At 63.6% G+C, this 57,671-nt stretch carries 47 protein-coding genes (1 of these 47 running past the window's edge); 24 read left to right on the top strand and 23 right to left on the bottom strand.

Translation table 11 applies throughout. The features are described from left to right. On the top strand, positions 1-984 hold the 3' portion of the coding sequence (locus tag F8A90_RS12740; protein WP_233593316.1) for a YeiH family protein. 84 nt of this gene lie to the left of the window's left edge; 984 of the gene's 1,068 nt are visible here — the last part of the coding sequence; the start codon falls outside the window, past its left edge; its stop codon occupies positions 982-984. 261 nt (positions 985-1,245) lie between these two features. Then, positions 1,246-1,683, top strand: coding sequence for a thioredoxin TrxC (trxC, locus tag F8A90_RS12735; RefSeq protein WP_043331344.1), 438 nt, complete (start codon positions 1,246-1,248; stop codon positions 1,681-1,683). Between the two features lie 159 nt (positions 1,684-1,842). Here the strand turns inward: trxC and F8A90_RS12730 are convergent, their stop codons facing one another. Beyond that, the gene (locus F8A90_RS12730) at positions 1,843-2,697 is read right to left on the bottom strand and encodes an SDR family oxidoreductase (RefSeq protein ID WP_200017380.1); all 855 of its coding nucleotides are present in this window, start codon (positions 2,695-2,697) and stop codon (positions 1,843-1,845) included. A 480-nt stretch (positions 2,698-3,177) separates the two neighbouring features. Here F8A90_RS12730 and F8A90_RS12725 point away from each other — a divergent pair, with 480 nt between their 5' ends. Beyond that, positions 3,178-3,546, top strand: a complete 369-nt coding sequence (locus F8A90_RS12725) for a hypothetical protein (RefSeq protein ID WP_166018778.1) — start codon at positions 3,178-3,180, stop codon at positions 3,544-3,546. Between the two features lie 188 nt (positions 3,547-3,734). Here the strand turns inward: F8A90_RS12725 and F8A90_RS12720 are convergent, their stop codons facing one another. From F8A90_RS12720 to F8A90_RS12695, 6 genes are all read right to left on the bottom strand, one after another. Then, positions 3,735-4,070 carry a zinc ribbon domain-containing protein YjdM gene (locus F8A90_RS12720; RefSeq protein WP_166018777.1) on the bottom strand — a complete coding sequence of 112 codons (336 nt, stop codon included), beginning with the start codon at positions 4,068-4,070 and terminating at the stop codon, positions 3,735-3,737. A 246-nt stretch (positions 4,071-4,316) separates the two neighbouring features. After that, positions 4,317-5,228: a hydroxymethylglutaryl-CoA lyase gene (locus F8A90_RS12715; protein ID WP_200017379.1), complete on the bottom strand. Its 912-nt coding sequence runs from the start codon at positions 5,226-5,228 to the stop codon at positions 4,317-4,319. Between the two features lie 6 nt (positions 5,229-5,234). Continuing rightward, positions 5,235-7,535, bottom strand: coding sequence for an acetyl/propionyl/methylcrotonyl-CoA carboxylase subunit alpha (locus F8A90_RS12710; RefSeq protein WP_200017378.1), 2,301 nt, complete (start codon positions 7,533-7,535; stop codon positions 5,235-5,237). Positions 7,536-7,688: 153 nt separating this feature from the next. Next, complete coding sequence (locus F8A90_RS12705; protein WP_200017377.1) at positions 7,689-8,528, bottom strand: enoyl-CoA hydratase-related protein; 840 nt, start codon at positions 8,526-8,528, stop codon at positions 7,689-7,691. A gap of 83 nt (positions 8,529-8,611) precedes the next feature. Next, positions 8,612-10,219, bottom strand: a complete 1,608-nt coding sequence (locus F8A90_RS12700) for a carboxyl transferase domain-containing protein (RefSeq protein ID WP_200017376.1) — start codon at positions 10,217-10,219, stop codon at positions 8,612-8,614. 55 nt (positions 10,220-10,274) lie between these two features. Beyond that, the gene (locus F8A90_RS12695) at positions 10,275-11,444 is read right to left on the bottom strand and encodes an isovaleryl-CoA dehydrogenase (RefSeq protein WP_200017375.1); all 1,170 of its coding nucleotides are present in this window, start codon (positions 11,442-11,444) and stop codon (positions 10,275-10,277) included. Between the two features lie 572 nt (positions 11,445-12,016). Here F8A90_RS12695 and F8A90_RS12690 point away from each other — a divergent pair. From F8A90_RS12690 to F8A90_RS12680, 3 genes are all read left to right on the top strand, one after another. Continuing rightward, a complete protein-coding gene (locus tag F8A90_RS12690; RefSeq protein ID WP_200017374.1) occupies positions 12,017-12,757 on the top strand; it encodes an ATP-binding cassette domain-containing protein in 741 nt (246 codons plus the stop codon). A gap of 8 nt (positions 12,758-12,765) precedes the next feature. Continuing rightward, positions 12,766-14,331, top strand: coding sequence for a glycine betaine ABC transporter substrate-binding protein (locus F8A90_RS12685; RefSeq protein WP_200017373.1), 1,566 nt, complete (start codon positions 12,766-12,768; stop codon positions 14,329-14,331). A 210-nt stretch (positions 14,332-14,541) separates the two neighbouring features. Next, positions 14,542-14,718, top strand: coding sequence for a hypothetical protein (locus F8A90_RS12680; protein ID WP_166018771.1), 177 nt, complete (start codon positions 14,542-14,544; stop codon positions 14,716-14,718). A gap of 371 nt (positions 14,719-15,089) precedes the next feature. Here the strand turns inward: F8A90_RS12680 and F8A90_RS12675 are convergent, their stop codons facing one another. The 5 genes from F8A90_RS12675 to F8A90_RS12655 form a co-directional block, all read right to left on the bottom strand. Beyond that, positions 15,090-16,394 carry a TRAP transporter large permease gene (locus tag F8A90_RS12675; protein ID WP_043331336.1) on the bottom strand — a complete coding sequence of 435 codons (1,305 nt, stop codon included), beginning with the start codon at positions 16,392-16,394 and terminating at the stop codon, positions 15,090-15,092. Between the two features lies 1 nt (position 16,395). Continuing rightward, complete coding sequence (locus F8A90_RS12670) at positions 16,396-16,953, bottom strand: TRAP transporter small permease (protein WP_043331335.1); 558 nt, start codon at positions 16,951-16,953, stop codon at positions 16,396-16,398. 260 nt (positions 16,954-17,213) lie between these two features. After that, positions 17,214-18,233 (bottom strand): TRAP transporter substrate-binding protein, encoded by a 1,020-nt coding sequence (locus F8A90_RS12665; RefSeq protein ID WP_200017372.1) that lies wholly within the window; start codon positions 18,231-18,233, stop codon positions 17,214-17,216. A 224-nt stretch (positions 18,234-18,457) separates the two neighbouring features. Next, the gene (locus tag F8A90_RS12660) at positions 18,458-19,369 is read right to left on the bottom strand and encodes a LysR family transcriptional regulator (protein WP_166018768.1); all 912 of its coding nucleotides are present in this window, start codon (positions 19,367-19,369) and stop codon (positions 18,458-18,460) included. Positions 19,370-19,501: 132 nt separating this feature from the next. Then, entirely contained in the window at positions 19,502-19,942 is a 441-nt protein-coding gene (locus F8A90_RS12655; RefSeq protein ID WP_200017371.1) for a VOC family protein, read from the bottom strand. Between the two features lie 278 nt (positions 19,943-20,220). Here F8A90_RS12655 and F8A90_RS12650 point away from each other — a divergent pair, with 278 nt between their 5' ends. The 3 genes from F8A90_RS12650 to F8A90_RS12640 are packed head-to-tail and all read left to right on the top strand — an operon-like array spanning position 20,221 to position 22,693. Beyond that, a complete protein-coding gene (locus tag F8A90_RS12650; protein ID WP_166018767.1) occupies positions 20,221-20,988 on the top strand; it encodes a 5-oxoprolinase subunit PxpA in 768 nt (255 codons plus the stop codon). Beyond that, complete coding sequence (locus tag F8A90_RS12645; RefSeq protein ID WP_200017370.1) at positions 20,988-21,734, top strand: 5-oxoprolinase subunit B family protein; 747 nt, start codon at positions 20,988-20,990, stop codon at positions 21,732-21,734. The genes F8A90_RS12650 and F8A90_RS12645 overlap by 1 nt, the downstream gene beginning before the upstream one ends. Next, complete coding sequence (locus tag F8A90_RS12640) at positions 21,731-22,693, top strand: biotin-dependent carboxyltransferase family protein (protein WP_200017369.1); 963 nt, start codon at positions 21,731-21,733, stop codon at positions 22,691-22,693. The genes F8A90_RS12645 and F8A90_RS12640 overlap by 4 nt, the downstream gene beginning before the upstream one ends. Positions 22,694-23,175: 482 nt before the next feature. On the opposite strand, the gene F8A90_RS12635 is transcribed toward F8A90_RS12640, so the two are convergent. The 3 genes from F8A90_RS12635 to F8A90_RS12625 form a co-directional block, all read right to left on the bottom strand. Beyond that, positions 23,176-24,171 (bottom strand): SAM-dependent methyltransferase, encoded by a 996-nt coding sequence (locus F8A90_RS12635; protein WP_200017368.1) that lies wholly within the window; start codon positions 24,169-24,171, stop codon positions 23,176-23,178. Beyond that, positions 24,168-25,865 carry an AMP-binding protein gene (locus tag F8A90_RS12630; protein ID WP_200020023.1) on the bottom strand — a complete coding sequence of 566 codons (1,698 nt, stop codon included), beginning with the start codon at positions 25,863-25,865 and terminating at the stop codon, positions 24,168-24,170. The genes F8A90_RS12635 and F8A90_RS12630 overlap by 4 nt, the downstream gene beginning before the upstream one ends. Positions 25,866-26,220: 355 nt before the next feature. Continuing rightward, positions 26,221-26,682, bottom strand: a complete 462-nt coding sequence (locus F8A90_RS12625; RefSeq protein ID WP_200017367.1) for a MerR family transcriptional regulator — start codon at positions 26,680-26,682, stop codon at positions 26,221-26,223. A gap of 358 nt (positions 26,683-27,040) precedes the next feature. Between F8A90_RS12625 and F8A90_RS12620 the strand changes: the two genes are divergently transcribed. From F8A90_RS12620 to F8A90_RS12590, 7 genes are all read left to right on the top strand, one after another. After that, positions 27,041-28,636 carry a CoA-acylating methylmalonate-semialdehyde dehydrogenase gene (locus F8A90_RS12620; protein ID WP_200017366.1) on the top strand — a complete coding sequence of 532 codons (1,596 nt, stop codon included), beginning with the start codon at positions 27,041-27,043 and terminating at the stop codon, positions 28,634-28,636. A gap of 75 nt (positions 28,637-28,711) precedes the next feature. Next, a complete protein-coding gene (locus F8A90_RS12615) occupies positions 28,712-29,878 on the top strand; it encodes an acyl-CoA dehydrogenase family protein (RefSeq protein ID WP_200017365.1) in 1,167 nt (388 codons plus the stop codon). A gap of 53 nt (positions 29,879-29,931) precedes the next feature. Next, positions 29,932-30,750 carry an enoyl-CoA hydratase gene (locus tag F8A90_RS12610; protein WP_200017364.1) on the top strand — a complete coding sequence of 273 codons (819 nt, stop codon included), beginning with the start codon at positions 29,932-29,934 and terminating at the stop codon, positions 30,748-30,750. Beyond that, positions 30,747-31,931 carry an enoyl-CoA hydratase/isomerase family protein gene (locus F8A90_RS12605; protein WP_200017363.1) on the top strand — a complete coding sequence of 395 codons (1,185 nt, stop codon included), beginning with the start codon at positions 30,747-30,749 and terminating at the stop codon, positions 31,929-31,931. The genes F8A90_RS12610 and F8A90_RS12605 overlap by 4 nt, the downstream gene beginning before the upstream one ends. 85 nt (positions 31,932-32,016) lie before the next feature. Further along, positions 32,017-32,931, top strand: coding sequence for a 3-hydroxyisobutyrate dehydrogenase (mmsB, locus tag F8A90_RS12600; RefSeq protein ID WP_200017362.1), 915 nt, complete (start codon positions 32,017-32,019; stop codon positions 32,929-32,931). A gap of 64 nt (positions 32,932-32,995) precedes the next feature. Further along, entirely contained in the window at positions 32,996-33,409 is a 414-nt protein-coding gene (locus F8A90_RS12595; RefSeq protein ID WP_166018757.1) for a rhodanese-like domain-containing protein, read from the top strand. A 120-nt stretch (positions 33,410-33,529) separates the two neighbouring features. Next, positions 33,530-34,909, top strand: a complete 1,380-nt coding sequence (locus F8A90_RS12590) for an MATE family efflux transporter (RefSeq protein ID WP_200017361.1) — start codon at positions 33,530-33,532, stop codon at positions 34,907-34,909. Positions 34,910-35,044: 135 nt separating this feature from the next. On the opposite strand, the gene ppnP is transcribed toward F8A90_RS12590, so the two are convergent. Continuing rightward, positions 35,045-35,332, bottom strand: a complete 288-nt coding sequence (ppnP, locus tag F8A90_RS12585) for a pyrimidine/purine nucleoside phosphorylase (RefSeq protein ID WP_200017360.1) — start codon at positions 35,330-35,332, stop codon at positions 35,045-35,047. Positions 35,333-35,434: 102 nt separating this feature from the next. Then, positions 35,435-36,268 (bottom strand): posphoenolpyruvate synthetase regulatory kinase/phosphorylase PpsR, encoded by an 834-nt coding sequence (gene ppsR, locus F8A90_RS12580; RefSeq protein WP_166018754.1) that lies wholly within the window; start codon positions 36,266-36,268, stop codon positions 35,435-35,437. A 395-nt stretch (positions 36,269-36,663) separates the two neighbouring features. Between ppsR and ppsA the strand changes: the two genes are divergently transcribed. Beyond that, entirely contained in the window at positions 36,664-39,051 is a 2,388-nt protein-coding gene (ppsA, locus tag F8A90_RS12575) for a phosphoenolpyruvate synthase (RefSeq protein WP_267906746.1), read from the top strand. 383 nt (positions 39,052-39,434) lie between these two features. Continuing rightward, entirely contained in the window at positions 39,435-40,700 is a 1,266-nt protein-coding gene (locus tag F8A90_RS12570; protein WP_200017359.1) for a dicarboxylate/amino acid:cation symporter, read from the top strand. A 99-nt stretch (positions 40,701-40,799) separates the two neighbouring features. On the opposite strand, the gene rraA is transcribed toward F8A90_RS12570, so the two are convergent. Then, positions 40,800-41,300, bottom strand: a complete 501-nt coding sequence (gene rraA, locus F8A90_RS12565; RefSeq protein WP_200017358.1) for a ribonuclease E activity regulator RraA — start codon at positions 41,298-41,300, stop codon at positions 40,800-40,802. Between the two features lie 334 nt (positions 41,301-41,634). Between rraA and F8A90_RS12560 the strand changes: the two genes are divergently transcribed. Then, positions 41,635-42,255: a porin family protein gene (locus F8A90_RS12560; protein ID WP_200017357.1), complete on the top strand. Its 621-nt coding sequence runs from the start codon at positions 41,635-41,637 to the stop codon at positions 42,253-42,255. A gap of 159 nt (positions 42,256-42,414) precedes the next feature. Here the strand turns inward: F8A90_RS12560 and acnB are convergent, their stop codons facing one another. Next, positions 42,415-45,018, bottom strand: coding sequence for a bifunctional aconitate hydratase 2/2-methylisocitrate dehydratase (acnB, locus tag F8A90_RS12555; protein ID WP_200020021.1), 2,604 nt, complete (start codon positions 45,016-45,018; stop codon positions 42,415-42,417). Positions 45,019-45,437: 419 nt separating this feature from the next. Between acnB and F8A90_RS12550 the strand changes: the two genes are divergently transcribed. The 3 genes from F8A90_RS12550 to F8A90_RS12540 all read left to right on the top strand — a co-directional run bounded on the left by F8A90_RS12550 (position 45,438) and on the right by F8A90_RS12540 (position 50,754). After that, the gene (locus F8A90_RS12550; protein ID WP_200017356.1) at positions 45,438-45,932 is read left to right on the top strand and encodes a DUF1289 domain-containing protein; all 495 of its coding nucleotides are present in this window, start codon (positions 45,438-45,440) and stop codon (positions 45,930-45,932) included. Positions 45,933-45,948: 16 nt separating this feature from the next. After that, on the top strand, positions 45,949-46,761 hold the full coding sequence (locus tag F8A90_RS12545) for a tRNA-(ms[2]io[6]A)-hydroxylase (protein ID WP_200017355.1): 813 nt from the start codon (positions 45,949-45,951) through the stop codon (positions 46,759-46,761). Between the two features lie 78 nt (positions 46,762-46,839). After that, positions 46,840-50,754 carry an AAA family ATPase gene (locus F8A90_RS12540; RefSeq protein WP_200017354.1) on the top strand — a complete coding sequence of 1,305 codons (3,915 nt, stop codon included), beginning with the start codon at positions 46,840-46,842 and terminating at the stop codon, positions 50,752-50,754. 85 nt (positions 50,755-50,839) lie between these two features. On the opposite strand, the gene F8A90_RS12535 is transcribed toward F8A90_RS12540, so the two are convergent. Both F8A90_RS12535 and F8A90_RS12530 read right to left on the bottom strand, forming a co-directional pair. After that, positions 50,840-51,613 carry a UDP-2,3-diacylglucosamine diphosphatase gene (locus F8A90_RS12535; protein ID WP_200017353.1) on the bottom strand — a complete coding sequence of 258 codons (774 nt, stop codon included), beginning with the start codon at positions 51,611-51,613 and terminating at the stop codon, positions 50,840-50,842. Between the two features lie 152 nt (positions 51,614-51,765). Further along, complete coding sequence (locus tag F8A90_RS12530) at positions 51,766-52,260, bottom strand: peptidylprolyl isomerase (protein ID WP_043331309.1); 495 nt, start codon at positions 52,258-52,260, stop codon at positions 51,766-51,768. Between the two features lie 238 nt (positions 52,261-52,498). Between F8A90_RS12530 and F8A90_RS12525 the strand changes: the two genes are divergently transcribed. Both F8A90_RS12525 and cysS read left to right on the top strand, forming a co-directional pair. Further along, positions 52,499-54,178, top strand: a complete 1,680-nt coding sequence (locus tag F8A90_RS12525; protein ID WP_166018746.1) for a glutamine--tRNA ligase/YqeY domain fusion protein — start codon at positions 52,499-52,501, stop codon at positions 54,176-54,178. A gap of 202 nt (positions 54,179-54,380) precedes the next feature. Next, entirely contained in the window at positions 54,381-55,763 is a 1,383-nt protein-coding gene (gene cysS / locus F8A90_RS12520; RefSeq protein WP_166018965.1) for a cysteine--tRNA ligase, read from the top strand. Positions 55,764-55,870: 107 nt separating this feature from the next. Here the strand turns inward: cysS and mtnN are convergent, their stop codons facing one another. Both mtnN and folD read right to left on the bottom strand, forming a co-directional pair. Then, positions 55,871-56,581, bottom strand: coding sequence for a 5'-methylthioadenosine/S-adenosylhomocysteine nucleosidase (gene mtnN / locus F8A90_RS12515; RefSeq protein ID WP_200017352.1), 711 nt, complete (start codon positions 56,579-56,581; stop codon positions 55,871-55,873). Positions 56,582-56,666: 85 nt separating this feature from the next. Continuing rightward, positions 56,667-57,536: a bifunctional methylenetetrahydrofolate dehydrogenase/methenyltetrahydrofolate cyclohydrolase FolD gene (folD, locus tag F8A90_RS12510; RefSeq protein ID WP_054555494.1), complete on the bottom strand. Its 870-nt coding sequence runs from the start codon at positions 57,534-57,536 to the stop codon at positions 56,667-56,669. Between the last annotated feature and the right edge of the window lie 135 nt (positions 57,537-57,671).

The raw sequence follows: 57,671 nt of genomic DNA, 5'->3' as shown, positions 1-57,671 counted from the left end.
ATCATCATGCCGGGCCTTCTGATCTGCATCATCATCGCGCTGGCGACCACCTTCATCGCTGACCATTACGGCGGCCCGACGCTGCTCTATGCGTTGCTGTTCGGCATGTCGCTGCACTTTCTCTCCGAGGAGGGGCCGTGCAAGGCGGGCATCGAGTTCGCCTCCAAGACGGTACTGCGCCTCGGCGTGGCCCTGCTGGGCGTGCGCATCACGCTGGAGCAGGTCGCGAGTCTCGGCCTCGGCCCGGTGATCACGGTGGTGCTCGGGGTGGTGGCGACCATCCTGTTCGGCGCGCTGCTGGCCCGCGTGATGGGGCTGGACCGCGACATGGGGCTATTGACCGGCGGCTCGGTGGCCATCTGCGGTGCCTCGGCGGCGCTGGCGCTGTCGGCGGTGATGCCGCGCAACGCCACCAGCGAGCGTCACACCATAATGACCGTGGTCGGGGTGACGACCCTCTCGACTGTGGCGATGATCACCTATCCGCTGATCGTCAGATTGCTGGGGCTGGATGATGCCGAGGCCGGCATCTTCCTCGGCGGCACCATCCATGACGTGGCTCAGGTGGTGGGCGCGGGCTACATCATCTCCGAGCACACCGGGGACGTCTCGACCTTCGTCAAGCTGCTGCGCGTGGCGATGCTGGTACCGGCGGTGATGGTCTTCATGCTGCTGTTCCGCAGTGCGCGCCAGGCCAATGGCGATGAGGGCGGCAAGGTACCGATGTTCCCCACCTTCCTGATCGCCTTCGTGGCACTGGTGTTGATCAACAGCCTTGGCTGGGTGCCGAGCGTCGCCGTGGAAGGCTTCACCGATCTGTCGCGCTGGTGTCTGGTGGCGGCAATTGCCGCGCTGGGCGTCAAGACGTCGTTCCAGAAGCTGGCGGTGGTGGGCTGGAAGCCGGTGATCCTGATGGTGGTGGAAACCCTCTTCCTGTTGGTGCTGGTGACACTGTGCATCAAGTTCGGGCTGGCCAGCATCTGATGGACACCCATGTGTGCTGAGTGTCCAGGGCCCTGCCAAGACTGGTGGGGCCCTTCAGGTTGAGGGCAGGGGGGACGTTCAGTTCGTTCAGGTCAGGCGAGTGTTCAGATCAGGCGGGCTCATACAGCCAGCCAATCAGGGCGATAAGGTGACTCAATTGCTTATCAGCCCACGAGTCGTATGATCTGCGCTTATCGGTACGCGTCTGACGCTGAGTCGTCAGCGCAGCGCGCCGCATCCCCATTCTTCTGGAGTCCGATCATGTCTGAATCCCTCGTGCTGGCCTGTCCGCAATGTCTCGCTCTCAATCGTGTGGCCACCGCGCGTCTGGATGACAACCCCAGCTGCGGCAAGTGCAGCGCCGCCGTGCTGCCCAAGGAGCCGCTGGAACTGACCAGCGACAACTTCGAGGCTCTGGTGGTGCGCAGTGAAATGCCGGTGGTCATCGACTTCTGGGCCAGCTGGTGTGGCCCGTGCAAGATGATGGGGCCGATCTTCAATGAAGTCGCGGCGCAGATGGGCACCCGTGTGCGTTTCGCCAAGATCGACACCGAAGCCCAGCAGGCGCTGGCCGGTCGTTTCGGCATCCGCAGCATTCCGACGCTGCTGGTGATGAAGCAGGGCAAGGAGCTGGCGCGCGAATCCGGCGTGATGCAGGCCGGTCAGCTCAAGCAGTGGCTGGCACCGCACGCGGTGTGACCCCGGCCCGCGCGAGTAAAGTCCGCAGTTGAGCGTTCAGGGAAACCCGGACGCAGCTCAAGAACTGACAACGCCTGACGTGCAATCGCGTCAGGCGTTGTCGTCTCGGTCGGCGTTGTCGTCTCGGTCGGCCTTATCGTCTCAGTCGGCCTTGTCCTGTCAGTCGGCGTAAACCATCTTGCGCGTCATGCCGCCATCGACGACATGATTCTGGCCGGTGATGAAGCCGGCCTTGTCCGAGGTCAGGAAGGCCACCAGCGCGGCGATGTCATCGACATGGCCGACGCGCCCGACGGGATGCTGGGCGTGGTCTTCGTCACTCAGCGACTCGGCCTCGCCGCTTTTCTGCAGAGCGCTGACGTCGATCCAGCCCGGGCTGATGGCATTGACGCGAATCTCCGGCCCGAGGCTCATCGCCATGGCATGGGTGAGGGCGACGATGCCGCCCTTGCTGGCGGCGTAGGCTTCGCTGTGCGGCTCGGACTGCAGGGCGCGGCTGGAGGCCAGATTGACGATGCTGCCGCCGGTCTCGCGCAGATGCCGCGCCGCATGCTTGGCGGTCAGGAAGCTGCTGGTCAGACTGGTGTCGAGTACCTGATGCCAGCGCTCAAGCGACAGCTCCTCAAGCTTGCCCTGGAAGGGGTCAGCGATCGCGGCATTGTTGATCACCGCGTCCAGCCGCCCGAAGGCCTCGCAGGTAGCCGCGATGCTGGCGGCCACGGATTTCTCGTCACGCACATCCAGCGTGAAGACGCGCAGACGCTCACCGATGTCCTCTATGGGCGACTCGTCGAGCGGCGCTTCCGAGCGTTCAGCAAGATCCCCCGGCGGCGCTGCAGGCTCCTCTGCAAGCCCGCTCGCCTGTCGCTTCTTCATCTCCCGATATTGCTGGCCTGCCTCGGCATCGATATCCGCCAGGGCCACGCGCCAGCCGTGGGCGAGCAGGTAGTCGCTGATGCCGCGGCCGATGCCTTGAGCACCGCCGGTGATATAGGCCACCTTGGCTGTCTTCATGTCATTCTCCTGATGGGATGCCGGCAGGGCGTTGTGGGCAGGGTGTTGTGACGAAGCGTTTCACTCATGTCTCGTCGATGACGCGGCGTGTCCCTGCGGGCAATGATATAGGTGCGGCAGGCGCGCGAGACAAGGGCGGTGCATGCAGACACCGCGCGGCGACCATGCCTCAGCATGACAGGCCTCAGAGTCGTGATGGGGCTCAAGGGTGGCGCGGCGCCTCACGGCCCGCGTTGAGGACTGATCCTGATGGCTGATTCTATTGGTCAGGGAGTTATCGCCTCGCGTGGCAGCTGTCAGACTGTGCATGAGTCCACGTCAGGCGTCAGGTGCGTCTGGGTGACCACGAGATATCGCCATTCGACGCGAGGGGCGAGGAACTCGACTGCCGGGCCGTTGCCCGAGTCCCCTCAAGCCGCAAGCGAGTGGATGAGCGAGCGGGTAGCCCCCGATGAAGTATCAGTCGCGCGAGGAATGAAGATGAACAAGGGGATGCAACACTGGCTGGCGATGGTGGCCGTGGCGGTGATGCTGATGGCCGGGGCGGGATGCGATGGCGTCAATGGCCCGCGCCCTACCAGCGTGGCGACGCTGCTGGAACACTCCGAGGCCTGGCAGGGCGAGCAGGTGGCCGTGCAGGGCAGGGTGCGCAGCGAAGACGTGCCCAACCGCTACTGGCTGGAAGGCGAAGGGCAGCAGCGCCTGGAACTGCTGCCACCGGAGCGCATCGGTGCCTATATCGGGCGTGAGGTTCAGGTGAGCGGCCGCTTTGAATTCGAGGTCGGCGGTCAGCGCCGCATACGCCTGTCCAAGGTCACGCCGCTGGACAAGACGTCGCCTGAGGAGTGAGTGAGCACTTGCTGGGGTGGTGGGCTGGTGCGGGACAGGGCTGGCCAGAGCGGGCTGGGCAAGGCGCCTCGGCAAGCCGGAAATGGCGGGCTGGAAACGACAGTCCACAAACGACAGTCCGCAAACGACGATGCCCCGTCGCGCACATGGCGCAGGCGGGGCATCGTCGTGTCAGGCAAGTAGAGCGATCAGGCTTTCTTGACGAACATCGACTTGAGCTTCATCGGACCGACGCCATCGATCTTGCAGTCGATGTCGTGATCGCCATCCACCAGGCGGATGTTCTTGACCTTGGTGCCGACCTTGACGACGGAGGAGGTGCCCTTGATCTTCAGGTCCTTGATGACGGTGACGGTATCGCCATCGATCAGCTCGTTGCCGTTGGCATCGCGGAATACCGGACCGGCTTCCTCGACGGCGGCTTCCTTGGACCACTCATGGGCACATTCAGGGCAGACGTACTGCATGCCGTCGTCGTAGGTGTATTCGGAATTGCAGGCCGGGCAGTTCGGAAGGGCGCTCATCACGGTGTCCTGAAATCAGTCTCTCGCGCTTTTCCCGGCAAGCACACGGGTCAAGGTTCAGGAAGAGACAGGGTGTTGGAAGGCGCGCATCGGGCTCAAGCGGTGCGCGAACGGCGGCAAGCCTACACCGATTCCGTGACAGCGACCATCCAGTGCGGCCCTTGGTCGCAATCGGTGCGCGCCGTGCTGGTCTTGCCAGCGTCTCACGCAGATCGCTCTCAGCTACTCGCTTCTATCCACTCGCCTTCAGCCACTGGCCATCAGCGCCTGACCGACGCGTGAGCCATTCGGTCGCCCCAGCACACGGCTGATCCAGTCGCCGGTCTGTGCCAGCGCTGCCAGGTCCACCCCTGTCTCGATGCCCATGCCCTCAAGCAGATAGAGCACGTCTTCGCTGGCGACATTGCCCGAGGCACCCTTGGCGTAGGGGCAGCCGCCCAGGCCCGCCACGGAGCTGTCGATCACCGCGATGCCTTCTTCCAGCACGGCGTAGAGGTTGGCGAGCGCCTGGCCGTAGGTGTCGTGAAAGTGGGCGGCGAGCTGCGCGATCGGCACCTCGCGACTGACCTGCTCCAGCATGTGCTTGGCCTTGAGCGGGGTGCCGACGCCGATGGTGTCACCCAGCGACACCTCGTAGCAGCCCATGGCCTTGAGCTCGCGAGCGACGGCAGCCACCTCGGCGGGGGCTATCTCGCCTTCATAGGGGCAGCCGAGCACGCAGGACACATAGCCGCGCACACGCACACCGGCCTTGAGGGCGTGTTCCATCACCGGCGCAAAGCGCTCCAGCGACTCGGCGATCGAGCAGTTGATGTTGCGCTGCGAGAAGGACTCGCTGGCCGAGCCGAATACGGCCACCTCGCGCACACCACACTCCAGCGCCGCCTCAAGTCCCTTCATGTTGGGTGTGAGAGCGGAGTAAGTGGTCGCTGACTCGGCAGGGCTATCGCGCAGCGCCAGCATGATCTCGCGGTGATCGGCCATCTGCGGCACCCACCTGGGCGAGACGAAGCTGGCGGCCTCGACATGCGCAAGACCGCTGTCGCTCAGGCGCCGGATCAACTCAAGCTTGGTGGAGGTCGCGACGGGCACCGACTCGTTCTGCAGTCCGTCGCGCGCGCCGACCTCGACGATGCGTACCCTGCGGGGAAAGTGCATGCTGACTTACTCCTTGTTCGTCTCGTCCTTGCTCGACTCGACCTTGTCCGCCGAGGTCTGCTCGGCCTTGAACTCGAGCAGCACATCGCCCTGGACCACGCTGTCACCGGCCGAGAAGTGGAACTGTGCGACCTCGCCATCGGCGGGGGCATTGAGGGTGTGCTCCATCTTCATCGCCTCCATCACCATCAAGGGCGTGCCCTGCGGGACATGGCTGCCCGGCGCGACCAGCTGCGCGACTACGGTGCCATTCATCGGCGCATTCAGGGTCGCCTGGGTCTCGTGGCGCGCGTGGTCCACGGCATCGGCGCGCCGCCACAGCAGGCGTGATTCCCCCTGTGGAGTGCTGCCGGACTGGCTGTGCTGCGCTGACGACAGCACCAGCACTTCACCGCCGCGCGCCGGCGCGTGACTGGCCTGGAAGCGACGACGATAGCCATCCAGCGTCACGGCGATGGCGTTGCCTTCAAGGCGAGTGAGTCGCCCAAGATGACTTGTGGTCTGTCTTTTATCTCCGCAGTGAGTGGTCACTTCAATCTGCCAGTCGCCGTGCGAATCGCTCATCGATGACGTATTTGAGGTGTGCGTATTCGCCAGGGAGGCATGCGTTACCGGGCGGCGCGCGATGATATGCGCCACCTTGTCGCTGCGCTCATCGGCGTCGGCGTCAGCGGGCAGATACAGCGCCAGGCGCACCTGATATGGCAGGCCATTGCGCCAGCCATCGCGGCGCTCCCACGGGCTGGCGCAGGGCGCTTGGCTCGGATGTGATGTGGAGCGCGAATGTGTTGCGTGGCTGGCTTGCTCATTCAGGCGCGACAGCGCCAGCAAGGCACTGGCCGCGAGGCTATCGTGATCCAGCGTCGCCGTTGGGAACAGGCTGTCGTGATGACGTTCGATGAAGCGGGTATCCAGCTCGGCGGCGCGGAAGTCAGCATGACCGGCCAGGCGGGACAGGAAGGCACGGTTGGTGGTGACGCCGCGCACTTCCAGCGCCGCCAACGCGCGCAACAGTGTCTCGAGGGCCTGTTCACGAGTCGGACCGTAGCTGATCAGCTTGGCCAGCATCGGGTCGTAATGCATCGAGACTTCATCGCCCTCGGCGACGCCGCTGTCCATGCGTACCTGTTGTGCGGTCAGTTCGCCACCCGCCAGATCCAGCCGGAAGCGTTCCAGCACACCGGTAGCGGGCAGGAAGTCGTTGTCCGGGTCTTCGGCGTAGAGGCGCGCCTCGAAGCTGTGGCCGCTCAACGTCAGCTCATCCTGCTGGCGCGGCAGGCGCTCACCGCGTGCGATGCGCAGTTGCCATTCGACGAGGTCTTCGCCGGTGATCATCTCGGTCACCGGGTGCTCGACCTGCAGGCGGGTGTTCATCTCCATGAAGTAGAAGGCGCCGTGGCTTTCGCTGCCCGGTTGCGGCGCGTCGAGCAGAAACTCGATGGTGCCGGCACCGACATAGCCGATCTCGCGCGCTGCCCGCACGGCGGCCTCGCCCATCTCACGGCGCAGCGACGGCGTCAGTCCCGGCGCGGGCGCCTCTTCCAGCACCTTCTGGTGGCGACGCTGGACACTGCAATCGCGCTCGAACAGATAGACACCGCTGCCGTAGCTGTCACAGAACACCTGGACTTCGACGTGGCGTGGCTGGGTCAGGTATTTCTCGATCAGCATGCGCTCGTCACCGAAGGCGGCGCGGGATTCACGACGACAGCTGGCCAGCGCCGCTGAAAATTCCCCCGCGCTCTCGACTACGCGCATGCCCTTGCCGCCCCCGCCGGCGCAGGCCTTGATCAGCACCGGATAGCCCATGCGGTCCGCTTCGGCCTGCAACAGCGCATCCTGCTGGTCATCGCCGTGGTAGCCAGGTACCAGCGGCACATTGGCCGCCTGCATGCGCATCTTGGCGGCGGACTTGTCGCCCATGTCGGCGATCGCGCTCTGGGGCGGGCCGACGAAGATGATGCCGGCCTCGGCCAGCGCGCTGACGAAGGCGGCGTTCTCGGACAGGAAGCCATAACCGGGATGCACGGCATCGGCACCACTTTTGCGTGCGGCAGCGATCACCTTGTCGATGTCCAGATAGCTTTCGCGGGCGCTGGCGGGGCCGAGACGCACGGCCTCGTCGGCCTCGCGCACATGCAGGGCATCGGCGTCGGCATCGGAGTAGACCGCCACTGTCTGGATGCCCATCGCGCGAGCGGTGCGCATCACGCGTACGGCGATCTCACCCCGGTTGGCGACCAGCAGCTTGCGGATCTCGCCGCAACCGGCGGGGAGGGGCTGGTCTGTCTCGCGGTTGGCGTTCATGGCAAGCGTCCTGTGGCGAAGGTGGCTAGGGAAATCAGGAAGAGAAAAGCTCTTGAGAAAAAATCCGGCAGGCATGGCCGAGGTGGATGGCCGAGAGTGATGACCAGTGCCGAGAGCGTCGATATGCCGCCAGCGGCTTCAGGCCTCTGGTGATCACGAGGACTTGGGCGTCTCGGTTGTTTGGTTCTCGGTCGGCACCCAGGGCGCCGGCGTGCCGGCGAAGAAGGCGGCCAGACCGGCCTGGCCCTGTTCGCTGACGCGCAGCTGGCTGATCACCTCGCAGCAGCGTTCACGGGTCGCGGCGCTGGCTGGGGCCTGAGCGACCTCGCTGAGCAGTGCCTTGGTGGCGCGGCTGGCGGCAGGCGAGGTGGCCAGCAGGGTCTGCACCATCTCCGTGACGCGCGCCTCCAGCAGCTCATCGAGGCAGGTCTCGTGGACCAGGCCGATGCGCTGCGCGGTAACACTGTCGATCACCTCGGCGCTGAGCGCATAACGGCGCATCTGGCGTGAGCCGATGGCGCGCTGCACGTAGGGACTGATGGCAGCCGGTGCCAGCCCGATGCGCACTTCGGAGAGACAGAAGCGCGCCCGCTCGGCGGCAATCACGATGTCGCAGCAGGCCGCCAGACCGACGGCACCGCCGAAGGTGGCGCCCTGGACACGACACACGCTGGGGCAGGGCAGCTCATCGAGCAGCTGCATCAGGCGCGCAAGCTCGCGTGAGTCGGCGAGGTTATCCTCCAGCGAATACTCGACCATGCGCTGCATCCACTTGAGGTCGGCGCCGGCCGAGAAGCTCTTGCCCTCGGAGGCCAGCACCACCACACGCACCTCGTCGCGACTCGCCTTGATGTGCAGGTTCTCCAGATGCTGATTCAGCTCCGCAATCAGCAGATCATCGAAGGCGTTGTGCACCTCGGGGCGCAGCAGGGTGAGGCGGGCGACGCCGTGTCGATCTATCTCGAGGCGACTCGATTTGCGAGGCTCTGTCATCGTGCTTTCTTCCATTCTGTTAGCTTCAAGATGACTACTTGTGTTCGGTGCAGGTCACAATCATCGTTGTAGCGCTTGACGGGTTACATGCGAAGCACACCGAAGCGACTGTCCTCGATCTCGGCATTCATGGCCGCGGCCAGTGACAGCCCCAGGATGTCGCGGGTCTGCAGCGGGTCGATCACGCCGTCATCCCACAGGCGCGCACTGGCGTAGGTCGGATGGCCCTGACGCTCGTACTGCTCGCGTACCGGCGCCTTGAAGGCCTCTTCTTCCTCGGCGGGCCACTCGCGCCCCTCGCGGGCATGCTGGTCGCGCTTGACCTGTGCCAGCACGTTGGCGGCCTGCTCGCCGCCCATCACCGAGATGCGTGAGTTGGGCCACATGAACAGCAGGTTGGGGTCATAGGCGCGCCCGCACATGCCGTAGTTGCCCGCGCCGAAACTGCCACCGATCAGCACCGTGAACTTGGGTACCCTGGCGCAGGCCACCGCCGCCACCAGTTTGGCGCCGTGCTTGGCGATGCCTTCGTGCTCGTAACGCGAGCCGACCATGAAGCCGGTGATGTTCTGCAGGAAGATCAGCGGAATTCGGCGCTGGGTGCACAGCTCGATGAAGTGTGCGCCCTTGAGGGCGCTTTCCGAGAACAGCACGCCATTGTTGGCGAGGATGCCGACCGGATGGCCATGCAGATGCGCGAAGCCGGTGACCAGCGTCTCGCCGTACTCGCGCTTGAACTCGTCGAAGTCCGAGTCATCCACCAGTCGGCCGATCACTTCGCGCACGTCGTAGGGTTTCTTGAGATCCGTGCCGACGATGCCGTAGAGCTCCTGCGGGTCCAGGCGTGGCGGACGCGATTCGCGCAGCGCGAGCTGGCCCTTGCGTTGCCAGTTGAGGCGCGACACGGCGCGGCGAGCCAGCTGCAGGGCATGGGCGTCGTTGTCGGCCAGATGGTCGGCCACGCCGCTGATCCTGCAGTGCACCTCGGCACCGCCGAGGGCTTCGGCGCTGATGTCCTCACCGGTGGCGGCCTTCACCAGCGGCGGCCCCGCCAGGAAGATGGTGCCTTGCTCGCGCACGATGATGGATTCGTCCGCCATCGCCGGCACATAGGCGCCGCCGGCGGTGCACGAGCCCATCACCACGGCGATCTGCGGGATACCTTCGGCAGACAGCGTGGCCTGGTTGTAGAAGATGCGGCCGAAGTGGTCGCGGTCCGGGAAGACCTCGTCCTGGTGGGGCAGGTGCGCGCCGCCGGAATCGACCAGATAGAGACACGGCAGGCGATGCTTGCGGGCGATCTCCTGGGCGCGCAGATGCTTCTTGGCCGTCATCGGGAAGTAGGTGCCACCCTTGACGGTGGCGTCGTTGGCGACGATGACGCACTCCACGCCGCTGACGCGGCCGATGCCGGTGACCAGGCCTGCGCCGGGGACGGGGCTGTCATAGACGTCATGGGCCGCCAGCGCAGAGAGTTCGAGGAAGGGCGAGCCTTCATCGATCAGGTGGTCGATGCGTTCGCGCACGAACAGCTTGCCGCGCGACTCGTGACGCTCTCGCGCCTTGTCACCGCCGCCGGCCGCGACGGTCTCCAGCAGCTGGTGCAGGCGATCGACCTCGGCCTGCATCGCCGCTTCATTGGCGCGGAACTGGTCACTGCGCGGATTGATCAGGGAGGTCAGTATGGCCATCGAGCAAGCTCCAGCGGCGAAGGGATACGAAAAGAGTAGGGGATGAAGAGAGGTGTCAGGCGCTCTCGTTGAACAGTTCACGCCCGATCAGCATGCGGCGAATCTCGCTGGTGCCGGCGCCAATCTCGTACAGCTTGGCGTCTCGCAGCAGCCGTCCGGTGGCGTACTCGTTGATGTAGCCGTTGCCGCCGAGCAGCTGGATGGCATCCAGCGCCATCTGGGTGGCCTTCTCGGCGCAGTAGAGAATCACGCCCGCGGCGTCCTTGCGTGAGGTCTGGCCGCGATCACAGGCATTGGCGACCGCATACAGATAGGCGCGACAGGCATTGAGGGTGGTGTACATGTCGGCGACCTTGCCCTGCACCAGCTGGAATTCACCGATGGCCTGGCCGAACTGGCGGCGCTCATGCAGGTAGGGCACCACGATATCCATGCAGGCCTGCATGATGCCGATGGGGCCGGCGGCCAGCACGGTGCGTTCGAAATCAAGCCCCGACATCAGCACCTTGACGCCACGATTGACCTCACCCAGCACGTTCTCCACCGGCACCTGGCAATCCTGGAAGACCAGCTCGCAGGTGTTGGAGCCGCGCATGCCGAGCTTGTCGAGCTTCTGGGCGGTGGAGAAACCGGGGAAGTCGCGCTCGATGATGAAGGCGGTGATGCCCTTGGAGCCGGCGTCCGGGTCGGTCTTCGCGTAGACCACCAGGGTATGGGCATCCGGGCCGTTGGTGATCCACATCTTGTTGCCGTTGAGCACATAGTGATCGCCGCGCAGCTCGGCCTTGAGCTGCATCGAGACCACGTCAGAGCCGGCGCCGGGTTCGGACATCGCCAGCGCGCCGACATGCTCGCCACTCATCAGCTTGGGCAGATAGCGTGCCTTCTGCTCGGCAGTGCCGTTGAGCTTGATCTGGTTCACGCACAGGTTGGAATGCGCGCCGTAGGAGAGCGCCACCGAGGCACTGGCACGCGAGATCTCTTCCATCGCGATGCAGTGCGCCAGATAGCCCATGCCGCTGCCGCCGTCCTCGTCGGGCACGGTGATGCCGAGCAGGCCCATGTCGCCGAACTTCTGCCACAGGTCATCGGGGAAGGCATTGCTGGCATCGATCTCGGCGGCGCGCGGCGCGATCTCGTCGCGGGCAAAGGCGTTGACCTGCTCACGCAGCAGGGTATGTGTCTCGTCGAGTCCGAAATCCAGCGGTGAATAGAGGCTGTGCATGATCTGGCATCCTGTAGACGGTTAGGCGCGATGAGCAAGGCCCGCCAGGGGCTGTGATGACCTGATGGTGAACGGTCTGTCGCAAACGGTCTGTCGCAAACGGTCTGTCGCAAACGATCTGTCGCAAACGATCTGTCGCGAAGGGCTTGTCAAGTCCGCCCGACATGGGCCGCCTTGGCGTGTGATGGAAATTACTCTAGGTCAAAGTTGACGTTAACGTAAAGGTCATTGTGAGGTGCTTTGACCAAGGTCGCAGGGCTTGCGGCAGAAGGTCAGCAGGGAGACTCGAGAGGGGAGTGTCAGGTAGAGGAGCTGAGTTATGTGAAGTCAGGTCGACAAGGTCATTGAGAGAAGTCAGCTCAGGAACGAATTTGCTCCGGCATCGCCGGGGTGACTTGATAAGCTGAGACGCTGTAGTCACTGTTGATTGAGGAAGTCGTGAGGGCGTCAGTGGGGAGCATCCCCGTCGCCTGCCTGGTGTCACCGGCACGCTCCAGTGTGCAAGTGCGCTGACTCGCCAGCGCTTTCCGCCATTCCAGACTCATGCTCACCTGCCTAGAAGGACCTACTCGATGAGTGATGACACCGCCCCGGCAGTCCGCTTCAGCGGCCTGCACAAGGGCTTTGCCGGTCAGCGCCTGTTTGAAGGCATTGATCTTGAACTGCCGCGTGACCGTATCACCGCCCTGGTCGGTGCCAGCGGCTGTGGCAAATCGACCCTGCTGCAGCTGATCAACGGCCTGATCCGCCCGGATGAAGGCGAGGTCAAGGTATTCGGCGCCGCCGTCGATTACGCCAACCTGCCAGCCATGCGTCGACGCATCGGCTATGCCGTCCAGCAGATCGGTCTCTTTCCCCATCTCAGCGTGCGCGACAACGTCGCCATTCTCGCTGACCGCGAAGGCTGGAGCGCCGAGCGCGTCAAGGCGCGCATCGCGCGACTGTTCCAGATGATGGATCTCGACATGGCGCTGCTGACGCGCTATCCCCACGAGATTTCCGGCGGTCAGGCCCAGCGCGTCGGCCTGTGTCGCGCCATGATGCTGGAGCCACCGTTGTTGCTGCTCGATGAGGCCTTCTCGGCCGTCGACCCGATCACGCGCATTGAGGTGCATGCCCAGTTCCAGCGCATGCAGCAGGAGGAGCCGCGCAGCGTGGTGATGGTGACCCATGACATGAATGAGGCACTGAGCCTGTCCGATCACATGGTGGTGATGGCGCCCGGCGTGATACTGCAGGCCGCCAGCCCCGACACCATCACCACGTCGCCAGCGGATGAGCGCGTGGCCCGACTGCTGGAGGCACGCGCATGAAGACGCTGATGACGACTCCCGTCCTGCAACGCTCGCGCCGCGGGCTTTCTGGCGCGCTGATGGTTGCCGGCCTGGCGCTTGCGAGTCTGGGAGCACTGGTGAGCAGCCCGCTTGTCAGCGCGGAAGAGGAAGCCGTGGCATGGCCAGAGGACAAGCCGATCGTGGTCGGCTCCAAGGCGGACCGCGAAGGCCATCTGCTGGGCGAGATATTCGCGCAGGTGCTGGAGGACGCCGGCTTCACGGTCGAGCGCCGTTTGGGACTGGGGCAGACCATCATCACCTATCAGGGGCTGGCGGAAGGCGAGCTGGATGTCTATCCCGAATACACCGGCACCCTGGCCCACGCCATTCTCAAGCTGGATGATGTGCCTTCGCTCGAGAAGCTTGATGAGCTGAGTCGCGAGCAGGGCCTGCGCGTACTCGAGCCGCTGGGCTTCAACAATACCTATGCCGTCAGCATGCGCCGCGATCAGGCCGAATCGCTGGGCATCAGCACCATCGGTGATCTCGCGGCACACCCGGACCTGTCATTGGCGATGTCACATGAGTTCATCAAGCGTTCGGATGGTTGGCCGGGGTTGGCCAAGGAGTACGGCCTTTCCCAGGTGCCACGGGGTATCGAGCACGGTATCGCCTATCAGGCGCTGCGTGAGGGCAAGATAGATGGCACCGATGCCTATTCCACCGAGGGCGACATCAAGCGCTTCGATTTCGTGCTGCTGGAAGATGACAAGGGCTACTTCCCCGAGTATCTGGCGGTGCCCTTCGTGAATGCCGCCTTGCCGGAGAAAGCCGTTGCGGCGCTCAACCAGCTGGCGGGGAGTCTCGATGAAGACAGCATGCAGGCGCTGAATGCCGAGGTTTCCACGGACGAGAAGACCTTCGCTCAGGTCGCCAGCCGCTTCATTCAGGAGCAGGGCATCACCACCGAGCAGCGTGAAGTCAGTGGCGCCAAGTGGGACAAGCTGGGTACCAATCTGATCGAGCACCTGCAGTTGACGCTATCCGCATTGCTGTTGGCCTGTCTGGTCGGCCTGCCGCTGTCCTTGCTTGTCTATCGCAATCCGAAGGTCTCGCGGGTGGTGCTCTATGTCACCGGCCTGCTGCAGACCGTCCCTTCCATCGCGCTGCTGGCGCTGATGATTCCGCTGTTCGGGATCGGGGTGGTACCGGCGGTGATCGCGCTGTTCGTCTACTCCTTGCTGCCGATCATCCGCGCGGCCATCACCGCGCTGCTGACGGTGGACCCGTTGCTGGTCAAGGTGGCACGCGGCATGGGCCTGACGCGTCGCGAGCAGTTGCGTCACGTCATCCTGCCGCTGGCGACGCCAAACCTGCTCACTGGCATCAAGACCGCCGCCATCATCAATATCGGTACCGCGACGCTGGCGGCCTTCATCGGCGCCGGCGGGCTGGGCGAGCCCATCGTCACCGGGCTTTCGCTCAATGACTATGATCTGGTGCTCTACGGGGCGATTCCCGCGGCATTGCTGGCCATCTGTGCCGAGCTGCTGTTCGAGCTGTTCGAGCGCCTGGTGATACCGGCGCATATGCGCGGGCTGAAGTCGCGCTGAGCTGGAAAAAACGGCGTAGTACATTACACGACAATCATGTCGCAACTCCTGTACAAGGCGTGCAGTAAAAAAGGAAGCCTGCTGCGAAGGTTTAACGTTGGTCGTCGATCAGAGTAATGTGAAGGGGAACGTAAGGGCTTGCAGACAGCGTCGTGCCGTCCTGGATGGCTCGGCCTTGCAGCAGCCTCTACCCCCTTGAAGGAGAGACTCATGCGTATCAAAAACCTGTTTCCGATTGCACTGGTCGCGGCGACTCTGGCCCTGAGTGGTTGTGGTCTGTTCGGTCATGGCCACGGCCATGGTGGTCACGGCGGCGGTGGCGGTGGTGGCAAGGGTCACGCGATGATCGACACCCCGGCCAGCGCACCGGCGGATCATCTGTCCTGATCTAGCCTCGCCTGTCGGTTGACGAAAAAGCCGCCCCTTTCTGCCTCACGGCAAGGAAGGGGCGGCTTTTTTGTGTGCGTGTTTGTGTACCGAGCTGAGCTGTGTGGGGCTATGTGTGCGAGGACGGTGCTTTCCGTCGCGTTGCTTTGAGTCGCGATGCTTTTAGTCGCAGTGCTTTGCGAGCGGCGAGCGCTGGACAGGCGACATAAAAAAGACCTCCCCGAGGGGAGGTCTGCAAGCACGTCACCGTATGTCTGCCGTGACGCTCGGCGCCCTTGAGACAAGGGGCGACCGATAGAGGTGCCGACAGCTGCGGTTCCTGAGTCTGGAAGCGCTACCAGCTGCCATCCATGGCATCGGGGGTCAGATGATCAGTTGTTCATGGCCTGCGGCAGATAGAGCACGATCTCCGGGAAGACGTGCATCAGCACGATGGAGAAGATCATCAGCAGGAAGAACGGCAGCGTCGCCTTGGTGATGGTGATGATGTCCTTGCCGGTCAGGCTCTGGATCACGAACAGGTTGAAGCCAACCGGTGGGGTGATCTGCGACATCTCGACCACGATGATCAGGTAGATACCGAACCAGATCAGGTCGAAACCGGCGGCTTCGATGACCGGCATGATGATGGAGGTCACCAGCAGGATCAGCGAGATGCCGTCGAGGAAGCAGCCCAGGATCAGCAGGAACAGCGTCAGCACCACCAGCAGCATGGTCGGCGACAGACCCAGTGTGGCGATGCCTTCGGCCAGCTGCATCGGAATCTGGGTGAAGCTCATCGCCGAGGACAGGAAGGAGGCACCGGCGATGATGAAGGCGATCATGCATGAGGTACGCAGCGCCGCGAACAGCGATTCCTTGAAGGTGGCGGCGGTCATGTGGCCGTTGAGGCGCGCGATGATCAGCGACAGTACCACGCCGACCGCGGCCGCTTCGGTGGGTGACGCCAGGCCACCGTAGATGCTGCCGAGGATGCCGCCGATGAGTGCCAGCAGCGGAATCAGCTGGGCGCTGTTGCGCAGCTTGGCCATGAAGCCCATGTGCGGCTCGTCATGGCCGGCGCGGCCCTGCGGCTCACCGACGACCTTCGACCAGATCGCCAGATAGCCCATGAACAGGGCCAGCAGCAGCATGCCCGGCAGGACACCGGCGATGAACAGGCGCGAGATGGACTGCTCGGTGACCACGCCGTAGACGATCATCATGATCGACGGCGGAATCAGCAGACCGAGGGTCGAGGCGCTGGCGAGGGTGCCGATGGCCAGATTGCTGTCGTAGCCGCGGCGCTCAAGCTCCGGCAGGGTCATCTTGCCGACGGTGGCACAGGTGGCGGCGGAGGAGCCGCACACGGCGGCGAACAGACCGCTGCCGATGATGTTGGAGTGCAGCAGGCGGCCCGGCAGGCGATTGAGCCACGGTGCCAGCGCGCGGAACATGTTGTCGGCGAGACCGGAGCGGAACAGGATCTCGCCCATCCACACGAACATCGGCAGGGCGGTCAGGTCCCAGCCGTAGCTGGCACCCCAGAAGTCGGAGGCCAGGATCGGGCCGGTCTCGAAGGTGGAGAAGAAGGTCAGCACGATCCAGCCGGTGCCGATCAGCGAGAAGGCGACCCACACGCCGCTGCCGAGCAGCAAGGCGAGAGCCAGTAGAGTGACGAGGATGAGTGTCAGCATGTCATTCGGCTCCGTCTTCGGGCTCGGGCGCCACGTAGCTTGAGGGCGCGGTGAAGGCGGTGCGCAGCGTGGCGATCAGGGTCTCGAGAATCGCCAGGCACAGCAGGCCGGTACCGGCGACCAGCACGCTCTGCGGAATCCACAGCGGCAGCGCCAGCAGGCCGGAGGAGATGTCGTGGTACTCGAGGCTCTCGCCGACCAGCAGTACCAGTTCATGTGTGATCAACACGCTCAGGCCGAGTGCGATCAGCAGCGCGAGGCTTTCGATCCATACGCGCACGGCGGCCGGCAGGCGGTTGATGACCAGCGTCACGCGGATATGGGCGTGATGCGTGAAGGTGTAGGCGAGGCTCAGGAAGGTGGCGCCGACCAGCAGGAAGGCAGCCATTTCCGACACGCCGGAGATCTCGAAGCCGAGACGCTCGGCACCGAACATCACCATGATGGCGTCGATCAGGCGCAGGAAGACTTGCAGGCTGACGAGGGTGCAGATCAGCAGCATGCAGGCCGCCGCACCCCACGCACCGAGGCGATAGAGTCTGTCGAAGAAATAGGTCATGACGGGCGCTCACAGGGAAGGTGAGGGTGGCCACGCGATGCTGCGCACAGGCTTGTCCGTGGGTCACCTGCCGGCGGACGGCAGGTGTCGGAGTCTCGAGTGGCGTATCGCGTGGCGGGATAGCAACGCTGCAGCTGGGGTCAGTCAGGACATCTGCAGCGCTCAGGCAATGCTCAGACGTTGCTCAGGCAGTGCGCGGTTGATGCGCTCAGCCACGTGACCAGCGTTCAGGGCCGGGCAGTCAGGCTTGTGAGCTCATCTCAGGCATCCAGGTCTGCGCGGTAGCGCTCGAGCAGCTGCTGGCCTTCTTCACCGGCACGCGACTTCCAGTCCTGGAACAGCTTGTCACCGGCGGCCTTCAGGTCTTCGGCCAGCTTGGCGTCAGGCTCTGTGATGGTGAAGCCATACTCGGTCAGCACCTTGGCGCTCTCGGCGGCATCGGCCTTGCTGGCTTCCCAGCCGCGGGTCTCGGCGGCCTTGGCGGCATCGAGCACGGCTTGCTGGGTGCTCTCGTCGAGGCGATCGAAGGCACGCTTGTTGACGAAGACGATGTTCTTCGGCAGCCACAGCTTGGCGTCATTGTAGTGCTTGACGTAATCCCAGGCCGACATGGACTTGCCGGTGGAGCTGGAGGTGATCATCGCGTCGACACGACCGGTGCTGAAGGCGGTGGGGATGTCGGCTTCTTCGGTCTCGGTGGGCTTGCCGCCGACGTTCTCGACGAAACGCTGGGTGTTGATGTTGGGCGCGCGGATACGCAGGCCCTTGAGCTGGGAGACGTCGGTCAGGTCGAAGTCGGTGTAGATACCCTGGGCCGGCCAGGCGACCGCGTACAGCGGCATCAGACCTTCCTTGGCGAACAGCGCGGTGATGTCCGGCTTGGAGGCCTGCCAGAGGGCGAAGGCTTCTTCGTAGCTGGAGGCGACGCCCGGCAGGGTGTCCAGCTCGTAGACCGGCGATTCGTTGGAGAGAATCGACAGGAAGATCTCACCGGCCTGGACGGTGCCGCGACGCACGGAAGGCTTGATCTCGCCGTGGGAGATCAGGGAACCGCCGCTGTGCACGGTCACGGTCAGCTCGCCATCGGTAGCCTCGGTGACGTCCTCGGCGAACTGCTTGGTGTTCTTGGTGTGGAAGCTGGCATCGCCATACGGAGTGGCGAGGTTCCACTGTGCCGCGAGTGCCGAGCCACTGAAGGCCAGGGCACCCACTGTCGCCAGCCAGGCGAAGGACTTGACTGACGGGGTCTTGCGAGTGAGGGAATCGTTGGGCTTACGCATGTCTTGTTCCTCATTATTATTGAATGTTGTCGGCAGACGATTTCATTCTTCAAGCGACGGGCCATCCCGTCCAATCGTTAATTCTGATGCGCAGTATCGATGAAATCTTTCATCGTGTCGTCGCATGAAAGCCTTTGGCGATATTGTTAGACCTTGGTCTGATGCTGGCCTGATGCGGAGCGGTGCGCGATCAACCCTGACTCAGCGCATGACGGGCAGTCTGATCAGGGATTGGAATGCGCGTGTTGCTGCGAGTAGGTCTCGGCACATTGGCGGCCGAGGCGAGCCACGCTGGCACAGAAATCGGGATAGTTGGCATTGCGCCAGATGGCTTCATAGATCATCGGAGGCAGCGGGGTCGTGAGTGGCAGGCGCACCAGTTCGCCGTGGCTGATGACATCCTCCACCGTGGCGACCGGCAGTACGCCGATGCCGAGCCCTTCGCTGCTCATGCGCAGGATGGTCATCAGGGTGCTGGTGCAGTGCACCTTGGGCTGAGTGATGCCCTGGTCCGATAGATAGCTGACCAGCTCGGTATAGGGGCGCGCCTGCTTGCTGAAGGAGATGAATGGCGTGGAGGCGAAGCGCTCGTCATCCTCGGCCAGCTGCTCGGCGAGAGTCGGTGAGGCGAACATGCCCATCTCGAAGGTGCACAGCGGGGTCTGGGTGGCGTAGGGCCCCATGGCGGCGCTGTCCATCGCGAACAGCATGTCGAGATCATTGTCGGCCAGACGCTGATGCAGGGAGGGCGAGATATCGACGGTCATTTCCAGCGTCAGCTTGGGATAGCGTTCGGCCAGCTGGCGCATGAAGGCGGGAAACCAGCTGTTGGCGATGGTCTCGATCACGCCCAGGCGCAGGGTGCCGGAGAAGGCACCTTCATCCTGAAACAGGCGCATGGCTTCATCGCGACCACTGAGCAGGCGCTCGGCATGGGCGAAGAACTCTCGTCCGCGCAAGGTGGGTTGGATGGGGCGGGTGGCGCGTTCCAGCAGGGATTCGCCGACGGTGGCTTCCAGGCGGTTGATGCGGTCCGAGATGGAGGGCTGGGTCAGGTGAAGCTTGGTCGCGCCCTTGCGGAACGAGCCAAGCCGGACCACCCAGACGAAGGCCTCGAGTTCCTTGAAGTCGAACATGGCAGATGCCCCGTGATGAATCGTTGAGACCGCCCATCTTGCCGCATGCGGCGCGGGGCGTCAGCTTTCATCACGGGGCATGGTCTGCGTCAGGCCGGGCGCGGGCTCACTCGCTGGCGCGGGTCGCTTGCGTCATTTGCGAAACAGCTGGCTCTCGCGGTCCTTGAAGGCCTTGAATTCCAGCGCATTGCCGGTGGGGTCGAGGAAGAACATCGTCGCCTGTTCGCCGGGTTCGCCCTTGAAGCGGATATGGGGCTCGATCTCGAAGGTGACACCCTCGGCGATGAGGCGGTCCGCCAGAGTCTGCCAGGCGTCCATCTCCAGTACCACGCCGAAGTGCGGCACCGGCACGCCATGGCCATCGACCGGGTTGCGGTGCTGAGCGACGGCGCTTGCCGGGTCGGCCAGCGCCGGATTCAGGTGACAGACGAACTGATGGCCATAGAGGTCGAAATCGACCCAGCTGTCGGACGAACGCCCCTCGGGGCAGCCCAGAAACTCGCCGTAGAAGCGGCGTGCCTCGGCGATATCGCGGACCTGAATGGCGAGGTGAAACGGGTCGCTGACGGCCATGGTGAAACTCCTGTTGTTGTTGGGGGGCTGAGCAAGGAATGACTTCAGACAAGCGGTGGGCGGGGTGACAGGCCCTGCAGCCACCGCTCGGCTCGCCCAAGACAGAAGCATGACGCGCTCTGTCGGGCAAGCGATACACGGCCGGTGCTTTCATGGCGCAAGATGATGAAAGATTTCACCGATATGACGAATCATAAAATACGATTGGATACCAAGGCGGCCCCTTACATAGAGTGGAGGCATAACAACACACAAGATCTGACCTGTGAGGTTCCGCTATGTCCCGCTCTGCTCCCTCTCTGCCCCTGCTCAACTGCGATATGGGCGAAAGCTTCGGCAACTGGAAGATCGGTCTGGATGAAGAGGTCATGCCCTTCGTCGACTGCGCCAATATCGCCTGTGGCTTCCACGCCTCCGACCCCACCATCATGCGCCGCACCGTGCGCCTGGCGGTCCAGCATGACGTGCGCATCGGCGCGCACCCGGCCTATCCGGACCTGCAAGGGTTCGGCCGCCGCTCCATGGCGTGTTCGCCTGCCGAAGTCGAGGACATGCTGCTCTATCAGATCGGCGCGCTCGATGGCATCTGTCGCGCCGAGGGCACTCGCGTCCAGTATGTGAAGCCACATGGTGCGCTCTACAACGACATGGCCGCCGATCCGACGCTGCTGCGCGCTGTCATGCAGGCCGTGGTGCGTTATGACGCCAGCCTGCCGCTGATGGTGATGGCGACCGCCAACCCCGCACCGATGCAGGCGCTGGCCGACGAGATGGGCATCACGCTGTGGTTCGAGGCCTTCGCCGACCGCGCCTACGACTCGCGTGGCCATCTGGTGTCGCGTCGTGAGCCGGGTGCCGTGCATCACGACAGCGAGGTGATCATCGCCCAGTCCGTGACGCTGGCGCGTGGTGAAGCACTGACCGACAGCAGCGGCGGTGATCTGGTGCTGTCCGCCGATACGCTGTGCGTGCACGGTGACAACGCCGAGTCCGTGGCCGCGGTGCGCGCCATTCGTGAAGCTTTCGATACGTTGGCGGGTGCCTGATGGCGGGGGCTGACAGCCACGGCCGTGGCACGTCACCGCAACTGCGCCTCGAGACCGTCGGCATGGACTCGCTGATCATTCGGCTGTTCGATCGCATCGAGGAATCCAACATGGCCTGGGTGCTGGCCGCCGACAGTGCGCTGCGTGAGGCCTTCGGCGCGGCGCTGGTCGATCTGGTGCCGTCCTACACCACGCTGCTGCTGCACTACGATGTGGCTGCGCTGGAAGAAGGCGAGGCGCGTGCCCGCATTCAGGCCACGCTGGCGGATCTTGCGCCGGCCAGTGGCCAGCAGGGCCAGCTGCATGAAGTGCCCGTCTGGTATGACGACAGTGTCGGGCCGGAGCTTGCACCGATTGCCGCGCGGCTGGGCATCAGCATCGAGGCGCTGATCGAGCGTCACGGGGCGCATGACTACTGCGTGTTCGCCCTTGGCTTCGCGCCCGGTTTCGCCTTCATGGGCGTGCTGGAAGAGGCGCTGACTACGCCGCGCCTCAAGACGCCGCGCCAGAAGATCGCCCCCGGCAGCGTCGGTATCGCCGACCGCCAGGCCGCCATCTACCCGTCCCGCTCACCCGGTGGCTGGAACATTCTGGGCCGCACGCCCATCACCCTGTTCGGGCGCAACGAGGCCGGTGAACCGTCCAGTCGTTTCATGCCCGGTGATCGCGTGCGCTTTGTCTCCGTGAGCCGAGAGGAATTCGTTCGCCTGGGCGGCGATGTCACCCCGCTGGAGGAACGCGCATGAGCGACGTGAAGACGAAGACGACGCTGCGCGTCGAACGTAGCGGTGCCCTGGCGCTGGTGCAGGACGCTGGCCGTCTGGGCGTGCGTCACCTGGGCGTGACCCAGGGCGGGGCGGCTGACTGGGTGTCACTGGGCTGGGCCAACTGGCTGCTGGGCAACGCCCATGATGCCCCGGGGCTCGAGATCACCATGGGCGGCGGCTTGCTGTTCAAGGTCGAGCAGGCCGGCACCCTCGCGCTGTGCGGCGCGGACCTGGCCGCGACCCTCGACGGCGAGCCGCTCGCGCCGGGTCAGGCCTTCGAGGTGGCCAGTGGACAGCTGCTCAAGTTCGAGCGTCCCGTCGCCGGGCTGCGCGCCTATCTGGCCTTCCCCGGGGGCCTGGATGTCGCTCCGGTGCTGGGCAGCGCCGCCAGCACGGTGCGCGACGGCCTCGGCGGGCTGGATGGCGAAGGGCGAGTCCTGGCCAGTGGTGATGTGCTGACGGCTGCCAGCAATGAGCTGTCGCTGCGCGAGCTGCCGGCGTCGGCACAGGCATGGCAGCAGTCGCTGACCCCCAAGGAGGGCGAGGCGCTTGAATTGCCGCTGGTCGTGGGGGCGCAGATCGCCGAGTTCAGTGGCGACAGCCTCTATCGCGCCTTCAACAGCGAATGGGCGGTGGATGGACGCGCCGACCGCATGGGGGTGCGCCTGACCGGCCCGCGACTGGAGCGTGACGGTGCCGGCATGGTGTCCGAGGGCATTCCGCTGGGCGCCGTGCAGGTGCCGGCCGATGGCCAGCCCATCATATTGCTCAATGACCGCCAGACCATCGGCGGCTACCCGCGCCTTGGCGCGCTGACGCCACTGGCCTGCGCACAGCTCGGGCAATGTGTGCCGGGCGCCCGGGTGCGACTGGCGGCCGTGACACCGGGGCAGGCGCGTCGTGATCACCTCGAGGTGCTGGCCGGCTGGCAGTCGTGAGGCGCCGCAGCGGAGCTTTCCGCTCGGCGCCTGCAGGCCAGAGCGTCTAGATCTGAACGTGCAGACCAGAAAGTGCAGATCAGAGCGTGCAGGCCTGAGTGACTGGATCTATGTGCGCAGACAAAAAAAGGGCCTCCAAGTGGAGGCCCTTTCGGTTTTCCCGTGAGGGAATCTTTGATGCTGTTGGGAGTGATTGATCAGATCACGCCCTTGATGAACAGATTCCCGGAGAAACGTTGCGCGAGCATCGGGAAACGTTGCACTGACTCGTGGGTATCGATGAAACACGAAGCAATGCGGTCATCATGTCGGGCACATTACCCTCACATGCTGACGGGTAACGAACGGCTTATCCCCCGAACGGGACTGTACTGGCAAGAATAACGGTTGAGGCAGGCGGATGCCAGTCATTTGCGAGCGCTGTTTCCTAATTTTTTCCTCGCCGTGTCCCTGCGGTGAGTTCTGCTGATTCATCGCGCCCCTCACTGCCTGGCAGGGCGCTTGCGCAGGCGCCACAGGTGAACCTCCAGCCAGCCGGCTTCCAGGGCCAGCATCAGGTTGCGTTGCATCAGGGAAAAGGCCGGGCCGAACACCAGTTCCGGCGTCAGGCCGCGGGCGGCCAGCATGGCCGGCGAGGGCGCAGGCGCGTCATCGCGGTAGGTGCTGGGCTGCTCGCTGGTGCTCTCGCGCATGCGGCGCGCCTGCCAGCTCAGCACCTGATCGGTCAGCTCGACATGGGCATCGACCTCGAAGCCACTGCTGGCCATCGCCTCATGCAGCTCCTCGCAGCTGGCCAGCTGGTCGCCGCGCGGTGACAGTGCCCATGGCAATGGCAAGGCAGGGCGCTCGCCAAAGGCCTGCGCCTGCACGCTGAGCACCGGCTCGTGCAGCAGGAGATAGCCATCCTGCTCAAGACAGTCATGCCACTGCGTGAGCGTGCTGACCTTGTCGCTCAGATGCACCAGCAGGTGCTGGCTGAAGAGGCGATCAAAACGGCGGCCCGACAGGGCCGGATGCAGCTCGGGGTAGCAGGCGTCGCCCTCCAGCACGCGAATCGACTCGCGCAGTCCGGTGGCCCGGTTGAGGGCGATTGCCAGCTCGCAGAGACTGCTCGAGAGATCCAGCGTGGTGATGCGGTGATTGGCGCCGGTGTCACGCGACTGGCTGGCAATATGGCGCGCCAGCCCGCCAAGGCCGGCGCCGAGTTCGAGCATCGAAAGTCCCCGCGACTGGGGTTCCAGCCTGGCGAGCGCCAGCAGCTGGCGGGTGCCCGTCACGCCACCCAGATGCAGTTGGTCCAGCCCGGCCAGTGCCATGATCGGTAGTTCGCCGCTCGGGTGGGCATCGATCAGCGTCTCGAGCGCCTCGTCGAGGGCCGCATGATGGTGGCTCGCCGCATAGTGGGCTACCTGCTGACGGGCGCTGCTCAGGTGGCGTGTGGCGGGGGCGTCATCTTCCTCCTCACGTGACGTGCTCACCTGGCCAGCCCCAGTTCTTGTGTCGCGGCCTCGCGCATCTTGAACTTCTGGATCTTGCCGGTCACGGTCATCGGGAATTCCTCCACGAACTTGATGTAGCGCGGCACCTTGAAGTGAGCGATACGTCCCTGGCAGAACGCCTTGAGGCCTTCGGCATCCAGCTGCTCGCCTTCCTTGAGCTTGACCCACGCCATCACTTCCTCGCCATACCGCTCATCGGGCACGCCGATCACCTGCACGTCCGACACCGCAGGGTGGGTGTAGAGGAAGTCCTCGATCTCGCGCGGATAGATGTTCTCGCCACCGCGGATGATCATGTCCTTGATACGTCCCACGATCGTCACGTAGCCGTCTTCATCCAGCGTAGCGAGGTCGCCGGTATGCATCCAGCGGCCGGCATCGATGGTCTTGGCGGTGGCCTCCGGATTGTTCCAGTAGCCCAGCATCACGCTGTAACCCCGCGTGCACAGCTCGCCCTTCTCGCCGACTGGCACCACGCGCCCGCTGTCAGGGTCGATGATCTTGATCTCCAGATGCGGGTGCAGGGTGCCGACAGTGGAGACACGCTTGTCCAGCGGCGCCTCGCGCGTGGTCTGCAGGCTGACCGGGCTGGTCTCGGTCATGCCGTAGGCGATGGTGACCTCGCGCATGTGCATGCGTTCGATGACCTGGCGCATCACCTCGATGGGGCAGATGGAGCCGGCCATGGTGCCGGTGCGCAGGCTGGTGAGGTCGAATTCGGCGAAGCGCGGGTGTTCGAGTTCGGCGATGAACATCGTCGGCACGCCGAACATCGCGGTGGCGCCTTCCTCGCTGACCGCCTGCAGGGTGGCCAGCGGATCGAAGCCCGCTTCCGGATAGACGATGGCGGCGCCGTGGGTCAGGCAGCCCAGATTGCCCATCACCATGCCGAAGCAGTGATAGAGCGGCACCGGCATCACCAGCTTGTCGTGCTCGCTGAGATTCATGCGCTCGGCGACGAAGAAGCCGTTGTTGAGGATGTTGTGGTGCGAGAGGGTCGCGCCCTTGGGCGCGCCGGTCGTGCCGGAGGTGTACTGGATGTTGATCGGGTCATCGAAGGTCAGGCTGGCCTGCAGCTCGCTGAGTGTTTCCCGCGAGACGCTGTCGGCACCGCTGAGCACATCCTGCCAGTTGAGCATGCCGGGCAGGGCATCTTCGGCCTCGAAGCAGATCAGGCGCCTGAGGTCCGGCAGCGCGCCATCGTGAATGCCATCACGGCCGCGGGCCTCCTTGGCCTCGGGGAACAGCTCCTCGAGGATCGCCACATAGTCGGACGCCTTGAAGCGAGACTGGAAGATCAGCGTCGCCGCGCCGGATTGCTTGAGGGCGTAGGCCAGCTCATGGCCGCGATAGCTCGGGTTGAGATTGACCAGCACTACGCCGATCTTGGCGGTGGCGTACTGGATCAGCGTCCATTCGGCACGATTGGGTGCCCAGATGCCGACGCGGTCGCCACGCTCGATGCCCATTGCCAGCAGGCCGCGCGCCACGCGTTCGACCTCGGCGTGCAGTTCGGCCCAGGTGTAGCGCAGTCCCTGATGGCGGCTGATCAGAGCATCGCGCTCGGGCCAGCGCGCGCAGATGCGGTCAAGGCAATCACCGATGGTTTCTCCCATCAGTGGCGTGTCGGAGGTGGCGCTGAGATAGCTGGCTGACTGGCTTGCATGTGCCATTTCGCTGGCAGGCTGGCGTGTGGCGATGGCGTCCTGTGACATGGTGCTTTCCTGTGTCCTTGGTTGTTGTTGGTGTGGCAAGGCTTGTCAGGGGGAGCCGCCTCAGGGAGGCGGTGACGCAGTGTTGTTGTTCCTTTCGTTCTTTTCGTTTTTGTCGTCTGGTCGTGCTGTCGTCTTGTCGTGAGGTCAGCGGGCGACGCGCTGCTCTCCGGCAGTCTGCTGTCGCCCGCGCTCGCGAGGCGCTGGTCAGTTTTCGACAGACAGTTATCTACAGTCAGTCTAGTCGCTGTCACTTGTGTAGCCGGCAGTTGTATAGCTGCTTGGCGCGAGTGGGTTCTGGTGTTGTTGACGCCAATCAGCTCTCGTTTTCGCCCGCCAGGCGGGCGAGGGCTTCGCGGGCACGTGTCTCGACGTCATCCAGCTCGCGCTGCATGGCGGTGAGATCGCGCAGCTGTCGCTCAAGGCCCTCACGCTTTTCGCTCAGGATGCCAAGCAGACGGGTGAGCTGCTTCTCGCCACCGCCGTCGGCGGCGTCGTAGAGGTCGACCACTTCACGAATCTCGGCCAGCGAGAAGCCCAGTCGCTTGCCACGCAGGGTCAGCTTGAGACGCACGCGGTCCTTGTCGCGATAGACGCGCGTCTGACCGCGTCGCTCCGGGTGCAGCAGACCTTCCTGCTCGTAGAAGCGGATGGTGCGCGTGGTCACGTCGAAATGCCGTGCCAGCTCGCCGATGCTCCAGGTGCGCTGGGTCGGACGGATGGCGTCGCTGGTGCTGGTGGTGCTCAGCAGGGACTCCACACCGGCATCGTTGTTCATTGCGCCATCAGGCGTTGTCCGGGATTTTGGGTCAGGACTTGGGGTCATCATCGTATCTGTCATGGGCACTGCCGCTCCGGATGCTGTGCGCGCCGAGGAGAGGGGAATGCTCCTTGGCGCAGTGGGTGCCAGCGGCGTCTGGCCGTGAATTTTCTACAGACTAGCATTGTTTACGTTAACGTAAAGGGTAATAGTATTTGCAGCCAACCAAGCAGATGCTAGGTTGAATCAGATCACAGTCTCGGCTTGCCGTTTTCTGCCAACGGTCTGGTTCTGCGAAATGGATCTGCCTGATGACTTCGGCTCTGTTGACACACTGTCTTCCTCCCAATAACAACAGCCACAGGAATGCCACGCCATGTCTTCGACGTCTCTCACGCCCTCTACTGCCGCGCCCTCTGGCGGTTCACTGGATCTGCTGTCACGCCTGCGCGCCGTGGTCGCCGGTGACAGCGCGCCGCTGGTGCTGCCACAGCTGATCAATGGTCAGTTTGTCGAAAGTCGCGCCGATCAGCACCTGGGCGTCACCAACCCGGCCACCAACGCCGAGATCGCCCGCGTGCCCCTGTCGCCGCTGAGTGTGCTGGATGAAGCGCTGGCCCACGCCGAGCAGGCCTTCCAGTGCTGGCGCAACACGCCGGTGCCGACGCGCGCCCGTCTGATGCTCAGCTATCAGCATCTGCTCAAGCAGCATCATGACGAGCTGGCCGAGATCATCTCCCACGAGCTGGGCAAGACCTTCGAGGACGCCAAGGGCGATGTGTGGCGCGGTATCGAGGTGGTCGAACACGCCGCCAACATTCCCAGCCTGCTGATGGGTGAGACGGTGGAGAACGTCGCCACCGGCATCGACAGCTATTCCGTGACCCAGTCGCTGGGTGTCTGCCTGGGCATCACGCCATTCAACTTCCCCGCCATGATACCGCTGTGGATGTTCCCGCTGTCCATCGCCTGTGGCAATGCCTTCGTGCTCAAGCCTTCCGAGCAGGTGCCGCTGACCACGCTGCGGCTGGCGGAGCTGTTCATGGAAGCGGGTGCCCCCGAGGGCATCCTGACCGTGGTGCAGGGCGGGCGCGATCAGGTCAATCATCTGCTCGCCCACGAGATTCCGCGCACCGTCAGCTTCGTCGGCTCGGTGCCGGTGGGGCAGCACATCTATCGCACCGCCACGGACAACCTCAAGCGCGCCCAGTGCTTCGCCGGGGCCAAGAATCACATGGTGATCATGCCGGATGCTCCTGCGGACCAGGTCGTCAACGCGCTGGTCGGTGCCAGCGTCGGCGCGGCGGGTCAGCGTTGCATGGCGATCTCGGTGGCGGTCTTCGTCGGTGATTCGAAGGCCTTGATCGAGCGGGTACGCGATGCGCTGGCCGAGGTGCGCCCGGGCGCCTGGGATGACAAGGGCGCCAGCTACGGGCCGCTGATCTCGCCGCAGGCGCTGGAGCGCGTGACCGGCTGGATCCAGCAGGGCGAGCAGGAAGGTGCCGAGCTGCTGCTGGATGGTCGCGGCGTCTCGGTGGCGGGCTATCCCGATGGCAACTGGCTGGGGCCGTGTCTGTTCTCCAAGGTGACGCCGGAGATGGTGCTCTATCGCGAGGAAATCTTCGGGCCGGTGCTGTGCTGCATGGAGGCGGCGGATCTGTCCGAGGCCATCGAGCTGATCAACAACAATCCCTATGGCAACGGCACCTCCATCTTCACGCGCTCCGGCGGCGCGGCGCGGCGCTTCCAGAACGAGATCGCGGTCGGTCAGGTCGGTATCAACGTGCCGATTCCGGTGCCGTTGCCGTTCTTCTCCTTCACCGGTTGGCGCGGCAGCTTCTTCGGCGATCTGCATGCCTATGGCAAGCAGGCGGTGCGCTTCTATACCGAGACCAAGACGGTGACGGCGCGCTGGTTCGACGATGCGCCGGCCGAGGGCAATCAGCCCAACTTTTCTATCCAGATGCGCTGATGGCTCTTTTTTTACAAGACCGCTGAGGGCTCGGCGGCCTGGGGATAAAGAATAAGGACAACAGGAGGCAGCTGCATGAACTTTTCTCTGACCGATGACCAGCGTGCCCTCCAGGAGGGGGCGCGTGCCTTCGCGGATGCCGAGCTTGCCCCGCATGCCGCTGAGTGGGACGCCACGGCCCATTTCCCCATCGAGACGCTGAAGAAGGCGGGTGAGGCGGGCTTCATGGGGCTCTATGTCCCCGAGGAGCATGGCGGCCTTGGCCTGCCGCGTCTGGACAGCTCCATCATTCTCGAGCAGCTGGCCACCGGCTGCATCTCGACCACCGCCTACATCACCATCCACAACATGGTGGGCTGGATGATCGCCAGTTTCGCCACGGACAGCTGCCGCGAGCAGTGGGTGCCGGCGATGGTAGCGGGCGACAAGCTTGGCTCCTATTGCCTGACCGAGCCGGGCAGCGGCAGTGACGCTGCCAGCCTGCGGACCCGCGCCGAGCGTGAGGGCGATGACTACTACCTGAGTGGCTCCAAGATGTTCATCTCCGGTGCCGGTGCCACGGACGTGCTGGTGGTGATGGCGCGTACCGGCGAGCCCGACAGCGGCGCGGCGGGTATCTCGGCCTTCGTGGTGCCAGCGGATGCAGACGGCATCAGCTACGGCAAGAAGGAAGACAAGATGGGCTGGAACAGCCAGCCGACCCGGCTGGTGAGCTTCGATCGCGTGCGGGTCCCGGCGGCCTATCGTCTGGGTGAGGAGGGCGAGGGCTTCCGCTTCGCGATGAAGGCGCTGGATGGCGGACGCATCAACATCGCCACCTGCTCACTGGGCGCGGCCCAGAAGGCGCTGGAGCTGTCGCGGGATTATCTCGGCGAGCGCAAGCAGTTCGGGCGTGAGCTGGCCCAGTTCCAGGCCCTGCAGTTCAAGCTGGCCGACATGGCCACCGAACTGACCGCGGCGCGTACCCTGGTGCGGCTGGCGGCCTTCAAACTCGATGAGGGTGACGGCGAGGCCAGCGCCCACTGTGCGATGGCCAAGCGCTTCGCCACCGACATGGGCTTCGAGGTCTGCAATCAGGCACTTCAGCTGCATGGCGGCTACGGTTATATCCGCGAGTACCCGTTGGAGCGGCTGGTGCGTGACACCCGTGTGCACCAGATTCTGGAAGGCACCAACGAGATCATGCGTCTGATCATCTCGCGCCGTCTTCTGACGCCGGGCATGATCGAGTCGCTGGCGTAACGCCGCCTCCACTTCAATTCGTCATTGGTTACCATCTTTCAGGGAGTTACATGATGTCATCCAGTCAAGGGCCATGCCTCGTTGTCGAGAAGGATCGTCATATCGCCCGGGTCACCATCAACAACCCGCCGGCCAACACCTGGACGGAAGCGTCCTTGATCGAGCTGGAGCAGCTGCTCGACGAGCTGGAGGGCGATGGCAGCATAAGTGCGGTGGTGATCACCGGTGAGGGCGACAGGTTCTTCTCCGCCGGCGCCGATCTCAAGACCTTCGCCGATGGTGACAAGGGCGTCGCCGCCACCATGGCGCGCCGCTTCGGGCTGGCCTTCGAGCGCCTGGCCAACTTCCCGGGCGTGACGATCGCCGCCGTCAACGGCTACGCGATGGGCGGTGGGCTTGAATGCGCGCTGGCCTGCGACATCCGTATCGTCGAGCGTCAGGCGAAACTGGCACTGCCGGAGGCCAAGGTGGGACTGCTGCCGTGTGCGGGCGGCACCCAGCATCTGCCGTGGCTGGTCGGCGAAGGCTGGGCCAAGCGCATGATCCTGTGTGGTGAGCAGGTGGATGCCGAGACCGCCGGTCGCATCGGGCTGGCGGAAGAAGTAGTCGAGACCGGTCAGAGCTTCGAGCGCGCACTGGCGATCGCCGAGAGCGTCGCCAACCAGAGTCCGAGTGCGGTGGCGCGCTGCAAGGCGTTGATCATGTCGTCACGCCATCGCGGCATGAGCGATGGCCTGCGCATGGAGCGCGAGCTGTTCGTCGAGCTGTTCGATGACCCCAACCAGAAGGAGGGCGTCAGCGCCTTCCTCGAGAAACGCGCACCGCAGTGGGTCTCGCACCAGGAAGAGGTGAAGGGAGGAGGGCGCTCATGAGCCAGATAGAAGGTGTCACCGCCAAGGCCGCGACCGATGTCGAGGCGCCCGTGGTGTTCGAGACGCGGCGCGCCCGCGATGGCAAGCAGCTGGGCATCATGCGCCTGAACGCGCCGCGTTCGCTGAATGCGCTGTCGCTGGCCATGATCGAGGCCATCGAGGCGCAGCTGGATGCCTGGGAGCTGGACAGCAGCATCGCCATGGTGTGGCTGGAAGGTGCCGGCGAGCGTGCACTGTGTGCCGGTGGCGATATCGTGGCGCTCTATCAGGCGATGACCACGGCGCCTGCCAGCGAAGGCGCAGATCCCCTCGAGGCGCTGGATGATTTCTTCGCCACCCGCTACTTCACCGCCGAATACCGGCTCGATCACCGGCTGCATACCTTCCCCAAGCCGCTGCTGGTGTGGGGCGGCGGCATCGTGATGGGCGGCGGCATGGGGCTGTTCGCCGGCGGTTGTGAGCGCGTGGTCACCGAAAGCTCACGATTGGCGATGCCGGAAGTCAGCATCGGCCTGTACCCGGATGTCGGGGCCAGCTGGCTGCTCAATCGCCTGCCGTGTGGCATCGGAGAATATCTCGGCGCGACCGGCGCGCAGCTGAATGCACGCGATGCGCTGGATCTTGGGCTGGCGACACGTCTGATTCCCGATGCGCAGCGCGAGGCGCTCAAGCAGGCGCTGTGCGAGGGGGAGTTCGGCCGTCACCCGTCGCGTCATCTGAGCCAGGTGCTGAGCGAGTTCGAGCGCCGTGAACTGGCGCCGCCGGGGCAGGTGCTGCCGCTCTTCGATCACCTTCAGCAGCTGGTCGCCGGGCGCGAAGTGCTGAAGGCCTGCCAGCGAATCATCGACGACCCCCAGGCGCGCAGTGACTGCAATGCGTGGCTGAACGCCAACCGCGAGCGTCTGCTGGCCGGCTGCCCCAGCTCACCGCATCTGGTATTTCGCATGCTGGGCCGCCATCGCCACTCCTCGCTGGCGGAGGCCTTCCGCGACGAGCTGACGCTTTCCGTGCGCTGCTGCATGGGCACCGAGCTTGCCGAAGGGGTGCGCGCCCTGCTGATCGACAAGGACAAGCAGCCGCAGTGGGCCTATGCCTCGATCGCTCAGGTCTCCGAGGAATACATCGACGGCTTCTTCGCGCCGCTGTGGGAAGAGGATGAGCATCCGCTGATGGATCTTTGAACGCGCTTTTCAGCACCGGTAGCAGGCTCAGACTTGCCGCCGGACGCCAATGACAACAAGAATCTGTACACAAGGAAGCATTGCCATGACATCCATCGGTTTCATCGGACTCGGCAACATGGGCGGGCCCATGGCGCTCAATCTGGTCAAGGCTGGCCATGCGGTAAGGGTCTTCGATCTGGTCGAGTCGGCCATGAACGAGCTGGTCGAGGCGGGCGCTACCCGCGCGGCATCTCCCGGAGAGATCGTCGAAGGTGTCGAGGTGTTGATCAGCATGCTGCCGGCCGGTCAGCACGTGCGAAAGCTCTATCTGGGTGACAAGGAAGACGGCGCGGGTGGCCTCCTGGCTGCGCTCGACGCCTCGGTACTGGTGATCGACGCCTCGACCATCGCGCCGGATGATGCACGTCTGGTCGCACGCCATGCCGACGAGCGTGGCATCACCTTCATGGATGCTCCGGTGTCCGGTGGTGTCGGCGGGGCGCGTGCGGGAACCTTGAGCTTCATCGTCGGGGGGCCGGATGAAGGCTATGCGCGTGCCGTGCCGCTGCTGGAAGTGATGGGCAAGAATCTGTTCCATGCCGGCCCGGCCGGTAGCGGTCAGGTCGCCAAGATCTGCAACAACATGCTGCTGGGCATCCTGATGAGTGGCACCGCCGAGGCATTGGCGCTGGGGGTCAAGAACGGACTGGACCCGGCCGTGCTCTCGGAGGTGATGAAGCAGTCCTCCGGCGGAAACTGGGCACTCAACGTCTACAACCCCTGGCCTGGCGTGATGGAAGCCGCACCGGCTTCCAATGATTATCAGGGCGGCTTCCTGGTGGACCTCATGACCAAGGACCTGGGACTTGCCTGGGAAATGGCGCTGGGCTCGAAATCGGCGGTGCCAATGGGCTCCCAGGCGCGCAATCTTTTCGTCCAGCATGCTGCCCAGGGTGCAGGACGCCTCGATTTCTCGAGCATCCAGCGCTTCTATCGCTGCGGCGAGGCCGATGCGTGAGCTATCACTCAGCCAGCCGCTGACATGCCCCCGAGCACAACATCATCTGCAAGGAGAGCACCCCATGATTCGACCGGTCAGTGAGCTGGTGGCAGCCGCCGAGGCGGAGATCGAGACCCTGTCGCCCCGTGAGCTGCGCGAGGCGCTGGAAGCGGCGCGCGCCGGCGGTACGCCCCTGACGCTGGTGGATATCCGCGATGTGCGGGAGCTGGAGCGGGAAGGGCGCATTCCCGGTGCCATCCATGCGCCGCGCGGTATGCTGGAGTTCTGGGTCGACCCGGCCTCACCCTATCACCGCGCCGACTTCGCGCGCGAAGGCCGCTATGTGCTGTTCTGCGCTGGTGGGCTGCGCTCGGCACTGGCTACCAAGTCGCTCAAGGACATGGGTTTCGGGCCGGTCGCCCATCTGGGTGGCGGCTTCGCGGCCTGGCGTGAGTCGGGGGGAGAGGTCGTCTCGCCCTTCATGCAGGGCAACTGATGCAGCGTGGGAATGCTCGATGCGATCCGGCGTTGCCCCTCATCTGACACGCTGATGCTTTACACTGTTCGACCCCGCTGGCGCCTCGCCGGTCGGGGTCGTTTTCTGTCCGGAGCCTGTATGTCTGACCCTGATACCCCTGCCACCCCCAAGCGTGCCTCGTCTCGGCGTGGTACGCGTGACCTGCTGCGTGACCCGATTGCCTCGACGCTTGCCCGCATGACGGGACCGGTGATCGGCGGCATCGTCACCATGATGCTGTTCAATCTGGTGGACGCCTGGTTCATTGCCCAGCTGGGCACTGCGGAGCTGGCGGCGGTCACCTTCACCTTTCCGGTGACCTTTGCCGTCATCAGCATCGCCATCGGCCTGTCCATCGGCACCACCGCCGTGGTGGGGCGCAGGCTCGGGCGCGGCGAGTTCGAGACGGTCAAGGCGCGTACCACGGATGCCAGTCTGCTGGGGCTGCTGCTGGGGCTGGTGATGCTGGTGCTGGGGCTTGCCAGCATTGAACCACTGTTCGGGCTGCTGGGGGCCGATGACACCTTGATGCCGCATATCCGCGACTATATGCAGGTGTGGTATTTCGGCGCGCCCTTCGTGTTGCTGCCGCGTGTGCTGGGCAGCGTGCTGCGCGCCGAGGGCAATACGCTGGTCCCCTCGTTGGTGATGGCGGCGGCGGGAGTGCTCAATGCGCTGCTCGACCCGCTGCTGATCTTCGGCATCGGTGACTGGCAGGGCATGGGGGTTGCGGGCGCGGCGCTGGCCACGGTGCTGTCGTGGCTGGCGATGACGCTGGGCTTGCTGGCATTGCCACTGCTGCGCGCGCGGCTCGATTTCCGTCACCTGAGCGTGACGCGGCTGGTGACGTCATGGCGCGAGGTCGGGGCGATCGGTCTGCCTGCCGCGCTGACCAGCGTGATGACGCCGATTGCCACTGCGCTGGTCACGCGTATCGTCAGTCAGCATGGACACGCGGCGGTGGCGGCTTACGGTATCGGTTCGCGCATCGAGTCGCTGGCGCTGATTCTGGTGCTGGCGCTGTCCATGACGCTGTCGCCCTTCATCAGTCAGAACGACGGCGCCGGGCAGCAGCAGCGCGTGTGGCGCGCCATCCACGGCGTGCTGGCCTTCATTTTCGTCTGGCAGCTGGTCGTCTGGCTGGGGCTGGGGCTTGGCGGTGAGTGGATCGCGGCGCGTTTCGCCGAGAGTGAGGAGGTCGCGGCGCTGGTCAGCACCTATCTGTGGCTGATACCCGCCGCCCTCGGGGCCCAGGGCGTGATCATTCTCGCCAATTCCAGTCTCAATGCGCTGCACAAGCCGCGCCGCGCGATGACACTCTCGCTGGTGCGTCTGTTTGCCTTGCTGGTGCCGCTGGCCTGGCTGGGCGGTACCCTGTATGGCGTGATCGGCATCTTTGCCGGGGTGGCGACAAGCTACCTGTTGATGGGCGGCATCAGCTATCTGGCGCTGCGTTCGGTACTCAGGCGACGCGCCTGAGCCGGGTAGCGAGAGGCAGTCGTCGTGATGAAAAAAGCCGCCGTGCCCGAGAGGGGACGGCGGCTTTTTTCATGTCAGGCTTTCAGTGCCTTGGGCTTCGTTTCCCAGTGCCTTAGGCGGTTTTTTCCCAGTGCCTTAGGCGTCTTCGTACTTGCACAGATAGGCGGACTCGACCGTGGTGCGCACCTCGAAGCTCTGGTTGGCTTCGACGATGAAGCTTTCGCCGGCGGCGAGCTGGTACCACTCTTCCGCGCCCGGCAGCAGTACCTGCATATCGCCGCTGATCAGCGTCATGTATTCGCGTTGGCTGGTGGAGAACACGAATTCGCCGATGGCCATCACGCCGATCGTGGCAGGAAGGTCAGCGCTCTGGAAGGCGATGGAGGCCACCTGGCCGTCGAAGTAGTGGTTGGTGTTGAACATGGGAGGGTTTCCTGGGTGAGTAGCGGTGTTGTTGTGGTCGATGTGTCGAGACGTGGTCGACGTGTGTTGCCGTGAGCGACTCTTGATGATCTGACGTCGGGGTCAGCGCGGTGAGAAGCGGCGTGCCAGGCCGGTCTCGGCGATCATGCGTGTCGAGATCTCCTCGATCGAGAAACGCGTGGTGTCGATGTAGGGCACCTTGGAGCGGCGGAAGAGTGCCTCGGTCTGCTCGACTTCCTGCAGACACTGATCGATCGAGCAGTAGCGACTGTTGGGGCGACGCTCGGTGCGGATGGCGGCCAGGCGGCGCGGGTCGATGGTCAGCCCGAACAGCTTGTGGCGGTAAGGTGCCAGCGACGCCGGCATCTTGAGGGTGCCGGACTCGTCCAGATCATCCTCGGTCAGCGGGTAGTTGGCCGCGCGGATACCGAACTGCAGCGCCAGATACAGCGAGGTCGGCGTCTTGCCGCAGCGTGAGACGCCGATGAGGATGACGTCGGCCTTGTCGTATTGATGCGTGCGCGCGCCATCATCGTTGTCGAGGGCGAAATGCACCGAATCGATGCGATTCATGTAGACGTCGTCCTGCCCGATGGAGTGGGTCTTGCCGACACTGTAGGAAGAGTGGGTATCCAGTTCTTCTTCCAGCGGCTTGAGGAAGGTCGAGAAGATGTCGACCTTGAAGCCGGAGGATTCGGAGATGATGTCACGGATGTTCTGGTCGACGATGGTGTCGATGATGATCGGGCGCTCGCCGTCGTTGGCATGCGCGCTCTCGATGGCCTTGACCAGTGCTGTCGCCTTTTCGGCCGAATCGATGTAGGGCTTGGTCACCATGCGGATGTCGGTGTTCTCGAACTGGGCCAGCAGACTGCGCCCCAGTGTCTCGGCGGTGATGCCGGTGCCATCGGAAATGAAGAAGGCGGTTCGGGTCATGACGGGCACTCGTGAAGAACGAATCGAAGACACCAGCCCGCTCAGGCTGTTGCCCCGTGAAGACCCCAAGTGTCGGCGTTCACTGTCGAGCTTGCAATATCCGGCACAGGGCCAGTGGCGCGATATGAGAAATCCCGTGTTCCCGTTCTCTACCAATGCGCCTCATGACTACATTCCTGTAGCGGCCGTTTCTGGCTTGTCGACATGTTCGCCGACGATGGCGACAGAACGCCTGAAACAGGCTCAGGGTTGTAGTCCTCCTCCACTGACTAGCCGGTTAGACCAATGGCTAATACTAGAGAGAGCTTGTTAGGGTGGCGTCATTGCTGAACGGAAGGCGGTTCATCGTCCTCCATCGGTCATTCGTTTCCATCCATTGGTACCAGGGGGTTCCCTTGTCACAGCAAGCCACATCCGAATACGTCGTCGATTTCGATCAGCTCGGCATGAACGATGTTGATCGCGTTGGCGGCAAGAACGCCTCGCTCGGTGAGATGATCTCCAATCTGGCCGATGCCGGTGTCACCGTGCCCGGCGGCTTTGCGACTACCTCCTATGCCTATCGCGAGTTTCTGGCCCACGAAGGCCTCGACAAGCGTATCAATGCTGCCCTCGATGCCCTCGATGTGGACGACGTGGTCGAACTGGCGCGCGTCGGTGCCGAGATTCGTCAGTGGATCATCGACACGCCGCTGCCGCCGGCCTTCGAGGCCGAGATGGAACGGGCCTATGCCGAGCTTCAGGCCAGACACCCGAACCTGAAGGTCGCCGTGCGTTCTTCCGCCACCGCGGAAGACCTGCCGGACGCCTCCTTCGCCGGTCAGCAGGAAACCTTCCTCAACATCGAAGGTTTCGACAACATCAAGCGTGCGGTTCACGAGGTGTTCGCGTCACTGTTCAACGACCGCGCCATTTCCTACCGCGTGCACAAGGGCTTCGATCACTCTCTGGTCGCGCTGTCTGCCGGCGTGCAGAAGATGGTGCGCTCCGAGACGGCCGCTTCCGGCGTGATGTTCACCCTGGACACCGAATCCGGCTACCGCGACGCCGTCTTCGTCACCGGCTCCTGGGGGCTGGGCGAGACCGTGGTGCAGGGCGCGGTCAATCCTGACGAGTTCTACGTCCACAAGACCACGCTGGCTGCCGGCCGTCCGGCGGTACTGCGCCGCAACCTGGGCTCCAAGCTGATCAAGATGGTCTACACCGACGACACCAGCGCCGGGCGTTCCGTGGCGACCGTCGACGTGCCGGTGCCGGACCGTCATCGTTTCTGCATCAGCGATGCCGATGTCGAGGCTCTGGCGCGCCAGGCCATGATCATCGAGAAGCACTACCAGCGCCCGATGGACATCGAGTGGGCGCGTGATGGTGACGACGGCAAGCTCTACATCGTCCAGGCGCGCCCGGAAACGGTCGTCAGCCAGGAAGAGGGCGGCAACCTCGAGCGCTTCCAGCTACGCGAGAAGGGCCGCACTCTGGTCACCGGGCGTGCCATCGGCCAGCGTATCGGCCAGGGCGCGGTACGCGTGATCGACAACCCGGAGCAGATGGACAAGGTCCAGGTCGGCGACGTGCTGGTCACCGACATGACCGACCCGGACTGGGAGCCGGTCATGAAGCGCGCTTCCGCCATCGTCACCAACCGTGGCGGCCGTACCTGCCACGCGGCGATCATCGCGCGTGAGCTGGGCATTCCGGCCGTGGTCGGCTGTGGCGACGCGACCTCGGTGCTCGCCGAAGGCCGTGAAGTGACGGTCTCCTGCGCCGAAGGCGATACCGGTCATGTCTATGACGGCATCCTCAACTTCGATCGCACTGTCACCAGCGTCAACGAGATGCCGGAGATTCCGTTCAAGATCATGATGAACGTCGGCAACCCGGACCGTGCCTTCAGCTTCTCGCGTCTGCCGAATGCCGGCGTGGGTCTGGCACGTCTCGAGTTCATCATCAACCGCATGATCGGCGTGCACCCCAAGGCGCTGCTCGACTACGCCACCCTGCCCATCGACCTGCAGCAGACCATCGATGCGCGCACCGCCGGCTACGCAAGTCCGGTCGACTTCTATGTCGACAAGCTGGTCGAGGGCATCTCCACCCTGGCGGCTGCCTTCCACCCGCAGAAGGTCATCGTGCGCATGTCGGACTTCAAGTCCAACGAGTACGAGAACCTGATCGGCGGCAAGATGTACGAGCCGGGCGAAGAGAATCCGATGCTGGGCTTCCGTGGCGCCTCGCGCTACGTGTCCGACACCTTCCGCGACTGCTTCGATCTGGAATGCCGTGCCCTCAAGCGCGTGCGTGACGAGATGGGGCTGACCAACGTCGAGATCATGGTGCCCTTCGTGCGTACCACCGGCGAGGCGGAGCAGGTCATCAAGCTACTGGGCGAGAATGGTCTGGTACGTGGCGAGAACGGCCTGCGCGTCATCATGATGTGCGAGTTGCCGACCAATGCGCTGCTGGCGGATCAGTTCCTCGAGCACTTCGATGGTTTCTCCATCGGCTCCAACGACCTGACCCAGCTGACCCTGGGGCTGGATCGCGACTCCGGTATCGTCGCTCACCTCTTCGATGAGCGTAATCCGGCGGTCAAGCAGCTGATGTCGATGGCGATCCGTGCCTGCAAGGCGCAGGGCAAGTACGTCGGCATCTGTGGCCAGGGCCCGTCAGACCATCCGGAGCTGGCCAAGTGGTTGATGGAAGAGGGCATCGACAGCGTCTCCCTCAACCCGGATTCCGTGCTGGAAACCTGGTTCATGCTGGCGGACAAGGAGCTGGTGTAACCCAGGCTTTCCACGACGGTGACCTGACGCGCTGAGGCGCAGAGGGTGGTTGTCACTCAGGGCGCCCATCGCACTCAACGTGCGGTGGGCGCTTTTCGTTTCGCGCTTGAAACTTGAATGATTGGTCAGTTCAGGCATTAGACCAATGGTGTAGAAGCCGGCAGATACATGTCAGTTCGTAACAAATAGCAACAAAATGATCTCGAATCCGCGACTAAATGATGATCATCCTGCCTCGTGTGGAAAAGGCAGTCATTTATAATCCCAGCCACCCCGCTGACCACAATATCCATGGTGGCCATGACGGCAGGCCTCACCGGTAGCCAGCAATGCGGTGGCACGCAACAACCGACCTTTCAGACACAATCCAAGGTAGTCGTAACGTGAAACAGTCTTTATGGAAGAACATCGGCGTCCAGGTAGTCATCGCCATGATACTGGGCGCTGGTGTAGGCGCTTACATGGGCGAAGACGCCTCGATGTTCGCGCCACTGGGTGAGCTGTTCATTCACCTGATCAAGATGCTGGTCGTGCCGCTTATCGCGGTCTCCATCGTGTCGGGAGCCGCCAATCTGGGCGACAGCCCTTCTGCCGGCAAGATCGGTCTCTCCACCTTCGCCTTCTTCATGCTGACCTCCGCCGTGGCCGTGATGCTGGCATTGGTGATGGGGCATGTCTTCCAGCCGGGCAGCGGAGTGGACCTGGAAAGCGCCAAGGGCATGTTCTCCAACGCCTACGCCGACAAGGGCAGCGTACCGGGCGTGATGGATACCATTCTGGGCATGGTGCCGACCAACATCTTCGGTGCACTCACCGATGCCAACATTCTGCAGATTCTGGTGTTCTGCCTGTTCCTCGGCATTGGTCTGTCCAAGACCGGTGAGCGTGGCAAGCCACTGATCGAAGGTCTGAACACCGTCATCGAGGCCTTCGTGTGGATGATCAACGTGGTGATGCTGATCGCGCCGATCGGCGTCTTCGGCCTGATGGCGGACGCTGTCGGCACCTTCGGCTTCGATGTACTGACGCTGGTGATGAAGCTGTTCCTCGTCTACATGGGCGCGATTCTCATCTACGGCTTCGTGTTCTACCCGCTGGTGGTCAAGTTCGGCTCTGACGTGCCGTTGGGTCGCTTCATGTCCGCGATGAAGAAGCCGCAGGCCGTCGCGCTGTCCACGGCGTCCTCCATGGCGACCCTGCCGGTCAACATGGAAGTCTGCGAGAAGGAGCTGGGCCTCAAGAACGCCACCTCTGCCTTCGTGCTGCCGCTGGGCGCGACCATCAACATGAGCGGCAATGCCATCTATTACGGGCTGGTGGCGATGTTCTTCGCTCAGGTCTTCAACGTCGATCTCGGTTTCTCTGCCTACGCTGCCATCGTGTTCACCGCGACTCTGGGGGCCATCGGTCAGGCCGGTGTGCCGGGGCCGTCTTTCCTGGTGGTTGCCGTGCTGCTGGCGGCCGGCATTCCCATCGAGGGCCTGCCGCTGCTGTTCGCGCTGGATCGTATCTTCGACATGACGCGCACCGCGCTCAACATCACCGGTGACGCGGCCTGCGCCGCCGTGGTGGATCGCTTCGCGCGTGCCGATGATGCGGTCGCCGAGCGCCAGGACGCCGCATCAGGAGAACCGGTCAGCGTGCGCTGAGACAGACACGACTGACAGGAAAACGCCCCCGCAGCCAGAACGGTTGCGGGGGCGTTTTCATTGGGGGCTTGAACGGTTCGACCGGTGGTCGGGAACCGATCAGGGCGTCGGCTGGGTGCGGATCAAAGCTTCCTTCGAGGTGACGATACCGTTGTTGTCGGCGTAGAGGTAGTCGCCCGGCACGATGGTGACACCGGCGAAGGTGACCGGAATGTCGCGCTGACCTTCTCCGCGCTTGATGCTGGGGCGCGGATAGCAGCCCAGCGCCTGCACGCCGAGATTGGTGGCATGGATCTCGTCCACATCGCGGATGCAGCCATACATGATGACACCGGCCCAGCCACTCTTGGCGGCCTGCTCGGCGAGCATGTCACCCAGCATGGCGCAACGCATCGAACCGCCTGCATCGACGACCAGTACGCGGCCTGCGCCGGGTTCCGCGACGGCTTCCTTGACCAGCGAGTTGTCCTCGAAGCACTTGATGGTCACGACTTCGCCGCCAAAGGACTCGACGCCGCCGTAGTTGATGAACAGCGGCTCGAGCACCTGCACGTCGGGGAACTCATCGCAGAGGTCGGGGGTGGAGATGGGATGCGTCATGTCGGATTCCTTGTGCTGGGCGGCCCGGTGAGGGTCGCTTGGGAACGGAGCGCTGGCGATTGCTGCAATGCCACAACGTCGAGAATGCCCGATACGCCAGGGCTTTGCACCTGTGCGAAGGGCTAAGCGGGCCTCGGGCGCGCGCAAGCGGGGGGAGCGGGAAGGACACGAGGGCATGTTGCTGACTGGCGACGTGACAAGTAGTCAAAACGCCACTCTTGAAACACTGTTCTATATCTACCACGATGCTTCTGCAACCCATGACAGGCGCCGTTTTACCGTCAGTGTCCGGCCGGCAGCTGCCTGTGCCGCCCATTGGATCAAGGAGCAATACATGAGCAAGTCACGTCTTCTGGCCGCCCCGTTGGCTACCGTTTCCTTCGCCGCTCTCGCTCTGGCGCTCAGTGGCCACGCTCAGGCGGCAGGCAATACCGCCGAAGGGCTCTACATCGGTGCCGGTACCGGTTTCTCCAGCCTGAAGAACGACGATTCCGATGAGGCCGGTGACTTCATCGAATCAGGCAGTGATGATTTCGATGTCGACGATGACGACAACGTCTACAAGGCCTTCGTGGGCTATCAGTACAATCCGTACTTCGCTACCGAAGCCTTCTACACCGACCTGGGAACCGTCCAGCTCAAGGGCAATGACTTCAGCAATACCGATCTCAAGTCCAAGGCCTATGGTGTCAACGTGGTGGGTATCCTGCCGATCGGCCAGTACTTCTCGCTGTTCGCCAAGGCGGGGATGGCCAAGTGGGAAACCGATGTCGATGGCAATCTGGGCAATTCCAGCGTCGATCTGAAGGACAACGACGGCTTTGATCCGGTCTATGGTGCCGGTGCCCAGGTCAATCTGGACCCGTTCCTGATCCGTGCCGAGTACGAGCGCTATGACTTCGACAGCGATTATCAGGTGGATGCCTTCACCGCCTCGGTCGGCTACAAGTTCTGAGGCAGGGCGCTTGCGCCCACCGAGCTTGTCGCAGGCATGAAAAAACGGGCCGTCCCTTGAGGGGCGGCCCGTTTCGTTGTCTGGCATGACGCCAGTTGGCATGACGCCAATGCTGATGCCAGAGAGGAGTCATGCGGCGGCGCATGACTCCCCGCCTGATCAGGCTTCCTGGGTGACCGGAATCACGTTGGAGGCGGCGTTCTGGAACTCTTCGATCTCATGGAAGTTCAGGTAGCGATAGATCTCGCCCGCCATGGCATCGAATTCGCCCATGTAGCCCTGGTATTCCTCGACGGTCGGCAGACGACCGACCACGGCCGCGATGGCGGCAAGTTCGGCAGACGCCAGGAAGACGTTGGCGCCGTCGCCCAGACGGTTCGGGAAGTTGCGCGTGGAGGTGGACACCACGGTGGACTTGGCAGCCACACGTGCCTGGTTACCCATGCACAGTGAGCAGCCCGGCATTTCCATGCGCGCGCCGGCACGGCCGTAGATGCCGTAGTAGCCTTCCTCGGTCAGCTGGTGCTGGTCCATCTTGGTCGGCGGTGCCAGCCACAGTTTGGTCTTCAGGCTGCCGGCCGGCTGCTTCTCGAGCAGCTTGCCTGCCGCGCGGAAGTGACCGATGTTAGTCATGCACGAGCCGATGAAGACTTCGTCGATCTTCTGACCGGCGACGTCGGACAGCAGACGGGCATCATCGGGGTCGTTCGGCGCGCACAGCACCGGCTGATCGATCTCGGCGAGGTCGATCTCGATGATCTCGGCGTATTCCGCGTCCTTGTCGGCACGCATCTGGCTCGGGTTGGCCAGCCACTCTTCCATGCCGGCGATACGGCGCTCGATGGTACGGGCATCGCCGTAACCGTTGGCGATCATCCACTTGAGCAGGGTGATGTTGGAGGTCAGGTACTCGGTCACGCTCTCGTCGGACAGTGTGATGGTACAACCGGCGGCGGAACGCTCCGCAGAGGCGTCGGACAGCTCGAATGCCTGTTCGGCCGTCAGATCTTCCAGACCTTCGATTTCCAGAATGCGGCCAGAGAAGGCGTTCTTCTTGTTGGCCTTGTCGACGGTCAGCAGGCCCTGCTTGATGGCGTACAGCGGGATGGCGTGGACCAGGTCACGCAGGGTGATGCCCGGACGACGTTCGCCCTTGAAGCGCACCAGGATGGATTCCGGCATGTCCAGCGGCATCACGCCAGTGGCGGCGGCGAAGGCCACCAGGCCAGAGCCCGCCGGGAAGGAGATGCCCATCGGGAAGCGGGTGTGGGAATCACCACCGGTGCCGACGGTGTCTGGCAGCAGCATGCGGTTCAGCCACGAGTGGATGATGCCGTCGCCCGGACGCAGGGAAACGCCGCCGCGGTTCATGATGAAGTCGGGCAGGGTGTGGTGGGTCTCGACGTCGACCGGCTTCGGGTAGGCAGCGGTGTGGCAGAAGGACTGCATCACCAGATCGGCCTGGAAGCCCAGACATGCCAGATCCTTCAGCTCGTCGCGGGTCATCGGGCCAGTGGTGTCCTGGGAGCCGACGGTGGTCATCTTCGGCTCGCAGTACATGCCCGGACGCACGCCTTCCAGGTTGCAGGCCTTGCCGACCATCTTCTGTGCGAGGGTGAAGCCCTTGCCGGTGTCCTTCGGCTGCTCCGGCAGGCGGAAGACGTCAGACGCCTCCAGACCCAGCTCGGTACGCGCCTTGTCGGTCAGACCGCGACCGATGATCAGCGGGATACGACCGCCAGCACGCACTTCGTCCAGCAGGACCTGGGTCTTGAGAGAGAAGGTGGAGACGACTTCGTCGGTGTCGTGACGGCAGACCTTGCCTTCGTACGGGTAGATGTCGATGACATCGCCCATGGCCATCTTCTCGACGTCCATCTCAATGGGCAGGGCACCGGCATCTTCCATGGTGTTGAAGAAGATCGGTGCGATCTTGTTGCCGATGCAGAAGCCGCCGGCGCGCTTGTTGGGCACGAACGGGATGTCATCGCCGAAGAACCACAGCACGGAGTTGGTGGCGGACTTGCGGGAAGAACCGGTACCGACCACGTCACCGACGTAGGCGACCGGGAAGCCCTTGGCCTTCACTTCCTCGATCTGGGCCAGCGGGCCGACGACGCCATCTTCCTGCGGGTTGATGCCTTCACGCGGGTTCTTGAGCATCGCGTTGGCGTGCAGCGGGATGTCCGGACGTGACCAGGCGTCAGGCGCCGGAGACAGGTCATCGGTGTTGGTCTCGCCCGGCACCTTGAAGACGGCCAGCGAGATCTTCTCGGCCAGCGCCGGCTTGGACAGGAACCATTCGGCGTCGGCCCAGGACTGCAGCACGGCCTGGGCGACGGCGTTGCCGGCCTTGGCGCGGTCAGCGACATCGTGGAAGGCGTCGAACATCAGCAGGGTGTGCTTGAGCTGTTCGCCGGCTTCCTTGGCCAGGCTTTCATCGTCCAGCAGCTCGACCAGCGTGGCGATGTTGTAGCCGCCCTGCATGGTGCCGAGCAGCTTGACGGCATGTGTCTTGTCGATCAGCGGAGAAGCGGCTTCGCCACGTACGATGGCGGTCAGGAAGCCAGCCTTGACGTAAGCGGCTTCATCAACGCCCGGGGGAATGCGATTGGTGAACAGATCGAGGATGAACTCTTCTTCACCGGCCTGCGGATTCTTGAGCAGTTCGACCAGCTCGGCGGTCTGCTCGGCAGTCAGCGGCTTTGCCGGGATGCCCTGCTGGGCGCGTTCTTCAACCTGTTGACGGTAGGCTTCAAGCACGTGGGAGACCCTCATCTGTAATCGTGTCGAAATGCGCGGGCCAGTCGTCTTGAAGACGCAGGGCGGGGCACCTCGAGGCTTCTTGCGGGTAATTCAAGCGTCTTATTGCGAGCGAATCAGGCGCTACGGGGCGAATGCGAGTCTACTCAACTTTGTCGACAATGTTAAGGAGCGCCCAATGGCGGGGGCTGAGACTTTGGTCGCCCATTGCGACATAACATTCTGATATTTCATCTGATTGTCAGGAAATCACGCTGAGCAAACACTATGCGGCAACGCTGATGACGCGCTGATGACGTCCAGCGCGGTGTTGACGCGAGGTCCTTTCGGCACTGACGGCGCGATGCTGTCGGCTCTCAGGTGCGCACGGTATGATGGTGTTACCCCGAATCACACTTTCCGCCTCCCCCGAGGGCCACATGAGCCGTATTCTTTCTCCTTGCGTAGGTGTCTGTTCCACTACGGTCGGCGATAGCGTCTGTCGCGGCTGCCAGCGTCATGATCATGAGATCCTCGCCTGGTTCGGCTATGACAGTGACCAGCGCGCCGAGCGCATGCTGGCACTGGACGAGCTGCGCAGTCAGGTCGCCGCCCGCTGGCTGCGTGTCGCTGATGACGCCATGCTGGCCGAGCAGCTGACCCGCCATCGCATCCGTTTCCGTGCCGATCAATCGGCGCTGTCACGCGCCGTTGAGCTGCTGCGCGTCGGGCGTACCCGCATCAAGGACCTGTCAGCGTATGGCATCGCGCCACTGGACCATGCGCGAGAACTTGAGCCCGAACGGCTTTTTGCCCAGATAAACGATGAAATCATGGTGGAAGCGGCAAAGCGTGCCGATAATGAGATGAGCTCCGTCGTTGAGGTGTCTCCTGTCAGTCAGCAGCAGACGCAAGCGAGCGAGACAAAAGACTGACGTGATGATGAATTCAATGAACGACGTGACCGAGCGCAATGTGATTGCGCCTGAGCAGAGCAGGCAGCATGATGATGCCCATGCTGAACAGTATGGCGAGAGTGAGGCTGAGCCACGCGTGATCGCAGCGCCGCAAGGGCCAAATGATGAAGATACCGATGCCTTGCTGCCGGCGTCGCTGCTGGCCTTTCTGCCCTGCAGGACGCCCCTGAGCTGGGTCGAGGCGGCGCTTGAGAATCCGGAACTGCTGCTGATCGACCATGCGCAGTGCGAGAAGAAAGCCGCCTCCACCGCCATGAGCCTGATGTACCGCTACGTGAACCGGCCACTGTTGTTGACCAAGATGTCACAGCTGGCGCGCGAGGAGCTGCTGCACTTCGAGCAGGTAGTCGGGCTGATGGAGAAGCGGGGCATCGTCTATCGGCATATCAAGGCCTCGCGCTATGCCGAAGGCCTGCGCCAGCAGGTCAGGGACGAAGACCCGCAACGCCTGGTGGACATCCTGCTGATCGGCGCCCTGATAGAGGCAAGGTCGTGTGAGCGCTTCGCGCGCCTCATCCCGTATCTGGAACCAGAGCTTGCAAAGTTCTATCGCACTTTGGTTAAGTCAGAAGGACGTCACTATGAGGATTACCTCATGTTGGCAGAGCAATACACCAATGAACCACTGGAACCCCGTCTCGCGGTGCTACGTGAAGTGGAACGAGAGCTGATCGAAACCCCCGACGCTGTCTTCCGCTTCCACAGTGGTCAGCCGAGCGCACGACGGGCAGCGCGCGCCTCGGCCAGGGTGGGTCGGGACGCGATGGATCAAGGCACGAGAGACTAAGGCAAGGATCAAGGACAGGGGATCACCGGCGCCGTGGCAGGGCTGGCGTTTCGTTCGCGACTTTGAAATGGATGACACATGACGCAGGAAACATCTGGTCAAGCTCAACTGGCACTGCTGGGACATTTCCAGCTGACGTTGGGTGATGACACGCTGACTCAGTTCAGCTACGACAAGGTCAAGGCGCTACTTCTGCATCTGCTGCTGCATGATCAGGCCGTCTCCCGTGCCGGGTTGGCGGAGTTGCTCTGGCCGGATCAGGGGCTGTCCTCCGGACGGACCAACCTTCGCCACGCCTTGCATTGTCTGCGTCAGAGTCTCGGCGAAGAGGCCGACAACCTGTTGACGGTGTCGCGCCAGACCATCGCGCTGTCAGTGCCGGAGCATTGGGAGCTTGATCTCGACGAGCTCAACGGCCTGCTGCTGGCCCCGCCCTCAGTCGCCACCCTGGGAGAGATTCTCACCCTGTATCGCGGCGATCTGGTCGAGGAGCTCTCCTTGACCCAGTGCCCGGACTTCCAGCGCTGGATGATCAAGGTGCGTGGCGAGTGGCGTCAGCGCGTCATCCAGTTCGCCGAGCGGGTGCTGGCCACGGACGAACCACTGCCCGATGACGTGCTGCGCACGCTGGTCAGCCGCTTCTCCGGTTACGGCCCCTTCCATGAGCGCCTTGTGCGTCAGCTGGCCGAAGGCGGGCAGTCGGCCGCGGCCCACGAGCAGTTCAATGCCTTCCTGCAGCAGCTGGCGCTATCCGGTCAGCAGCCGGACCCCGGCTTCCTGCAGCTGGCTCGCTACTGGTCTGATGGCAAGAGCGAGACCATGAGTGCCATGACGCCGCAGGGCGCCATCTCACGGACCCTGTCATTGGACAGCGCGCCGCTGCGCGAAGAGGAAATCGATCACCGTCAGCTGTCGGTCATGGCCATTCGCCTGAGCGTCAAGGACAGTCATCGTGACCGCGTCTGGGCACGTGCCTGCCTGACGCTGCAGATCGAGCTGTTGCGCTGGCTGGAGCAGCAGTGCCATCACCTGGGCGGCTTCTGGCTGCCGGGCGCCACGGGAGGCGTGGGTCTGGCATGTTTCGGCACCCACGGCCCGGCGCATCAGCTCGCCGAGCTGGTCGCGCTCTATGAGCACTGCAGCAAGGCGATCCCCGATGAGATCGCCAAGCTGTGGGACGGCGAAGGCAAGCCGCCGGCCTTCTCGCTGTCAGCGGGCCTGCACTCCGGTCAGGTCATCTACCTGCCGGAGCGTCAGCTGGCCGACCCGCTGGGTCAGGTCACGCAATATTCCCTCGAGTTGATGACCGCCGCCGAAGGCAGCGAGCTGGTGATCTCCCAGGAAGCCAGTCAACACATGCCGCCGGCACTGGACCTGCAACCCCGCTTGACCTCGCGCCTGTTGGCCGCTGATGGTCGCGTGCGTCTGCGTGCGCTGGTGCTGGGCAGCAGTGTCGGCACCCGTGAATCTTCACTGCCGACCTTGATCGGTCGCGAGGGCGAGCTGCGTCGTCTGCGCGATGCGCTGGCCCGCGCCAGCATCGGCCTGCGCCAGAGCGTGCTGGTCAGTGGCAACTCCGGCATGGGCAAGTCGGCCCTGATGGTCAATTTCCGTCAGCTGGAGCAGAGTCAGGATGTGGGGCTGTGCTGGATGCCGACCACGCGTCTCTCGCAGCTGGAGCCCTACAGTGTCGTGACGGCGCTGATCCGCTGGCGTCTGGACGGCAATATCGATCGTGAAAGTGTCGAGCAGCTCTTCGAGTCCTCCGAGGCGCTGCAGGGCATCAGCGAGGAAGTGCGTCGCTCCTTCCACGCGGTGCTCGGCACGGCGGAAGATACTGCGGAAGACGAAGTGCTGATCCAGTCCAGCGAGACGGTCGAACGCGTCGTGCGCGTACTGCATCTGGTGATCGAGAAGTCAGCCAGCCTGCGTCCGCTGGTGATGATGATCGATGACCTGCAGTGGCTCGATGAGCCGTCGCTCAAGGTGCTGGCTGGCCTGCAGGCGCGTCTGCCGATCAACATCGGCTTCATGCTGGCCGCGAGCCACAACGGCCGCGACAGTCTGGCGGTCAAGCTCAACTGGGACCAGCACATCGCGCTGGGTCGCCTCGATCCGATGCAGGTCTCGCGCCTGCTGTCGCACCTGTCACGTCGCTATCGCCTGCACTTGAGTCCGCGCATGCGCAGCCAGCTCATCGAGCGCTGCGATGGCGTGCCGCTCTACCTGCAGGAAATCTGCCGTCGTCTCGACATGGACCGCCGCGAAGGGCGTCCGGTGCAGCTCGACGAGTTGCCCAAGGGCCTGATCGGTCTGCTCTCCAGTCGCATCGACCAGCTGGAAGAAGGGCGCGATGTCGCCCACGCCGCCGCGGTCTTGGGGCGTGTCTTCAAGCTGAGCTTCGTGCGCCAGAGCTGTGAGTTCGAGGAGGGGCGGCTCAAGCGCGCCATCGAGAACATGCAGCGCCTGGAGATCATCGAGGCCTGCAGCAGCGACAGTGAATTCGACTACCAGTTTACCCATCAGCTGATCCAGGAAGCGGCCTATCTGTCGTGTCCGCGGGATGTGCGACGCCGGATTCACCATCAGGTGGTCGCGCTGATCGAGGACAAGTATCCCGCCTGGATCAGTCGTCACCCCGGCTACTTCGCTGTTCATCTGCGCAAGTCGCAGAACTTCAGCCGTGCCGCGCGTTACTTCGAGCTCTCGGCGCGTGAGGCGCTCAAGATCAGCGCTAACCGCACCGCGCTCAAGATGGCGGACAACGGTCTGGCCTGCCTCAAGCATGTCGAGGGCCAGGAAGAGCGCGAGGTCAGCCTGCTGACGGTACGTGGCCAGTCCGGTTTCGCGCTGGAAGGCCATGGCTCACGCATTGCCCACGAGAGCTTCGTGCAGGCACGCAACCTGCTCAGCAGCCCTGCGCTGGTCGAGGACGACGAGCCGGACCTCGAGCAGGCCTTCATCGTCAAATGGGGCCTGTGGGTCGGCTGCAGCGAGCGTCATGCCCATGCCGATGCCTTCGCGCTGGCCTCGGGCCTCAGCGAGCTGGCGGAAGAGCTTTCCGATGATCGCTATCGTCGTCTGGCCGACTATGCGCGTGCCCACTGCGAGTTCTGGGCCGGTCGCGTGCGTGTGGCGGGCGAGCACCTGGATGAGATCGATCCGGTCAATCACCCGATGGTGCTCGAATGGTTGCCGTTCAGCGATCACCCGCAGGTCGCGGCTTCCTGTCTGCAGAGCTGGACATCGTGCCTGCGCTGCGACTACGTGAAGGCCGAGCAGCAGGCCGAGGCGGCGATTCGCATGGCCGAGCAGATCGGCCAGCCCGGTTCGCTGGCGATGGCGCTGATGTTCTCCACCTCCCTGTATCGTCAGCTGGGTCACACCCATCTGGCGACCCAGCGCGCCGAACGGGCCCTGGAAGTGACGCGCTCAGCGGACCTTCACCTGTGGCACATGGCCGCGCATGGCGTGCTGGGCTGGGCGCGGGCGATGAACGGCGACCGCGATGGCCTGTCCATGCTGCAGTCGAGCATGAACGAGTTCGCCGAGCTGACCGGTCGCGAGCGTCATCAGCGCCCCAACCTCTGGTACATGGACGCCGTGATGGCGCTGGACGAGCACGCTGCCGCCGAGGAATACATGGAGAAGGTGCTGCTGGTCGCCCAGGAGCGCAATTCCTTCTACCTGTCAGAAGTCAGCTATCTGGTCGCGAGCCTGCGCAGTGCTCAGGGACTGCCGCTGGAGAAGGTACGCTCCCTGATCGAGCAGGGCCTGTCCTACTCCATCGAGCAGGAAAACACCCATCATGAAGCCATGGGGCTTGCCACCTGGCTGCGTCTGGTCGATGCCCATGATGCCGAGCGGTGTCAGCGTCTGAAGGTGTTGCTGGAAGAGTTGCCGAGCGCCGACGCCCCCGCGGTACTGGGCTGGCATCAGCTGGTGGAGATTGCCGAAGGGCGTGCGCGCCGCAAGGCGTCGTCACCGGCCTGAACGAAACGCTTGACGCTGTGAGAGTGTGAGCAAAAAGCCCCGCTGCCGTGACCGGCAGCGGGGCTTTTTGGTGCGCGCTGAGCGATCAGCCGTGGGTGATCGCATCGACCAGCGGCAGTGCAAATTCACGCAGCTCCGGCCCCTGGCCACGGGCGATGATGTCGAAGGCCTGAGTCGGGCGCCAGTCGCCGAGCACGATGCGGCGCGCCGGCTCGCCATCGATCTCGAGTTCATGCACCGCCGGGCGATGCGTATGGCCATGGATCAGCGTGCGCACGTCGTGCTCACGCATCTCGCGCACCACTTCCTCAGGCGTGACGTCCATGATCGCCTCGTCCTTCTCGCTGTTGGTCTCGCCGGACTGCATGCGCAGTGACTGGGCCAGCGCCAGGCGCTGCTCCAGCGGCATGGCCAGAATCTGTGCCTGCCACTGCGGGTCGCGGGTCATGGCGCGGAACTTCATGTAGGCCTCATCGCGGGTGCACATGCTGTCGCCATGCATCAGCAGTACACGCTCACCATCGAGCTCGATCACGCTCGGATCGGGGAGCAGGGTCACGCCGGCCTCGGCGGCGAAGGTCTCGCCGACCAGGAAGTCGCGATTGCCATGCATGAAGAAGATCGCGGTGCCGCGCTCGGCGATGCGCTTGAGCGCAGCGCTCATGCTGTCGGTGAAGTCGTTGCGATAGTCATCGCCGACCCAGACCTCGAAGATGTCACCCAGCAGGAACAGACGTTCGACGGCAGGCTGGCAGGTTGCCAGGCGTGTCAGATAGTCGAGGAAGCCCTGGGCGATCTCGGGCGTGTCGGGTTGCAGGTGCAGGTCGGAGATGAAGAGAGTGGTGGCAGTCGTGTTCATGGTCGGGGTCCGCGAAGGTGGGCGGTCAGCAGGGCATCGCAAGGGCGCACTGCCGTGGGAGTTCATAACGCAAACCGCCCAGCCTGGCGCTCGCGATCACGAGGCAAGGCCGGGCGGCAGGCACGCCTTGCGGCGTGATCAGGCGAAATCGCTTATTCGGTGATTTCAGCGCTGGTGATGATCACGTCTTCTGCCGGCACGTCGGCGTGGCCGTCGCGACGGGTGGTCTTGACCGCTTCGATCTTCTCGACCACGTCCATGCCTTCGACGACCTTGCCGAACACGCAGTAACCCCAGCCCTGGCTGGTCTTGCTGGTGAAGTTCAGGAAGTCGTTGTCATTGACGTTGATGAAGAATTGGGCGCTGGCGGAGTGCGGGTCCATGGTGCGAGCCATGGCCACGGTGCCGCGATCGTTCTTGAGGCCGTTGTCGGCTTCGTTCTCGATCACGCCATTGGTCGGCTTCTGGTTGAAGTCGGTGTCAAAGCCACCGCCCTGAACCATGAAACCCGGAATGACGCGGTGGAAAAGGACATTGCTGTAGTGGCCTTCACGCACGTACTGCTCGAAGTTGGCCGCGGTCTTCGGGGCCTTCTCGTGGTTGAGTTCGAGGGTGATATCGCCGTAGTTGGTGTGAAGAACGATCATTCGGGCTTCCCGGTCATCTGTCTTGCTCAAGTGTCAGGCAGGCGCGGCTTCATGGCATCGCCTGCGGGCGTCGCGCTATAATAGCGGCTTTGCATCCAGACACGAAAGCCTGAGCGGGCGGCAGGCGCGTGGATGCAGCCCCGATCATCCGTCTTGTTGTCCTTGCGCACGTTCGTTCAACCACATGACGACCCGCAATACGACGCCCAGGAACCACACAGAGGTGCAGCGAAACTTCATGAGTACCGAGACCCAGAGCGCTCCGAACTTCGTGCTTAACCAGATCCGCGAAGAACTCGAGGCCGGCCGTGCCGATAAGGTTGTCACGCGTTTCCCGCCGGAGCCCAATGGCTTCCTGCATATCGGGCACGCCAAGTCGATCTGTCTGAACTTCGGTCTGGCGCAGCAGCTCGGTGGCGATTGTCACCTGCGCTTCGATGACACCAACCCGGCCAAGGAAGAGCAGGCCTATATCGACGCCATCAAGGAAGACGTCGAATGGTTGGGCTTCGAGTGGGCCGGCAAGGTGCGCTTCGCTTCCGATTATTTCGACCAGCTCTATGCCTGGGCCCAGCACCTGGTGCGTGAAGGCAAGGCCTATGTCGATGACCTGTCGCCGGACGAGATTCGTGAATATCGTGGCACGCTGAAGGAGCCGGGTCGCCCGAGCCCTTACCGTGAGCGTAGCCCTGAGGAAAACCTCGATCTGCTCGAACGCATGAAGAAGGGTGAATTCGGCGAGAGCGAGAAGGTGCTGCGTGCCCGTATCGACATGGCGGCGCCCAACATCAATCTGCGTGATCCGATCCTCTATCGTATCCGCCATGCCAGCCACCACCAGACCGGCGACAAGTGGAAGATCTACCCGTCCTACGATTTCACGCATGGTCAGTCCGATGCGCTGGAAGGCGTGACGCATTCCATCTGTACGCTGGAATTCGAGGACCATCGTCCGCTGTATGAGTGGTTCCTGGCCAATCTGCCGGTACCGGTCACGCCGCGTCAGATCGAGTTTGCACGCCTGAACCTGGACTACACCGTCACTTCCAAGCGCAAGCTGAAGCTGCTGGTGGACGAAGGCGTCGTCGATGGCTGGGATGATCCGCGCATGCCGACCATCTCCGGCATGCGCCGTCGTGGCTACACCGCGGCTTCCATCCGCAAGTTCTGCGACATGATCGGCGTGAGCCGCGCAGATGGCGGCATGGTCGAGATCGGCATGTTGCACCATGCCATCCGTTCCGACCTGGAAGACAACGCGCTGCGGGCCATGTGCGTGCTCAATCCGCTCAAGGTGGTGCTGACCAACCTGCCGGAAGGTCACGAGGAAGTCTTCGAGGTGCCCGGTCATCCGGCACGTGACGACATGGGCATGCGCCAGATTCCGCTGACCCGTGAGCTGTGGATCGATGCCGACGACTTCATGGAGGATGCGCCGAAGAAGTTCTTCCGCCTCGCGCCCGAGAAGGAAGTGCGTCTGCGCAACGGTTACGTCATCCGCTGTGATGAAGTGATCAAGGATGAGGCCGGCGAGATCGTCGAGCTGCGTTGCAGTGTCGACCTCGATACCCTCGGCAAGAACCCGGAAGGCCGCAAGGTCAAGGGTGTCATCCACTGGGTCAGCGCCGAGCACGCGGTGCCGGTCGAGGTGCGTCAGTACGAGAACCTGTTCCTGGAAGCCGAGCCGGACCGTGACAAGGATGTCGACTTCCTTGAGCACCTCAATCCGAACTCGCTGAGCATCGTCAAGGGCTTCGGTGAGCCGAGCCTGCGCAATGCCGCGCCGGAAACGCGTTACCAGTTCGAGCGTATCGGTTACTTCGTCGCCGACCGCCATGACTGCGTCGATGGTGCACTGGTCTTCAACCGCACCGTCAGCCTGAAGGACGGCTGGGCCAAGGCCCAGAAGAAGGGTTGATGGCAGCCAGGCCTCCCGCGGGAGGCCTGCTGGCATGACTTTTGACCCGCTTCACGGCCCGCAGGCTGATCCTGTACCTTCGATGACGAAGCTGCATGACCGGCCTGCGGGCCGCTCCATTTCGCAAGGCTGGCAGAGCGCTGTCAGCAAAGTAGCCAAGGGCGATGACTGAATGATTTCACTCGAAGATGCCGCGAGCACACTGTCCATCTACAGTACCCTGAGCCGGACCAAGGCACCCTTCGTGCCATTGGAAGGCAACAAGGTGCGCATGTACGTCTGTGGCGTGACGGTCTATGACCTCTGTCACATCGGCCATGCGCGTGTGATGGTGGCCTTCGACATCATCACGCGTTACCTGCGTGCGCGTGGCTATGACGTCACCTATGTGCGCAACATCACCGATATCGACGACAAGATCCTCAAGCGCGCCGACGAGAATGGCGAGGCCTTCGAGGCGCTGACCGAGCGCATGATCCAGGCGATGCATGAAGATGAAGGGCGCTTGGGGATTCTGCGTCCTGATCGCGAGCCACGGGCGACCGCCCACATCGGCGATATCATCGCGATGACCGAGACGCTGATCGACAAGGGCTTTGCCTACGCGGCCAGCAACGGTGATGTCTACTACCGTGTGCGTCGTTTCGAGGGCTACGGCAAGCTCAACAACCGTCAGCTCGATGACATGCAGTCCGGCGCGCGTGTGGAAGTGGAAGAGGCCAAGGAAGACCCGCTCGACTTCGTGCTGTGGAAGGCCGCCAAGCCGGGCGAGGCCAGCTGGCCGTCCCCCTGGGGCGATGGACGTCCGGGTTGGCATATCGAGTGCTCCGCGATGTCGACCTGCTGCCTGGGCAACACCTTCGATATCCACGGCGGCGGGCCGGACCTGACCTTCCCGCATCACGAGAACGAGATCGCCCAGTCCGAAGCTGCCACTGGCCAGCAGTACGCCAATGTGTGGATGCATGCCGGCGCGGTGCGTGTCGGGCAGGACAAGATGTCCAAGTCGCTGGGCAACTTCTTCACGATTCGTGATGTGCTGGAGCAGCACAACCCGGAAGTGGTGCGTTACCTGCTGGTGGCCAGCCACTACCGCAGCGCGATCAGCTACGAGGCCAACTCGCTGGATGAAGCGCGTCGTTCGCTGGAGCGCTTCTACAATGCGCTGGAAAATGTCACGCCTGAGCAAGGCGAGGTGTCAGGCGACTGGCGGGCTCGCTTCGTGGCTGCCATGGATGACGACTTCAATACGGCCGGTGCGCTGTCGGTGCTGTTCGAGCTGGCTCGCGAGCTGAACCGTGCCAAGAAGGAGTCACCGCAGCAGGCGCCGGCGCTGGCCTTCGAACTGACCGCGCTGGGCGGCCTGCTGGGGCTGTTCGGTCAGGACCCAGCGGTCTTCCTCAAGGGCGACACTGCTGCATTGTCGTTGTCGGAAGACGAGATCCAGGCGCAGATCGAGGCACGTGCTGCCGCCAAGAAGGCCAAGGATTTCGCGGGTGCGGACCGCATTCGTGACGAGCTGGCCGCTCAGGGCATCATCCTCAAGGACTCCCGTGAGGGAACGACCTGGGTGCTGGAGGGCTGATGTCACTTGCGTGATGCGATGTCAGTATGAAAAAAACCGCCGTCCCGTGAGGGGGGCGGCGGTTTTTTGTGCGTTGTCAACCAGCACCGCTTTCGAATCGTCTGCGATCAGCTGGCGAGGCGCTTGACCATGGCCTCGACCATGCGCGAGGACTGACGTGCGGCGACGTGCAGGAATTCCTCGAAGGATTGGCTGTTGTTGTCCTTGCCGGCGATGTCCGACAGTGCACGGATTACCACGAACGGCATGTCGTAGACGAAGCAGGTCTGGGCGATGGCGGCGGCTTCCATCTCGGCGGCCAGCATGTCCGGGAAGCGTGAGCGAGTCAGCGCGACCAGTTTCGGGTCTGCCATGAAGATGTCGCCGGTGCAGATCAGGCCTTCACGTGCCTTGATCTCGCCCTGGGCTTCGACGCACTCACGCGCGATCTTCACCAGTGCCGGGTCTGACGGGAAGGCGGCCGGCATCTGCGGCACCTGGCCGTATTCGTAGCCGAACACCACGGCATCGACGTCGTGGTGACGCACTTCGCTGGAGATGACCACGTCGCCGATCTCCAGATCAGAGGCGAAGCCCCCGGCGGACCCGGTGTTGATGATGGCGTCCGGCTGGTAGCGCTCGATCAGCTGGCAGGCACCGACGGCCGCATTGACCTTGCCGATGCCGGACTGCAGCAGCACGATCTTGAGGCCGTGCAGCTGGCCGACGTGGAAGGTGGAGCCGGCATGTTGAGTCGTGATGCTGTCTTCCAACAGCTCGGCGAGGATGGCGACTTCCTCGGCCATGGCGCCGATGATGCCAAGTGTCTTGAGGGACATGGTGAAATCCTGAAGCAGGGCCTGCGGGGCATCCTGTCATGCGATGCCCCGCGGCTAGGGGAGTTGTCAGCGAGAGGGTGCGTGCTTACTTGCCGGCCAACTGGGCATCGTGCAGCTCGGCGGCGAACAGGGTGTTCTCCAGCAGCGAGGCAACGGTCATCGGTCCGACGCCGCCCGGTACCGGCGTGATCCAGCCTGCACGCTCCGCTGCCGGGGCGAACTCCACGTCACCGACCAGTGAGCCGTTGTCGAGGCGGTTGATGCCCACATCGATGACGATGGCGCCTTCCTTGATCCACTCACCCTTGACCAAGCCCGGCTTGCCGACGCCGACCACGACGAGGTCTGCCTGGCGGACCTTGCTCTCCAGGTCCTTGGTGAAGCGGTGACAGACGGTAGTGGTGCAGCCGGCCAGCATCAGCTCCAGTGACATCGGACGACCGACGATGTTGGAGGCGCCCACGATGGTGGCGTCCATGCCGCGCACCTGCAGGCCGCTCTCGGACAGCAGCGTCATGATGCCCTTGGGGGTGCAGGGGCGCATCACCGGCAGGCGCTGCGCCAGACGACCGAGGTTGTAGGGGTGGAAGCCATCCACGTCCTTGTCGGTGCGAATGCGCTCGAGAATCGGGCGTGAATCGAGATGCGCCGGCAGCGGCAGCTGCACCAGGATGCCATCAATGCTGGTGTCATCATTGAGCTGGTCGACCAGGGCTTCCAGTTCCTGCTGGGTGGTGTCAGCGGACAGGCGGTGTTGGGTGGAGAGGATGCCAGCCTTCTCGCAGGCGAGGTGCTTGTTGCGGACATAGACCTCGGAGGCCGCATCTTCACCGACCAGCACGACGGCAAGCCCCGGAATACGTTCACCGGCATCACGACGCGCATCGACCTGACGGCCTACCTGTTGGCGTACGCGTTCGGCAATGGCCTTGCCATCTATCAGTTGTGCTGACATCAGCGATCATTCCTTCTCGTGGGCGATAAATGCAGGAGGGACAACGATGGCCAATTTTCGCATGCCTTGCCCTCCAGTCAACGCCGAATGACGACCTTGGTCGAAAGCTGTCATGGGCGTCAGGTCTTTTGCAGG

Source organism: Cobetia sp. cqz5-12 (genome assembly GCF_016495405.1).
Classification (GTDB): domain Bacteria; phylum Pseudomonadota; class Gammaproteobacteria; order Pseudomonadales; family Halomonadaceae; genus Cobetia.
Note: the sequence above shows the minus strand (reverse complement) of the source record. Positions and strands in the feature narration are given on the sequence as shown.

Coding starts and splice junctions, on each gene's coding strand:
- trxC (WP_043331344.1), top strand. CDS start 1,246: ATGTCTGAATCCCTCGTGCTGGCCTGTCCGCAATGTCTCGCTCTCAAT.
- F8A90_RS12730 (WP_200017380.1), bottom strand. CDS start 2,697: ATGAAGACAGCCAAGGTGGCCTATATCACCGGCGGTGCTCAAGGCATC.
- F8A90_RS12725 (WP_166018778.1), top strand. CDS start 3,178: ATGAACAAGGGGATGCAACACTGGCTGGCGATGGTGGCCGTGGCGGTG.
- F8A90_RS12720 (WP_166018777.1), bottom strand. CDS start 4,070: ATGAGCGCCCTTCCGAACTGCCCGGCCTGCAATTCCGAATACACCTAC.
- F8A90_RS12715 (WP_200017379.1), bottom strand. CDS start 5,228: ATGCACTTTCCCCGCAGGGTACGCATCGTCGAGGTCGGCGCGCGCGAC.
- F8A90_RS12710 (WP_200017378.1), bottom strand. CDS start 7,535: ATGAACGCCAACCGCGAGACAGACCAGCCCCTCCCCGCCGGTTGCGGC.
- F8A90_RS12705 (WP_200017377.1), bottom strand. CDS start 8,528: ATGACAGAGCCTCGCAAATCGAGTCGCCTCGAGATAGATCGACACGGC.
- F8A90_RS12700 (WP_200017376.1), bottom strand. CDS start 10,219: ATGGCCATACTGACCTCCCTGATCAATCCGCGCAGTGACCAGTTCCGC.
- F8A90_RS12695 (WP_200017375.1), bottom strand. CDS start 11,444: ATGCACAGCCTCTATTCACCGCTGGATTTCGGACTCGACGAGACACAT.
- F8A90_RS12690 (WP_200017374.1), top strand. CDS start 12,017: ATGAGTGATGACACCGCCCCGGCAGTCCGCTTCAGCGGCCTGCACAAG.
- F8A90_RS12685 (WP_200017373.1), top strand. CDS start 12,766: ATGACGACTCCCGTCCTGCAACGCTCGCGCCGCGGGCTTTCTGGCGCG.
- F8A90_RS12680 (WP_166018771.1), top strand. CDS start 14,542: ATGCGTATCAAAAACCTGTTTCCGATTGCACTGGTCGCGGCGACTCTG.
- F8A90_RS12675 (WP_043331336.1), bottom strand. CDS start 16,394: ATGCTGACACTCATCCTCGTCACTCTACTGGCTCTCGCCTTGCTGCTC.
- F8A90_RS12670 (WP_043331335.1), bottom strand. CDS start 16,953: ATGACCTATTTCTTCGACAGACTCTATCGCCTCGGTGCGTGGGGTGCG.
- F8A90_RS12665 (WP_200017372.1), bottom strand. CDS start 18,233: ATGCGTAAGCCCAACGATTCCCTCACTCGCAAGACCCCGTCAGTCAAG.
- F8A90_RS12660 (WP_166018768.1), bottom strand. CDS start 19,369: ATGTTCGACTTCAAGGAACTCGAGGCCTTCGTCTGGGTGGTCCGGCTT.
- F8A90_RS12655 (WP_200017371.1), bottom strand. CDS start 19,942: ATGGCCGTCAGCGACCCGTTTCACCTCGCCATTCAGGTCCGCGATATC.
- F8A90_RS12650 (WP_166018767.1), top strand. CDS start 20,221: ATGTCCCGCTCTGCTCCCTCTCTGCCCCTGCTCAACTGCGATATGGGC.
- F8A90_RS12645 (WP_200017370.1), top strand. CDS start 20,988: ATGGCGGGGGCTGACAGCCACGGCCGTGGCACGTCACCGCAACTGCGC.
- F8A90_RS12640 (WP_200017369.1), top strand. CDS start 21,731: ATGAGCGACGTGAAGACGAAGACGACGCTGCGCGTCGAACGTAGCGGT.
- F8A90_RS12630 (WP_200020023.1), bottom strand. CDS start 25,865: ATGGCACATGCAAGCCAGTCAGCCAGCTATCTCAGCGCCACCTCCGAC.
- F8A90_RS12625 (WP_200017367.1), bottom strand. CDS start 26,682: ATGAACAACGATGCCGGTGTGGAGTCCCTGCTGAGCACCACCAGCACC.
- F8A90_RS12620 (WP_200017366.1), top strand. CDS start 27,041: ATGTCTTCGACGTCTCTCACGCCCTCTACTGCCGCGCCCTCTGGCGGT.
- F8A90_RS12615 (WP_200017365.1), top strand. CDS start 28,712: ATGAACTTTTCTCTGACCGATGACCAGCGTGCCCTCCAGGAGGGGGCG.
- F8A90_RS12610 (WP_200017364.1), top strand. CDS start 29,932: ATGTCATCCAGTCAAGGGCCATGCCTCGTTGTCGAGAAGGATCGTCAT.
- F8A90_RS12605 (WP_200017363.1), top strand. CDS start 30,747: ATGAGCCAGATAGAAGGTGTCACCGCCAAGGCCGCGACCGATGTCGAG.
- mmsB (WP_200017362.1), top strand. CDS start 32,017: ATGACATCCATCGGTTTCATCGGACTCGGCAACATGGGCGGGCCCATG.
- F8A90_RS12595 (WP_166018757.1), top strand. CDS start 32,996: ATGATTCGACCGGTCAGTGAGCTGGTGGCAGCCGCCGAGGCGGAGATC.
- F8A90_RS12590 (WP_200017361.1), top strand. CDS start 33,530: ATGTCTGACCCTGATACCCCTGCCACCCCCAAGCGTGCCTCGTCTCGG.
- ppnP (WP_200017360.1), bottom strand. CDS start 35,332: ATGTTCAACACCAACCACTACTTCGACGGCCAGGTGGCCTCCATCGCC.
- ppsR (WP_166018754.1), bottom strand. CDS start 36,268: ATGACCCGAACCGCCTTCTTCATTTCCGATGGCACCGGCATCACCGCC.
- rraA (WP_200017358.1), bottom strand. CDS start 41,300: ATGACGCATCCCATCTCCACCCCCGACCTCTGCGATGAGTTCCCCGAC.
- F8A90_RS12560 (WP_200017357.1), top strand. CDS start 41,635: ATGAGCAAGTCACGTCTTCTGGCCGCCCCGTTGGCTACCGTTTCCTTC.
- F8A90_RS12550 (WP_200017356.1), top strand. CDS start 45,438: ATGAGCCGTATTCTTTCTCCTTGCGTAGGTGTCTGTTCCACTACGGTC.
- F8A90_RS12545 (WP_200017355.1), top strand. CDS start 45,949: ATGAACGACGTGACCGAGCGCAATGTGATTGCGCCTGAGCAGAGCAGG.
- F8A90_RS12540 (WP_200017354.1), top strand. CDS start 46,840: ATGACGCAGGAAACATCTGGTCAAGCTCAACTGGCACTGCTGGGACAT.
- F8A90_RS12535 (WP_200017353.1), bottom strand. CDS start 51,613: ATGAACACGACTGCCACCACTCTCTTCATCTCCGACCTGCACCTGCAA.
- F8A90_RS12530 (WP_043331309.1), bottom strand. CDS start 52,260: ATGATCGTTCTTCACACCAACTACGGCGATATCACCCTCGAACTCAAC.
- F8A90_RS12525 (WP_166018746.1), top strand. CDS start 52,499: ATGAGTACCGAGACCCAGAGCGCTCCGAACTTCGTGCTTAACCAGATC.
- mtnN (WP_200017352.1), bottom strand. CDS start 56,581: ATGTCCCTCAAGACACTTGGCATCATCGGCGCCATGGCCGAGGAAGTC.
- folD (WP_054555494.1), bottom strand. CDS start 57,536: ATGTCAGCACAACTGATAGATGGCAAGGCCATTGCCGAACGCGTACGC.